Origin of the sequence: Jatrophihabitans cynanchi (genome assembly GCF_027247405.1) — a bacterium.
Lineage (GTDB): Bacteria > Actinomycetota > Actinomycetes > Mycobacteriales > Jatrophihabitantaceae > Jatrophihabitans_B > Jatrophihabitans_B cynanchi.
The window spans coordinates 2,103,259-2,159,610 of sequence record NZ_CP097463.1; the positions used below are offsets into that span (position 1 = coordinate 2,103,259).

Genomic DNA, 56,352 nt, shown 5'->3' on the forward strand with positions numbered 1-56,352 from the left:
GGCGTCGGGCTCACCGGTGCGCTCACCGTGGCCGTCACGGGCGCAGCACGATCTTGCCGGTGGCCGCGCGCGACTCCATCCGCTCCTGGGCGGCCCGGGCGTCTGCCAGCGCGAACTCGCTGTCGATCGGCGTCACGAACGGCGCCGCCCAGTAGGTGTCCAGCATCGCCGCGAACTCGTGCCGGTCGTACGGGTCGGAGCCGAGCAGCCGCAGGCCGAAGTGGTACGCGTACACCAGGTCGAACTCGGCGCGGTTTCCGGTGGTGTTGCCGAAGAACACCAGCCGGCCGCGTGGCGCGAGGCTGTAGACGCCCGCGTTCCAGGTCGCCGGGCCGACGTGGTCGAGCACCACCTCGACGCCGCGTCCTTCGGTAGCTGCGCGCGCGACCGCCACCACGTCCTCGGTCGCCGAGTTCACCACGACGTCCGCGCCGAGCCGCTGCACGTACTCGCGTTTGGCGTCCGAACCGACGGTCGTGATCACCCGGGCGCCGGCGGCCTTCGCCAGCTGGATCGCCGCCGTGCTCACCCCGCTGCCGCCGGCGTGGATCAGCACCGTCTCGCCGAGCCGCACCCGCCCCACGGCGACCAGTGCGTGCCAGGCGGTCATCCAGACGGTGGGGACGACCGCGGCGTCCGCGAGCTCCACGTGCTCGGGCACCGGGTGCACGTTGGCGGCGGGAACGACCACGTACTCGGCGTAGCCACCGGCGACGTTGCCGCCTATGACCTGCGCGCTCGCGCACCGGCCGTCCAGACCGCGAACGCAGTCGGCGCACTCCCCGCATCCGGCGGCCGGGTTGACCACGACCCGATCGCCCTCGGCGCAACTGTCGACGCCCGCTCCGCGCGACTCGATGACGCCGGCGATGTCCATGCCGGCGATGTGCGGCAGCGTGTAGCCGGGGATGAGCGCGGGGCCGCGACGCTGCAGGACGTCGAGGTGATTCAAGCCGCACGCCGCGACCCGCACCAGCACCTCGCCGGGGCCGGGTTGTGGGGTCGGGACGTCGGTGAACTCGAGCCGGTCCACCTCGCCGTGCGCCCGATAGAGCACTGTCTTCATCGCCGAAACCTCGTGTCTGCCTGGTGAATGGGGCTGATTGCCGGCCAGGCGGTTGCACGCCTGATCGGCATGCAACGGGTTCCTCGGCGCCGCATCGGACGCGCTCCCTGCCCGGCCTGTTGCCTGCCGGGCGGGACACCGGTGACGCTAGGACGAACCGTCGGCAGCTGTCAACACCCTTTCGGAATAAGGTGATTCGCCCTCGTTGAGCAGATCCATCGCGACGAGCGCGGCGTGCAGCACCGCGCTGCTCCCCGGGTCCACCGGATCGACGCCGAGCAGCGTCTTGAGCTGGCCGACGCGGTAGCCCACCGAGTTGCGATGCAGGTGCAACTGCTCGGACACCACCTGCCTGCTGCCGCCGGAGGCGAGCCACAGCCGCAGCGTGGCCAGCAGCTCGGGCCGGTCCAGCACCGGGCCGAGGTGGTGGCGGACGAAGTACGCCAGGCGCGACCCTGGTACTGCCAGCAGCAACTGCAGCAGGCCAGCGTCGGCGAACGGCAGCTGCGCGGACGTTCCCGCGCGGCTCAGGTGCGCGAGCAGCGCGGCCGCCTCGGCGAACGAGGTCGCGTAGCCGCCGGCCAGCGTGCTGTCGGGGCCGGACGCGGCCAGCACCGTCCCCGCACCGAGGGTCAGCTCCAGCCGCTCGCGGGTGCGGGTCAGGTCGTCCGCGTCGGCCACGAGCGTGAAGGCGCGCTCGCCGTGCTGTTCGACCGGCCGCTCCAGCCAGGACAGCGCGGTCGCCCAGGTGCGGGTGTGCCGGCCGGTGTAGGCGAGCGCGGCGGCGCAGTGCGGGCGGTCCAGGTCGAGGCCGAACCGGGAGGCGGCCAGCCGCACCCCGTCGCCGTCGCCCGCGGCGTCGCCGGCCCCGCTGCGCAGCGCGCCGATCAGGCCGGCACCGTCGCCGAACCGGGACGCGCCGGTGGCGCTGCGCCGCACCGACTCGATCAACAGCGCGGTGACCGCGGCGCGCGCGAGCGCGACGTGCGCCTCGGCCGCCGGTGCGGCGATGAGCAGCAGCGCGGCGACGCGCCCGCCCGCGCGGGCCGGCACGGCGCGGGCCGTCCAGCCGTCCTGGGTGCGGACCCGGGCGGCGGGGTGGTGCTGGGCCGCCTCGGCGCACGCGCGGGACAGCCCGCCGCGGGCGTGGCCGCCTGCCAGCACGGCGCCGTCGGCGGTGAGCAGCCGGGTGGCACGGCCGGTCGCCGCGGTGAGGCGGGCGAGCAGTTCGGGCCAGCCGGCGCCTGCGAGCGCCAGGTCGGTGAGCTCGCGCTCGAACGCGGCCGGGTCCACGGCGGCGACACGACTCGTCCCGCCGCTGGCAGGCCGGACGGCCGGCAGGCTCGTCACGGCACTCAGCGCTCCAGCAACCGCACGGCGATCGCCTTCTCCTGAGTGTACTCGCGCAGCGCGCCGTACCCGCCGCCGCGGCTGAACCCGCTGTCCTTCTGCATGTTGAACGGGAAGCCGATCACGCCGGCGTCGTGGAACTGGTTGATCGCGACCTGCCCGGACCGGACGGTCTTGGCCAACCGCAGCGCGCGCGAGATGTCGTTCGTCCAGATGCAGGCGAGCAGCCCGAAGTCGGTGTCGTTCATGATCTCGACGGCCTGCGGGGTGCCGCTGAACGTCTGCACCGCGAGGACCGGGCCGAAGATCTCCTCACGCGCGATCGGCATGCAGCCGTGGACCTGGTCGTAGACGGTCGGCTGCACGTACCAGCCGTCGCCGGTAGCCGCACCGCCGGTCACCAGCCGGGCGCCGGACGCGGGTGCCTGTTCGAGGTAGCCGCGCACCCGGTCGAACTGCTGCGCGCTGACCAGGGGACCCATGTCCAGGTCGGCGTCCCAGGCGCCCATACGGATCTGTGCCATGGCGGCGGCGAGCCGCTCGACCACCTCGTCGTGGACGGTGTCCTCGACGACGAGCCGCGAGCCGGCGTAGCAGTTCTGCCCGGCGTTCTCGGTGATCGAGCCGACGATGGCCGGGATCGCGACGTCCAGGTCGGCGTCTGCGAACAGCACGTTGGGTGACTTGCCGCCGAGCTCGAGCTTGACCGGGACGAGGTTGCGGGCGGCCGCGGTCATGATCGCCCGGCCGGTGACCGTCGAGCCGACGAAGCTGATGTGGTCGATGTCGCGGTGACCGGACAGCGCCGCACCGGCGTCCGGGCCGAGCCCGGCGACGACGTTCAGGATGCCGGGCGGGAAGCCGGCCCGGCGGGCGAGTTCGGCCAGCGCGAACGGGGCGAGGGGGGCGATCTCCGACGGCTTGAGCACGACCGTGTTGCCGGCGGCGAGCGCAGGCGCGACGTTCGCGGCGGTGAGCACCGCGGGGACGTTCCACGGGATCACGACGGCGCACACGCCGTACGGCTCGGGCATCGTGTAGCCGAGGTAGTCCGGCGTGCGGGTCGGCAGCGTGACGCCGGTGAGCTTGTCAGCGGCGCCGGCGAAGTAGTCGATGATGCCGTGGGTGATGTACATGTTCATCCGGCCGCCGGACAGCGGCTTGCCGACGTCACGCGCCTCGATCGCGGCGAGGTCCTCGACGTGGGCCATGATGAGCTCGGCCCAGCGGTGCAGCAGGGCCCCGCGCTCGGACGGGTTGGTGGCCGCCCAGGCCGGGAAGGCGCGGCGCGCGGCGGCGACCGCGTCGTCGACGTCCTGCGCCTCGGCGAGCGCGACCGACTGGATCGGCTCGTGCGTGGCCGGGTCGACGACGGCGAGTTCGCCCTTGTTCCGCGCCGGCGTCCACTCGCCGTCGACGAGCAGGCTGGCGGCAGGGACCTCGAGTGCAGGCATGCCACGATCCTTGACCGGCCCTGTTGCACATGTCAAGATGGAGTCTCGCGTTGTGAACCGAACGAGGAGTGCTGTGCGAGCGAAAGCAGCCGTGCTGGAAAGCTCCGGCGCGCCGTTCACGATCACCGAGGTCGACCTGGAGGACCCGCGCCCGGACGAGGTGCTGGTCAAGGTCGCGAGCGTCGGGATCTGCGGCACCGACCTGGAGTTCGCCAAGTTCTTCCCCACGCCCGTGGTGCTCGGCCACGAGGGCTCGGGTGTGGTCGAGGCGGTCGGCAGCCAGGTGAGCTCGGTGCAGCCGGGCGATCACGTGGCGATGTCGTTCACCTCGTGCGGCGCGTGCGCCAACTGCCTCACCGGGGCGCCGTCGTACTGCCTGAAGTTCGACGCGATGAACTTCACCGGACGCCGGCCGGACGGCAGCACCGCGATCTCGCGCGGCGGCGCCGAGGTCAACGGGCACTTCCTGGGCCAGTCGTCGTTCGCCAGCCACGTCGTGGCACCGGCACGCGCCGTCGTCCCGATCGACAAGGAACACGACCTGCGCATCGTCGGCCCGTTCGGCTGCGGCTTCCAGACGGGCGCGGGCGGCGTGCTGAACGTGCTGCGGCCCGAACCCGGGTCCAGCATCGCGATCTTCGGCGCCGGTGCGGTGGGCGTCGCCGCGATCCTCGGCGCGGTGCTGAGCGGCTGCGGCGCGATCATCGCCGTCGACGTCAGCTCGGACAAGCTCGCCGCCGCGCGTGGCTACGGCGCGACGCACGTGCTGAACTCCGCCGAGGTCGATCTCGCCGAGGCGCTGCGCGACATCGCGCCGCACGGGCTGCGCTACGCGATCGACACGACCGGCCGCGAGGACGTGCTGCGTACCGCGGTCGAGGCGCTCGGCCCGCTGGGCACCGTCGGCGTGATCGGGATCGGGCCGAGCGAGTCGATGAGCTTCGAGTGGCGCAGCGTGCTCAACGGCCGCACCATCACCGGCATCATCGGCGGGGCGAGCCTGCCGCAGGTCTTCCTGCCGCGGCTGCTCGACCTGCACGCCGAAGGCAAGTTCCCGGTCGACCGGATGATCAGCTACTTCCCGTTCGCGCAGATCAACGAGGCGGTCTCGGCCGTCAAGGCCGGCAGCGTCGGCAAGGCCGTGCTGGCGTTCTGACCCGCTCGCTGTGTCATGCGATCGCGGTGCCAGGACCCCACGATCGCATGACAGATCCGGGCCGACAGCTCACTCCAGTGCGGCCAGCACGTCCATCGCGACGAGGGCGGTCTGCAACTGCACGGCGACGGCGGGATCCGTCGGGTCCACCCCGAGCAGGGTGCGCAGCCGGTCCATCCGGTGGCCGACCGAGTTGCGGTGGATGTGCACCGCTGCCGCCACGCTGAGCCGGCTTCCGCCGCTCGCGTACCAGGCCCGCAGCGTCGCGACCAACTCCGGGTGGGCGAGCAGCGGCTGCAGCCGGGCGGCCACGTACTCGGCCAGCTCGCCGCGCGGCACCGCGAACAGCAACCCGGCCAGCCCGAGTTCGTCGAAGCTCACCGTGCCCGCGGCGCGCACCGACGGCACCCGCCCGGCTGCCAGCAACCGCAGCGCGAACCCCGCCTTCTCGAAACCGCCGCGGATCGCCTCGACGCCCAGTGCCGGCGGCCCGGCGGCGACCAGCACCTGCCCGGAGCCGAGGAACGCCTGCAGCCGGCGCTGGATCAGGGCGGCCCGCTCCCGCGCATCGGCTCCGAGCACCGTCCAGGCCCGGCCGCCGTCCACCCGGATCGGCGCCTCGACCCACGACAGCGCGGTGCTGAACGTCCGCAGGTCCGGCCCGTCGTACCCGATCACCGCCGCTGTCTGCGGCTCGGCGAGGTTCACCCCGAAGCGCTGCGCCATCGCGGCCACCTCGTCGGCCGAGCGGCGCGAGCCGAAGCGCAGCTCGTCGACGAACCAGCCCGCCGTCTCGGCCACCGCCGAGGCCTGCGCGTCGCGGCGCACGGCCACGATCGCGACCGCCGTGCTTCCGGCACGCAGCAGTGCCTCGGCCCCCGCGCCGGCGCTCCCGACGAGCAGCACGCCCACCCGCCGCCCGCCGGAGCGCACCGCGAGGCCACGCATCGCCAGCCCGTCCAGTGTCCGAACCGCGACCGGCGAGCCAGCCGCGAAGGCGCGGGCCACGTCGGCAGCGTCGAGGATCGGCGGGCGGGGCGCGTCGAACTCCTCTGCCCCGGGCAGCGAGCTCGCCCCGTCCGGCCCTGCCGCGCACAGCAGCGCGGCGTCCGCCGCCGCCAGCCGCACCGGGCACCGGCCCGCCTCGGCCAGCGCGACGATCAGCTCCAGCCAGTCGGCGCCGGCCAGCGCGCGCGCCTCCAGGGCGTCCCGCAGGGCCGGCTGATCCACCCGGCAAGTGTGCCGCGGCTACCCGGCGTTGGCGACGCCCGCCACCAGCGGCGTCCAGTTGTCCGGGCGCTTGGCCTTGCGGCTGAACACCTCGCGCACCATCGGCTCGAAGTGCTCCAGCGGCTGCATCGGGTAGTCCGGGTCGAACGCCTTCTCGTCCCACTCGTCGGCGAACCGCTCGGCCAGCTCGTACGCCGGGTGGTCCTTGTGCTGCAGCCTGATCATCGGGTCGACGCCGATCTCGGCGAGGTAGTGGATGCCTTCGAAGTCCTGGTGGACCTTGACCATCCAGTACGCGTCGTCGCTGACGAACGGCTTGATCATCTCGGCGGCGATCGCGGCGTGGTTGGGCGTGGAGATCACCTTGCTCATGTCGTGGCACAGCGCGGCGACGACGATGTCCAGGTCCATGCCGGCCCGCTCGGCCATCGTGGCGGTCTCCAGACCGTGCTCGAGCTGGGTCACCTGCATGCCCTGCACCAGCCGGTCGGAGGCCGCCAGCATGGCCAGGATCCGGTCCGGGATGCACTCGACGTCGCGGTCCACCTGGCGCTGCAGGAACGCCTGGTAGTCCTTGCTGAAGCCGGACATCCACGGCGCCTTCTCGCCCTCGAACGTCTCGTCCGCGGGCGCGACGGCGGGGAACTGGACGGTGCCGATCTGCACAGAAGTCATGCCGGCAACCTAGGGCGGCCCGGCGGCGGACGCACCGTGCGCGGCACGCCAGTTCACGGGCGCCCGGTGTGCTCCGAGCACAGTCAGCTGTATTTCGTATCGCGAGACGTCATCTTGCATTGACGGACGGGGTAGCACCCGGCCATAGTGCACCGCATGCGCATCCGTTCGCTCACGCCGATCACCGTCACCTACCCGCTGGGCCGCGAGCCCATGTCGTTCTGCTTCGTCCGCGTCGAGACCGACACCGGGCTGGTCGGCTACGGCGAGGCCTGCGACAGCTACGGCTGCTCGTACGCCGGCGTGCTCGCCGAGGTGATCAGCCAGGTGTACGCGCCGCTGCTGCTCGAGCAGGAACTCGTCGCGGTCGGCCCGCTCGCCGACCGGCTCCGGCTGTCGACCCGGCGCCGGCTCGGCGACCAGTGGATCGCGGTGCAGGCCCGCAGCGCCGTCGAGATCGCCCTGTGGGACCTCGTGGCGCAGCAGGCCGGCCGCTCGGTCAGCGCGCTGCTCGGCCAGGTGCGGGAGCGAGTGGAGGTGTACGCCTCGTCGACCTTCCTGGACGAGGGGCCGGCGCAGTTCCATGCCGACCTGCTCGCCCCGCTGCTCGAGCGCGGCGTGCGGCTGGCCAAGGTTCGGGTCGGTCCGGAGTGGCAGCAGGACCTGCGCACGCTGCGCGACCTGCGCGCGCTGCTGCCCGAGGACGTGGAGCTGATGGTCGACGGCAGCGAGACGTTCACGCTGCCGACCGCGATCGAGGTGGCCGCGCGGCTGGGCGAGCTCGGCGTGCGCTGGTTCGAGGAGCCCATCCCGCAGGGCAACCGCGCCGCGATCGCCACCTTGTCAGCCCGCTCCGCCGTCCCGATCGCGTACGGCGAGCACCTGTACGGCCGCGAGGACGTGCTGGACGCACTGAACAACGGCGGGATCCAGGTGCTGCAGCCGGACGTCTCGATCAGCGGCGGCATCGCCGAGTCGCAGCTGATCGCGAACCTCGCCTCGTACTACGGCGCCCGCGTCGTGCCGCACGTGTGCGCCGGGCCGGTGTCGTTGGCCGCCAACCTGGCGCTCGCGGCGACGGTGCACGCGATCCGCGCGATCGAGTACCCGCTCAGCCTGATCCCGGCCTGGGACGCCCTGGGCGTCGGCGCGCCGCTCGGCCCGGACGCGATCGAGGGCGGCAGCATCGCGATCCCGTCCGGCCCCGGCCTGGGCGTCCGGCTGGCCGAGGACGTCGCCGCCGAGCACCCGTACCGGGCCCCGGGCGCGCGCGTCGCCGGCACCGTCGGCGGGCTGCCGGACCGCTTCGTCGGCGACCGCTGAGCATGCCGGACATCGAGCAGGTCACCGGCCCGCTCAGCCGGCACGGCGAGTGCCCGGTCTGGTCGGACGGCTGGGGCGGGCTGCACTGGATCGACCTGACGGCCGGCGACGTGCTCGCGCTCGATCCGGACGGGGGCGTGCGCCGCTGGCACGTCGCGCCGCAGGTCACCGCCATCCGACCGCGCCGCAACGGTGGGCTGGTGCTGGCGCTGGAGCGCAGCTTCGCGCTGGCCGACGGGTGGGGCGCGCCGCTGCGCGCGTTCGCCCCGGTCTGGCCGGAGGAGGACGTCCGGTTCAACGACGGCGGCTGCGACCCGCAGGGCAACTTCCTGTGCGGCTCGATGGGTACCGACTACGCCGCCGGTCGCGGTGCGCTGTTCCGGCTCGCCCCGGACGGGTCGGTGCGCCGGCTGTTCGGCGGCCTCGGCGTGTCCAACGGCCTGGACTGGACGGTCGACGGCGGCACCGCGTACCTGGCCGACACGCTCGCCGGCACGATCGACGCGTTCGACCACGACGCCGAGCACGGCCTGCACAACCGGCGTCCCTTCGTCCGGATCGACACCGACCGCGGGATGCCGGACGGGCTGGCCGTCGACACCGAGGGCTACGTGTGGGTGGCGCTGTGGAGCGGCGGCGCGGTGCACCGGTACGCACCGAGCGGGCGGCTGGACGCGGTGCTGGAGTTCGGCGTGAAGCGGGTCAGCGCGTGTACCTTCGGCGGTCCGCGGCTCGATCAGCTGTACGTCACCACGATCGGCACGGATGCCGCGCAGCACGAAGTGGGCCTGGCCGGCGCGGTGTTCAAGGTCGACGTCGGCGTCCGCGGCCAGCCCGCGCGAACCTTCGCCGGCTGACCACCACGCTCATGCGAGACGTTGTCTCGCATCGCGTCCCGGGTTATGCTGCCGCACACGAGCACCACCCCGGTGGCGCGGCCGGACAACACCGCGCACCAGCACGAAGCACGTGGAGCGTGCCAGCCATGACCACCACCACCGGTTTCGACCACCATTCGGACGCCGCCAACGAAGACCCGATCGGCTACTACGCGCGGTTCCGGGAGCAGTGCCCGGTCGGGCACACCGACGCGCACGGCGGTTTCCACTACACGACCCGGTACGCCGACATCGCCCGGATCGCCCGCGACGACGAGAACTTCTCCTGCTCGCGCGAGGTCGCGGGCGGCGAGGGCACCGCGATCGTCATCCCGCGCGGCGCCGGCATCGAGCAGTACCCGCTCGAGCTGGACCCGCCGCGCTCGGGCCAGTACCGCGACCTGATCAACCCGCTGCTGACGCAGGGCGAGATCGCCAAGCTGGTCCCGATGATCGCCCGGCACGCCACCCGCGTCGTCGACGAGTTCATCGAGTTCGGCTCGGCCGACCTGGTCCGCGACCTGACCAACCCGCTACCGGCCGCGGTCACCTTGGACTGGCTGGGCTTCCCGGCGGAGGACTGGCCCAAGCTGGCCGGCCCGATCCACGACATCTTCGCCGCCGTCGCCGGCACGCCGCGCGCCTCGCGCGGCGCCGAGGGCCTGGCCTACATGGACCAGCGCATCCGCGAGCTGATCCGCGAGCGCCGTGCCGAACCGCGCGAGGACGCGGTCAGCGTGCTGGCCGCTGCGTGCCACCCGGACGGCACCCCGCTGGGCGAGGAGGAACTCGTCTCGGTCATCGGGCTGCTGATCGCCGGCGGCGTGGACACCACCACCTCGCTCACCGGCTCGGTGCTGGTGCACCTGAGCCGGCACCCGGACCAGAAGCGCCGGCTGATCGAATCGCCGGACCTGCTCGACGGCGCGACCGACGAGTTCCTGCGCGCGTTCTCGCCGTCGCAGTCGATGGCCCGGACGGTGCGGGCCGACGTCGAGATCGGCGGCTGCCCGATGCACGCGGGCGAGCGGGTGCTCATCCCCTGGGTCGCCGCCAACCACGACCCGGCGGTGTTCGCCGAGCCGACCGAGGTCCGGCTGGACCGGGACGCCAGCCGGCACCTCGCGTTCGGGATCGGCAGCCACCGCTGCGCTGGCGCGCACCTGGCCCGGGCGATGTTCCGCGAGATGATGACCCAGGTCCTGACCCGGCTGCCGGACTACGAGGTGCTCGAGGACGGCCTGGTCGCCTACCCCACGCGGGGCAACCAGTCCGGCTGGGACGCGATCCCGATCGTGTTCCCGCCCGGGCAGCGGCTCGGGGCCGACGGCGGTGCCGTCCGCCGGCTCGCCGTGACCGAGACGCTTGCCGTCACCGACGTGGCCACCTCGGCCGACGGCGTCCTCGCGCTGCGGCTGGCACACCCGGACGGGACGCCACTGCCCGCCTGGGCACCCGGCTCGCACGTCGAGCTGCGGCTGCCGTCCGGCCGGTTGCGGCAGTACTCGCTGTGCGGCGACCCGGCCGACGAGCACGGCTGGCGCATCGGCGTGCTGCGCGAGGAGAACGGCCGCGGCGGCTCGGCCGAGCTGCACGCGCTGGCGGCACCGGGCGCGACCTTCACGGTGCGCGGGCCGCGCAATCACTTCCCGCTCGTCGACGCGCCGGACTACCTGTTCCTGGCCGGCGGCATCGGCGTGACGCCGATCCTGGCGATGGTGCGCGAGGCCGCCGCGCGGGGTGCCGACTTCCGGGTCGTCTACGGCGGCCGCACCCGCTCGTCCATGGCGTTCGTCGACGAGCTGCGCGCCGCCGCGGGCGACCGGCTCACCCTGCTGCCGCAGGACGAGGCGGGATTGCCCGACCTGGACGCGCTGCTCAAGGGGGGCGGCCCGGACACCGCGGTCTACTGCTGCGGCCCGGCCCCGATGCTCGCCGCGGTCGAGCGGGCGTGCGCCGCGCACGGTGCCGCCGACCGGCTGCACATCGAGCGGTTCACTGCGGGCGACGAGCTCGAGGTGGCGTTCGACCCGGCGCAGAACACCGCGTTCGAGGTGCACCTCGCGCGCAGCGGCGTCACCCTGCAGGTGCCGCCGGACAAGCGGCTGATCGAGGTCATCCGCGACGCGATCCCCGGAGTTTCCTACGACTGCGAGAAGGGCTACTGCGGCACCTGCGAGACCCGGGTGCTCGCCGGCACGCCCGAGCACCGCGACTCGGTGCTGACCGAGGAGGAGCGCGCGGCGGGCAGGAGCATGATGATCTGCGTCGGCCGGTGCTCGTCCGGCAGGCTCGTGCTCGACCGCTGAGTCGGCAGACCTGATTCTCGCGAGAAGGGCGATCGTTTCGTGGACAAGACCTGTGCCTCGGCGGCCGAGGCGGTCGCCGACATCGGTACCGGCTCGTCGCTGGCCGTCGGCGGCTTCGGGCTGTGCGGCATCCCGCTGGTACTGATCCAGGCGCTGCTGGAGCAGGGCGCCACCGATCTGGAGACGGTGTCGAACAACTGCGGCATCGACGACGCCGGGCTGGGAGTGCTGCTCGGCGCGGGCCGGATCAGGCGCACGATCAGCTCGTACGTCGGGGAGAACAAGGAGTTCGCCCGGCAGTACCTGGCCGGCGAGCTGGAGCTGGAGCTCACCCCGCAGGGCACCCTGGCCGAGCGGCTGCGCGCCGGCGGGTCCGGCATCCCGGCGTTCTACACGCCCGCGGGTGTCGGCACGCTGGTCGCCGACGGCGGGCTGCCGTGGCGGCACGGGCCGGACGGGTCGGTGGTGGTGGCCTCGCCGCCGAAGGAGGTGCGCGTGTTCGACGGGCGCGAGTACGTGCTCGAGCGCGGCATCGTCACCGACTTCGCGCTGGTGCGCGCCGCGCGTGGCGACCGGCACGGCAACCTGTCCTACGACGCGTCGGCGCGCAACTTCAACCCGCTGTGCGCGATGTCCGGGCGGATCACGATCGCCGAGGTCGAGCAGCTCGTCGAGCCCGGCGAGCTGGACCCCGAGCACATCGATACCCCGGGCGTGTTCGTGCAGCGGGTCGTGCAGGTGGGCGAGGAGGGCAAGCGGATCGAGAAGCGGACGCTGCGCCCCCGACCGGAGGCCGCGCGATGACCCTCTCCCGCACCGAACTGGCGGCCCGCGTCGCCGCCGAGCTCACCGACGGGCAGTACGTGAACCTGGGCATCGGGCTGCCGACCCTCGTCCCGAACTACGTGCCGGACGGCGTGCACGTGGTGCTGCAGTCCGAGAACGGGATCCTCGGCGTCGGGCCGTACCCGTACGAGGGCGACGAGGACCCGGACCTGATCAACGCCGGCAAGGAGACCGTGACGCTGCTGCCCGGCGCCGCGTTCTTCGACTCGGCCACCAGCTTCGGGATGATCCGCGGCGGGCACATCGACGTCGCGGTGCTCGGCGCGATGCAGGTGGCGGTCAACGGCGACCTGGCGAACTGGACCATCCCCGGCAAGATGATCAAGGGGATGGGCGGCGCGATGGACCTGGTCCACGGAGCCAAACGGGTGATCGTGATGATGGAGCACTCGGCGAAGGACGGCACCCCGAAGATCGTCAACGCCTGCTCGCTGCCGCTCACCGGCAAGGGCTGCGTGCAGCAGATCATCACCGACCTCGCGTTCCTCGACATCACTCCCGACGGCCTGGTGCTGCGCGAGATCGCCCCCGGGCACACCGTCGCCGACGTCCGCGCCGCCACCGAACCGACGCTGATCGAGGCGGCCGACCTGCGCGAGATGGCGATCCCGACGGGCGTCTGAGAGCAGGGGGTCTGAGATCAGTGCAGCTGCTCGGCCCGATTGAGCACCCGTACGTTGCACTCGCCGTCGGCGTAGTAGTCGACGACCGACAGCGACGCGGTGTCCAGGTGGAACCGGAAGATCGCCTCGTGCGGCGCACCCAGCGCGAGCCGCAGCGCGGTCTTGATCGGCGTCACGTGCGAGACGGCGACGACCCGCCGTCCTGCGTGCCGGGTCAGCACGTCGGCCAGCAGCCGCTGCATCCGTGCCGTCACCGCCGCGAACGCCTCGCCGCCGGGCGGCGCCGCATCGGCGCGCGCCAGCCACGCGGTGAGCTCGGCCGGCCAGGCCCGCTCGACCTCGGCGAAGGTGTGCCCCTCCCAGTCGCCGAAGTCCAGCTCGATCAGGTCCTCGGCGATCTCGACCTGCCCGCCGGTCCGTGCGGCGATCGCCTCGGCGGTCTCGCGCGCCCGCCGCAGCGGTGAGCTGAGCACCACGTCCACCCGCTCGCCGGCGCCGACCAGGCCGGCCACCGCGGCAGCCTGCCCGCGACCGGCGGCGTCGAGCGGCAGGTCGTTGCGTCCGGAGAAGCGACCCTCGAGCGAGTGCTCGGTCGAGCCGTGCCGGACCAGGAGCACGGTCGTGGCGACCTGGTCGGTCTTGCCCCAGCGCCGCTCGGGTAGGCGTTCGGCAGCGTCGGTGGGGATGGCGGGCATGCCTCATGCTAACCGGGCCGGCGCAGGAGCTGCGCTGCACCCTGCGAGACGCCGTCTTTCTTGACGGTACACATCGGCTCGCTTACCGTGGTCGCAACACCGTTAGCGAAACGATGGGATCTCGATGGCACTCACCGACGGCCGGGCGGCCGTTCCGGTGTGCGGATGTCCGGGGTACCGCGAGCCGCTGCGCATCAGGCCGCCTCGCCAAGGGCTGCGTCCGGGCACGGCCGCCGGTGATCCTCAGGTGCTCTGGTAAAGACGGTCCGCACCTTCGGACCCGAGACCATCACCTGCCACCGAAAGCGAATCACCATGACTACAACCGTCAACCTCGAACCGATCTCCGGGCCGTCCGCCTGGCGCGGTGACGAGCTGGCCAAGAGCACCGAATGGATCTACCACCTGTCCGACGCCGAGCTGGCCGAACTGGAGACCGTCGGCCGCCGGTTCGTCGCGGACGACCCGGACCTGCGCACCGTCACCGCCGCCGACTATCCGATTCCCGCGTGCGCTCGGTTGAACGAGGAGAGCGCGCGCCAGCTCGACAGCGGCCGCGGCTTCCTGCTGGTGCGCGGGCTCAAGACGCAGGAGTACGGCGACACGCTCGCCGGCGCGATCTTCTTCATTCTCGGCCTGCACCTGGGCAAGCCGATCGGGCAGAACCAGATGGGCGACCTGCTGGACCACGTGGTCGCCACATCGAACAAGACGATGGACGACGAGGGCGCACTGCCCTCGCGCGTGCGTGACCGGCTGCCGTTCCACTCCGACAGCTCCGACGTCGTGGCGCTGATGTGCCTGCGCGGCGCGAAGGAGGGCGGCGCGAGCAGCCTGGTCAGCGGCACCACGATCTACAACGAGATCCTGCGCCGCCGCCCGGACCTCGCCCCGCTGCTGTTCGAGCCGTTCCACTGGGACTGGCGGCGGCAGGACCCGGACTCGCCGGAAATGACGTACGACTCGCCGATCATCAGCTACGTCGACGGCATCTTCAGCATGTACGCCGGGAACTCGATGATCTTCTCGGCGCAGGAGTACCCGGGCGTGCCGCCGCTGACCGACGACCAGGTCGAGCTGCTGCACCTGTTCGACGAGATCTCGCAGGAGCCCGGCCTGCCGATCGACATGGACTTCCAGCCCGGCGACGTCCAGTGGCTGCTGAACTACGCGGCGCTGCACTCGCGCACCAGCTACGACGACTACGCGGAGCCCGAGCGGCGCCGGCACCTGTTGCGGCTCTGGCTGCGCCGCGATGTCGGCCGGCCGATGGTGGACCGGTTCGGCAAGCACGTCGTGGTGATGGGCGAGCCGTCGACCCCGGTCAAGTCCGGTGGGCGGTTCCGCATCGCCGAGGCCGTCCAGGTCAATGACGACTGGGGAAACTGAGCCGTCGGTCACCGTCGTCGGCAGCCTGAACCTCGATCTGGTCGTCACCGTCGGGCGGTTGCCCGGCCGGGGCGAGACCGTCGTCGGCTCGGCGGCGGTGACCGGTCCGGGCGGCAAGGGCGCGAACCAGGCCGCCGCGGCAGCTGCCCTGTCGCCGCACGTGGCGATGGTCGGCTGCGTCGGCGCGGACGAGGCGGGCGCGCGGCTGCGCGCGGATCTGGCCGACCGCGGTGTCGACGTGACGTCGGTGCTGACCTCGTCGTCCTCCGTGACCGGCACGGCGACAGTGGCGGTCGAGGAACCGGGCGGTGAGAACCTGATCGTCGTCGCCCCCGGCGCCAATTTCGCGCTGAGCGCCGCGGACGTCGACGTGCGCGCCGTGCGGTCGGCCGCGGTGCTGCTCGCCCAGCTGGAGGTGCCGCTCGCGACGGTGCGGGCGGCCGTGCAGCTGGCGGGCGGGATCGTGGTGCTCAACCCGGCGCCGCCGCAGCCGCTGCCCGCCGAGCTGCTCGCCGCCGTCGACGTGTTGGTGCCGAACGAGTGGGAGCTCGCCGCCCTCGCGGGCGCGCCGAGTTCGCCGCACTCGCCGGACGAGCTCGCCGCGCTCGCCCGGTCGGTGACCTCGCGTGACGTGGTCGTGACCATGGGCGGCCGCGGTGCGCTGGTCGTGCCGGGCGACGGGACGCCGGTGGTGATCGCGCCGCCGGCGGTGACGCCGGTCGACACCACCGGTGCCGGCGACTGCTTCTGCGGCGCGCTGTGCGTCGGGCTGGCCGATGGTCTCGACCTCGTGGCGGCCGCGCGCTACGCGGTCACCGCGGCGGCGCTGTCGACCACCGCCGCCGGGGCGCGTGGCCTGCTGCCCGACGACGCCGCCGTCCGCTCCCTGTTGGCCCCGTAGCAGGGCGACACGCCGCTGGCGACCCTGCTACGGGGCCAAGCCGGAGCGGAGCAGCTCGGCGTAGACGCGGGTGAACGCGTCCAGGTCGGCTAGCTGCACGACGTCGCGGCGCGGGTCGGCGGGCGAGCGGGCGCTCTGCGGGCCGAGGCGCACCGCGTCGATGCCGTGGGCGCGGAACACCACGCCGTCGGTCGAGCCGGTCCAGCCGGTGATCGCCGGCGGCGGCTCGCCGAACTCATCGGCCCACGCCGCACGCGCCGCCCGCACGATCGGCGCTCCGGGCGCGGTGGCCGCGGCGGCGTGGATCGGCTCGACCGAGACGTCGAGCGCGCAGCCGCTCAGCGCCGAGCCGGCGAGCGCGGCGCGCAGCCGCCCGTCGAGTTGGCCCCGCAGCACCGCCAGATCCTCGCCCGGCACGGTGACGACGTACAGGTCGACGAGGAGTTCGGCCGGTAGCAGGTCCGGCTTGGCCGCCCAGCCCGAGCGCACCGCGCCGACGCCGGCCTGCGGGCCGACCTGGCCGACCGGCGGGCGTGCACCCAGGTAGTCCTCGCGCCAGGCAGCGAGCGCGTCGAGCACGACACCTGCGTGCACAGCGACGCCACCGGCCGGTACGGCCGACTCGGGCGCCAGCGCCGCGCCGTACCGGCCGCTCACCCGCACCCGCAGGTACGCGGCGCCGGGCTCCTCGAACAGGACTGTCGGCGGCCCGCACTTGGCCACGATCGCGGACGGCGGTGCGGGAGAGCTTTGCAGATAGGCAAGAACCCCGTCGGCGCGGCCACCGCGCCGGTGCGTGCCCGACCCGGCCAGCAGCAGCGTCCCGCGCCGGGCCGCGAGGAATGCGGCCAGCGCGGCAGCAGCCGGAGCGCGTGCCACGCCCAGACCGAAGCCCTCCACCCGGTCGCCGTCGACGACAAGCGGGCCGGCCGCATCGGCACGTCCGGTCACCGCGACGTCCGGTGCGGCACCGTCCAGGCCGGCACCGTCCAGGCCGACACCGTCCAGTGACGTGTCCAGATGCGAGTACAACACCGGACCGGCGCCGCACGAGGCGACCAGGTTCGCGCCGCCGTCGCCGTACGGCTGCAGCGTCCAGCCGAGCTCCGGCCATCGCCCGGCGCACCAGTCGCGCAGCGCGGTCGCTGCGGCGTGCTCGTGCCCGCGCGGTGCCGGCGTCGCGTCCAGTACCCGCAGGACGTCGGCGATCAGCTCGCTCAGAAACGTCCCCAGTCGTCCGAGGCCGGACGCCACACGTCGATGTTGCGCGGGTCGGCCGGCATCCTGCGCGCCCGATGCGTCTCGTGCTCCTCGGGCGTGAACACCCGGTGCCGGTCGCACAGCTCGAAGCGCGGCCCGAACTTCGGCTCGTGCATGTAGAACGCGATCGAGGTGGACGCCGAGTGGTTCACGATGTCCGATGCGATCGGCGCGCCCTTGTACAGCGCCCGGGCCCGCATCCGCATGACGTGATCCAGGCTCTTCATCGCGAAGCACAGGTGCGCCACGTAGTGCTCGGTGTTGTTCTGCAGCGCCAGGCTGTGGTGGTAGCGGTCCTCGCAGCGCAGGAAGGTCGTGGAGCCGACGATCTGGTCGGAGGCCTGGAAGCCCAGCACCTTCGTGTAGAACTCGAGCATCTCGGCGTAGCGCGGCGTCGCGATGAACGGGTGCACCAGGTCGACCGGGCGGATCTCGGTGTGCGGCGGCTCGGCGTACTCCTGGAACTCGGTGAACAGCTCGACGATCAGGCCGTCCGGGTCACGCACGGCGAAGCCGTTGTCGCACAAGGCCCGCTGGCGTTCCTGCAGCGGCAGCACCTCGTAGCCTGCGTCCACGACGCGCTTGTGCAGCTGCTCGAGCACCTCCTCGCTCTCGACGCTGTAGCCGACTGCGACGGTCCAGCCGTTCTCGCGCTCCGGGGCGCTGATCAGCTCGATCGAGTGGTGCTCGATGTCCGCGCGCAGGTAGGCGTACTCGTCGGTGTGCGCCTCCAGCTGAAGCCCCACGTGATAGACGAGGAAGTCGATCGTCGCCTGCAGGTCGGGCACCTCGATGCGCGCGTACTCCATGCCGTACGGCCCGCGCGGCCGCTCGCTGTGCGTCATCTGCGCTCCCCTTCGTGCGGCGGCGTCCGGCCGCGGCGTGTACTCGTACGCGACGATCGCCTGCTGCGCGATCACCGGGCGCCACCGCTCGCGCACGAAGCGCTCGTGCGACTCGCTCTGCAGGTAGCCGAGCAGGTTCTCGTTGGTGTCGAACTCGACGGACATGCTGTGCGTGAACGTGGTGTCGCGCGTGCTCATGTTCTGGCCCATCGACCAGTTGCGCATGTCGGGGTAGACGTCCGGGAACGTGCCGAGCTCGGCGAGGATCGACGCGCGGACGTCCTCGGCGACGTCGTCCTTGAACCGGAACGAGAGGGTGTGCCTGATCATCGCGTCCCTACAGGATGAAGCTCAGGCGCGCGCCGGGTGGCAGCGCCTCGTGGGTCAGGATGGACCGCCGTAGCCGGAAGCGCAGCCCGTCGTCGGTCGGCACCAGCAGGTGTTCGTAGCGGCCGACGTACGTGTCGAACTGCCCGTCGCGGGCGCGGTGCACGATGAACGACGCGGTCACGCGTAGCGCGTCGTCCTCGTGCGCGAACGCCCGCACGTTGGAGATCAGCCGGTGCGTGCGCGAGTGCGGGTTCTCCGCGTGCGCCTTGCGCGACTTGAGCCGCTTCACGCGCGCGCGCAGCAGGTCGTAGTCGTCGTCGACGAACGAGCCGCCCTCGTGCAGCGACCAGCCGCGGTAGTCGGTGGTGGGGATCTCGTAGCGGGCTTCGTCGACGAACAGCGCCAGCCAGTCGTCCAGCTGCCACGCATCCAGCAGATCTGCCTCGACGTACAGGAAGTCCTCGACCTGCGCACGGCTGAACGAGCGGCCGGCCACCGTCACCACGCCGTACTCCTCGACGCTGGTCATCGCACGTCCCGCCCTTCCAGGAACGCGGCGGGACGTTCCCCGCTGACCTGCAGTGCCCTCTCGATGCCGACCGCGCCGACCCAGTGCCGCCAGAAGCCGCGCATCGCGCCCTCGTCGATCGAGCGGCCCTGCACGCCCTTGACCTCGTCGACCATGCCGCGGGACATGTCGCTGTAGTCCAGCCCGGCGCGCACGTCGCCCGCGGTGGCCTCGATGCCGCGCTGCACGGCTTCGTACGCCTCGATGTCGTCCGGCGTCGCCAGCCCACCGGGGCCGACGAAGCTGACGACCGTCTTCATCCGCAGCGCGCGCGCCGCCGGGTCCTCGTTGCGCGGCACCAGCTGCCAGGCGCGCACGTCGGTCTGCCCGGCGCTGACCGGCTCGAGCTGGCGGATCGACAGGCCCTCGATGTCGAACAGCAGCAGGTTGGGGAACACGAACAGGATGTGGCTCTCGTCGGCCACGTAATGCGCGCGCTGCTCGCCGAGCCGCTCGAGCATCTCCCTGCGGTGCTCCTCGGTGCGCAGCTTCTCGTCCTCGCCGAAGCGCGGTTCCCAGATCATGCTGATCCGCCCGCCGTGGCCGGTGAGCACGAGCAGGCCGTGGCCGTTGCCGAGGTTGTATGCGTACTGGTCGTCGTCGGTGACCGCGAAGCCGCTCTCGCGCAGGTACCCGACGAAGGTGTTGTGCGTGGGCGAGAAGTGGTAGCCGTCCATCGCGTTCTCGACGGCCAGCTTCCAGTTGCCGCGCACGCTGTACAGCTGCACGCCCGGCGTGGTGGTCATGCCGCCGACGTGCTGCTGCTCGATCATCGTCATGTAGTCGGCGGCGTCGCCGAGGTGCTCCAGCAGCGGCGGGACGTCCGGGTTGAAGGAGACGAAGACGTAGCCCTCGTGGATCGCGAGCCGCGGCACCGAGCGCAGCTTCATGCTCTCGCGCAACCCCTCGCTACCTTCATATGCGGCGTCGTCCGGGATGGCCGCGACGTCACCGTTGTTGCGGAACGTCCAGGCGTGATAGAAGCACTGGAACAGCTTGTTCGAGCCCTCGCTCTCGCGACACAAGATGGTGCCGCGGTGCGGACAGGAGTTCAGCCAGGCGTGCACCTCGCCGGCGGTGTCGCGGCAGAAGATCAGCGGACGGCCGGCCAGGGTGCGCACCTTGAAGTCGTTCGGCTCGGCGATCTCGCTCTCGTGGCCGAGGTAGAGCCAGGTCCGCATCCAGATGTTGTCGCGCTCCTGCGCGAACACGTCCGGGGAGCGATAGGCGGCGCGGTTGACCCGGAACGTCAGGGCGTCCCAGTCCTCGACGATCATCGGTGTGGCTGACCCGTCGCGACCCGCCTGCGGCATTGCGATCCCGCTCCTTCATTCGTCCGATTCGTCGTGCATAACGAGACGCTGTCTCGCAATGCGCCAAGCCTCTCCCAGCGCGCCGGGGGTGTCAAGAGTAGGCCGGCCGCGCGCTACACGGTTGACGACGCCGGACCCGGTCGTCATGATGGTATCTCGTAATGAAAGACGGCATCTCGCCGTGTGCAGGACTGATCGGAGGCTCACGCCCGTGCCGTACGTCATCACCTCCTCGTGCGTCGACGTCATGGACCAGTCCTGCGTCGAGGAGTGCCCGGTCGACTGCATCTATCAGGGCGGCCGGATGATGTACATCCAACCCGAGGAGTGCGTCGAGTGCGGACGGTGCGAGCCGGTGTGCCCGGAGATCTCGATCTTCCACCACGACGACGTGCCCGAGCCGGTGCAGCACTTCACCCGGATCAACGCCGAGTTCTTCACCGTGCTCGGCTCCCCCGGCGGCGCGCGCAAGGTGGGCTCGGTCGGCACCGATCACCCGGACGTCGCGTAGATGGGCGAGCACCGCGTTGACCTGCTGATCGTCGGCGCCGGACCGACCGGGCTCTACGGCGCCTACTACGCCGGCTTCCGCGGGCTGTCGGTCGCGCTGCTGGACGCACTGCCCGAGGTGGGCGGCCAGATCGCCGCGCTCTACCCGGAGAAGGCGATCTACGACGTCGCGGGCTTTCCGGCCGTCCGCGGCCAGGACCTGGTCGACGCGCTGCGTACCCAGGCGGAACAGGCCGACCCGGTGCTGCTGCTCGGGCGCAGCGCGGTCGGCGTGCTCGAGCACGACGAGGGCATCGACGTCACGACCGACACCGGCGAGGTGGTGCACGCGAAGGCACTGCTGATCACCGCCGGCATCGGAAACTTCACCCCGCGCGAACTGCCGGCCGGCTCGGAGTACGCCGGGCGCGGGCTGCGCTACTTCGTCCCCCGGCTGGACGAACTGGCCGGGCTGGACGTGGTGGTCGTCGGCGGCGGCGACTCGGCGCTGGACTGGGCGCTCGGGCTGGAGCCGGTCGCGCGCAGCGTCACGCTGGTGCACCGCCGGCCGCAGTTCCGCGCGCACGAGCATTCCGTGGCGTTGTTGCGGGCGTCGTCGGTGCGGGTGCTCACGCCGTACGAGGTGCGCAAGATCGGCGGCGAGGCGGCCGTCGAGGAGGTCGTGGTGACGACCCGCGCCGGCGAGCAGGTGGTCCTTGCGGCGCAGGCGGTCGTCGCGGCATTGGGCTTCATCGCCGACCTGGGGCCGATCGAGGGCTGGGGGTTGGCGCTGCGGCACCGGCACGTGCTCGTCGACCGGACGATGCGCACCAACTTGTCGCGCGTATACGCCGCGGGAGACGTCGCCGACTACGACGGCAAGGTCAAGCTGATCTCGATCGGCTTCGGCGAGGCCGCGCTCGCCGTCAACCACATCGCCGCCGCGGTGCACCCGGGAGCGGCGCTCAACCCCGGCCACTCCTCGGACCAGGTCGCGTGATGGGCATGGTCCGCGGCGAGTTCGCCGGGCACCGTCCTTGCCCGGCGCGGGACGCGTACGTCGAGCTGGTGATCCGGATCGAGCAGAAGCGGCTGAACTGGTGCGTGCCCGCCGGCGCGCCCGGCGCCGTGGCCGGGCAGGCTCCCGAGCGGCTCGAGTTGCGCTGGCACCACAGTGGCGTGCAACTGGTCGCCGTTCGGGCGTCGGACGAGGTACCGGTCTCCGGCGCCGAGGCCGTCGAACTGCTGGCCGACCGGCAGCTCGACCTGTTCGTCGACGACCGCTTGATCGCGCTGCACCAATGACGGCCTCGACGCCCGGAGCGCACCGACCCATCCCGGATGGTGCAATCGCATGTCATACTCCTGCACGCCGATCGAGACGAAAGCCCCGCCGAATCGAGGACCGATGAGCCCGAGCACTCCGCGAGAATCGGCAGCCACCGAGACCGCCGCCGCGCCCACCATCCAGACCGTGCAGCGCGCCGCGCTGGTGTTGGGCTCGTTCACGGTGAGCAAGCCGCACCTGAGCCTGAACGAGATCACCAGCAGGCTGGGCGCGAGCAAGGCCACCGCGCACCGGTACACCAAGGCGCTGCGCGCGGCCAACCTGCTGCGCTACGACGAGCGCACCGCGCTGTACTCGCTCGGCCCCCAGGTGCTCACGCTCGCCGCATCGGCCCGCGCCGGGCTGCCGATCGTCAACGTCGCCGAGCCGTACATGGACGAACTGCTCAAGCGGGTGGACGAGACGGTGGTGCTGAGCGTCTGGGACGGCGAGACCGCCACCGTGGTGCGCTCGGTGGACAACACCGACCACATCATCCGGATCGGCGTGCGCACCGGCTCGCGGCTGGACCTGCTGAACTCCGCGCAGGGACGGGTGTTCTGCACCTACCTGCCGCGCGATCAGGTTCCCGGCCTGACCAAGCTGCTGCGCCGCTCGCCCGAGGTGGAGCACGAGTACGAGACGATCCGTGAGCACGGGCTGTCGCTGAACTCCCCGGACATCAACGGGGTCCGCAGCATCGCTGCCCCCATCTTCGAGGGCTCCTCGATCGTCGCCGCGATGGCGATCGTCGGGACCACCGTCAGCGTCTCGACGGACGTCGACTCGCCGATGGCGCAGGCCCTGCTGGAGACGACGCGCGCCCTGTCCCGCCGGCTCGGCAACGCCGACGAGGGACTGGACAGCTCCGCCTGACCGTTCCTCCGCCTGACCGTTCCTCCGCCTGACCGTTCCTCCGCCTGACCGCTCCTCCGCCTGACCGCTCCTCCGCCTGACCGCTCCTCAGCCTGACCGTTCCTCAGCCTGACCGCTCCTCAGCCTGATCAGACACGCGCGCCCGACTGTCCGGCGCCGCTGAACCACCTACGCCTGGACTCGAACATCGGGCTCTGCATGCAATCGTGCGCGCAGACCCCGATGTCGCGCGGCACTGGGCCGTTCCCCGCACCGCGCACCCCCGGGTGCCCGCAGCACCGCGCGATGGGCCGCAGCACCGCGCGATGGGCCGCACCGCGCACCCCCGGGTGCCCGCAGCACCGCGCGATGGGCCGCAGCACCGCGCGATGGGCCGCACCGCGCACCCCCGGGTGCCCGCAGCACCGCGCGATGGGCCGCAGCACCTCGCGATGGGCCGCACCACCAACCCCCTGGGCTCGCACATCGGGCTCTGCATGCAATCGTGCACGCAGACCCCGATGTCGCGCGGCACTAGGCCGTTCCCCGCACCGCGCACCCCCGGGTGCCCGCAGCACCGCGCGATGGGCCGCAGCACCTCGCGATGGGCCGCACCACCAACCCCCTGGGCTCGCACATCGGGCTCTGCATGCAATCGTGCACGCAGACCCCGATGTCGCGCGGCACTAGGCCGTTCCCCGCACCGCGCACCCCCGGGTGCCCGCAGCACCGCGCGATGGGCCGCAAGCACAGCGCGATGGGCCGCACCACCAACCCCCTGGGCTCGCACATCGGGCTCTGCATGCAATGGTGCACGCAGACCCCGATGTCGCGCGGCACTAGGCCGTCCCCCGCACCGCGCACCCCCGGGTGCCCGCGGCACCGCGCGATGGGGCGCAGCACCGCGCGATGGGCCGCACCGCGCACCCCCGGGTGCCCGCAGCACCGCGCGATGGGCCGCAAGCACAGCGCGATGGGCCGCCCCACCAACCCCCTGGGCTCGCGCATCGGGCTCTGCATGCACTGGTGCGCGCAGACCCCGATGTGTCGGCGGCACTCGAAGACTTGAAGCGCTCGAACACCCGCCGTCCCGGCAGGAACCGAGGATGCTTCGCAGCCACGGGGCCAGCCGGCGCAGCCAGAGCCTGGCGATCAGATGCGGGTGCGCCGACGGCGAGTTAGCCGAGCAGGGCGTAGTAGCGGCCGAACTCGTGTTCCAGGCAGAGCCGGCCCATCTTGCGGTACTCGCGCTGCACGGCCGTGATCAGGTGCCCCATCGTCACCTCGGCACCGTCCTCAGCCGCCAAGTACGCGGCGGTCACCGACGCCGAACGGATCCCGCCGCCGGCCAGTTCGAACGACGTTGCCAGGAACGGCAGGTCGACATCATCGGCCCGGCGCAGCGCGGGAGCGAGGCAGCGGTCCCACAGCGCCAGCCGGTGGTCGGCGTCCGGTACCGGGAAGTCGACCAGCACGTCCAGTCGCCGGGTGAACGCGTCGTCGATGTTCGCGCGCAGGTTGGTCGCGAGCAGCACCAGCCCGTCGAAGGACTCCATCCGCTGCAGCAGGTAGGCGCTCTCGACGTTCGCGTACCGGTCGTGCGCGTCGCGGACCTCCGAGCGCTTGCCGAACACCGCATCGGCCTCGTCGAACAGCAGCACGCCGTTCACCCCCGCGGCCGCGGCGAAGATGCGCTCGAGATTCTTCTCGGTCTCGCCCACGTACTTGTCCACCACGGTCGCGAGATCGACGACGTACAGGTCCAGGCCCAGCGAACCGGCGACGACCTCGGCGGACATCGTCTTGCCGGTGCCCGAGTCACCGGCGAACAGCGCCGCCACGCCCATGCCGCGCCCGCCGCCCGGGCGCATCCGCCACTCGCCGAGCACCCGCTCCCGATGCCGCGCCCGCAACGCCACCTCCTGCAGTGCGGTCCTCGTCGCGGTGGGCAGGATCAGGTCGTCCCAGCCGACTGCGGGCTCGACCCGGCGCGCCAGCCGCTGCAGCGCCGAACCGTTCTCCGCGCGGGCGCCGGCCTGCAGGTGCCCCGCCGTGATCCGCCCGTCCGCACCCAGCCGCGACTGCACCGCCGCCGCCCGCGCTGCCCGCGCCACCTGCTCGGGCCGCAGCAGGAACTGCTCGGTGGCCGGGCCGGGATCAAGCTGCGCGTCCCGGCCCGGCGCCAGCGCGTCCAATGCCGCGCGCCACAACCGGGACCGCTCGGTCGGGGTGCTCGCGGGAACCTCGACCAGCAGCGGCTGGACCGCCGCCCAGGCCGGGTCCCACGGCACCTCCCCCACCAGCAGCAGCGGCCGCGCCGAGAGCGCCTCGACCAGTGGCGGGCTGAGTGCCTCCGCGACGACGGACGCCACGATGAGCCCGGCGCCGCGCAGCCCGGCCTCGCGCGCCGCCGTCCTGGCCGTCGCCGGCGGGTCGGGTTCGGCGAGCAGCCGGGCCAACTCGACGGCCAGCACACCGCGTCCGGCCGCGGTCAGGGCGCGCGCGGCGAGCACTCGGCCGGAACCGGTGGGCGGTTCGCGCAAGTACGCCAGGTCGACCCCGGCGCCCAGTGCCGCCGCCAACGGCCCGGCTTCGCCCCAGTCGACGTCCGGGACGTCGGCGAGCACGCCCGCCAGCATCGCGTCCGGGGCGTCGTCGCCGAGCAGGTGAGCGACCACGCGGTCCGGCACCCGCAGCGCCCGGCTCGGGAACGGCCGCTCCGGATCGTCCACCCGCAACAGGCCCTCGCGCACCAGCGGGCCACCGGCCAGCCGTGCGCGGGCCGCAGCTGAGCCGAGCGGTTCCCCGCACAGCGCAAGGGCGACACCGACCGACGGCCGCCGCCTGGTCACGTCATCGTTGAGGTACCCGAACAGCTGCTCGAACCTCGAGTCCAGGTCACCGGCCAGCGCGATCAGCAACAGGTCGACGTCCAGCGGGGTCAGCGCGAACGCGGCGGCGAGCTCCCGCAACCGCACCCGGGCACCGGCTGCCTGCGCGCTGTCGGCGCGCAGTTCGCACGCGGCGAGCGCGTCGTCCGGCCTGGTCAGCACCGGCGCGGACGCCGGCGCGAGCAGCCGGTCGACGGCATCCTCGCTGAGGTACAGCCCACGGAACGGGTCGTCCGGCTGCGGATCCTCGGCCCGCCGGGCGGCGACCAGTTCACGGATCCGCTGCTCGAGCAGGCGGACCCGGTCGAGCAGGTACTGCAGGCCGACGTCCTCGCTCACCCGCCGGCCCTCTTGCGCGCCCGCGCGCGGCGCCCGCCCGACGCCGTCGAGGTAGCCGACGTCGCGGCGCCGGACGATGCCGCCGCGGCCGGTTCGGGCGGCTGGTGCTGGTGCCGCCGCTCGTCTGTGCCGCCGTCGACCCGGTCGGCGAGCGTGACGTACAGGCCCTCGCGCACCGGCGGGCCGGCCGCCTCCTCGAGCCCGGCGGCCATCGGCACGATGACCACCAGGTCGATCGACGGCTTGAGCTCGCCGCCCAGGGCGGTCCACACGTCGGCGAACGCACGGTCCTCCGGCGGCGGCAGGCCGATGGTCAGCGGCGCGACCAGGCCGTTGTCGGTGAGCACGCCCGGCACGACGTGCGGCGGCAACGCGTCGTAGCGCAGCAGGCAGTTCAGCAGCGCGGCCAGCAGCCGGTGCTCGTCCTCGGGTCGTTGCGTCCACGCCGTCACCAGGTAGGACAGCTTGAAGTAACGCGGCGCGGGGATCCGGCCCAGGACCGCCCCGTCCGGTCCGAGCCGGTCCCGCACGCCGACCTCGCGGCGGCGCAGGTCTTCGCGGATGTCGTACAGGTACAGGTTGACGGTCGGTGCGTTGCGCCGCGCGGCCCAGTCCTTGGTCGGCGCGTCCAGCACGACCTCGACGTCACTCGCCCCGTCCAGTGCCTCGGCGCGCACCAGCGTGCGCAGTGCCTCGTCGATCTGCGAGATCACCGGCTCACCCCCGTCCCAGGAAGCGCGGCGGCGACTCGGTGCGCGGGACCACCAGCATCGTCCCCTTGACCTTGCTGAACAGGTGCGCCGGGCTGGACGCCACGATGTCGCGGGCCCCGAGCAGGTCACGGCGCACGATCAGCACCTGCACCCGCAGCGTGCCGTCGGCCGCAACGATGTACGGGCCGTCGAACGCGGTGATGCCGTCGGACCACCTCAGCAGGACGTGATCACCGGCGGGGAAGTCCTCGCCGAACGCGAGCGTGACGAAGCCGGGTGGCCCGATCGCGGGCAGCAACCGGATCGCCGGCTGCTTGACCGGCAGCACCACCGAGCGCGAGTTGTTCGCCGGGATGGGATCGGGCACGGTCGAGGCGATCGTGGCCGTGAGCGTGCGCGAGTAGCCGTGCGCCGGGTTGCCGACGGGCGCCGGGTCGAGGGCGATCACGAAGCTCTGCTGCGCGCCGGGGGCGAGCGTGCCGACCGCGCACGGCGTACCGCCGGCAAGGCAGGCCGGCGCGGCGCTCGGGTGCAGCGCCGCCGGAACGGTCACCGTCAGCGTCGCCGCCGTCGCGGCCAGCGGGCCGTGGTTCACGATCTTGACGGTGGCGCTGAGCGCTCCGCCGACGAAGCCGACCGGACGGGACAGGTGGATGGTGACGCCCAGGTCGGCTGTACGGGCCCGTGGCGCAGGCGGCTGGACGGTCGGCTCGGTCTCCGGCTGCGGGCGCTGAGCGACGGTGCGCACCCCGCTGCCGTCCGGCCTGATCGCGTAGCCGCCGATGTTCGTGACCTGCCGGGCCGGTTCGCCGGCGAGGTAGAGCTGAGCGCCGTCTGCCGACCAGGTCGGGTCGTGGGCCGCCGCGATCGACGTGCGGCTCGGGGTCGGGACGGCCCGCTTGATCGGGACGAAGTTCAGTTCGTAGCCGGTGAGCGCGCTGACCTGCTGCGCGGGCACGGACGTCGGCGTGCCGGCGATCGAGGCGGGCAGCGTGATCGTGCGCAGCATGCCGCTGTCGTCGTAGGCGAGCCGGGCGCCGTCGGGCGACCACGCCGGGGAGCGGCCGTTGATCGCACACGGCGTCGTGGCCGAGCAGGCCGTGCCGCTCGATGTCGGGACCGTCGTGGTGATCGGGCCGCCCTGCCCGGTGGCCGCGTTCACGACCCACAGCTGCGGACGTGGGTAGCTGCGCCGGGTGACGTCGTCGCGCTGGGTGTCGTTGCGCAGCCAGCCGGTCTGGCTGATCGCGGTGCCCACCGGCGGGTCGGCCGCCACGAAGTCACCGGTCCCCCCCTCGCCGACCGAGATGGTCGTCGCCGCGCGGTTGTCCGCGAGGTCCGCGTCCGGCGAGGGCGCACCGACGCCGGCCTTGAGCTCGTACACGCCGAACGGGGCGTCGCCGCGTTCCACCGCCGAGAAGGTGACCTGCCTGCTGGCGAAGCCCGGCAATGGCCCGAGCACGCAGCGCAACCTGGTGGCCGCGGTAGGCACCGGCAGGCTCGTGCACGAGACGCCGGCAGGCAGCCCGCCCGCGGTGACCAGGAACATCGCGTTGTCGGCGTCGCCGGTGCTGCCGACCGTGATCGTCAGCGTCGCGTTCGCCGACTCCACGGCGGTGCCGTTGCGGACCGTCGCGACGAACACGCCGGTGGCGCCCGCGACGGGTGCCAGGGTGAGCCGCAGGTCGGGCACCGGGGTGGAGCGGACGAGCGCGAGGTGCGTGCCGTCCGGTGACCAGGACGGGTCCAGGTCCTGGACCTGGGCGGTCGGCTGGACACTGTGCGGCGTGACCTGCACGGGGATGGACGGGGTCGCGTCCGCAGGCACGTCCGCGATCATCACCGCAGCGGACTGGACGTCATTGCGCAGGGCGAACCGGGTGAACGCGATGCGGGTGCCGTCAGGCGACCAGGCCGGCTCGGTGTCGTACTCGACACCGTCGGCATCCTGGCTCGCGAGTTGCCGCGGCGTGCCGGTGCCGTCCGCGTCGGCGATCATGATGACGCGCCGGTCAGGCGACTCGCTCTGCGGGTCGCCCGGGACGAGCTGGCTGTAGGCGAGCCGGGTTCCGTCGGGCGAGTAGGCCGGCTGCGACTCGTCCGGGTCCGCGGACAGGAACGGCTGCCGCCCGGCGCCGTCCGCCGCGACAGCGGTGGAGATGCCCGCGGACCCGCTGCGCGCGGTGATGTAGACGCCGGCGTGCTCGCCGTCGGAGTTGTTGCCGGTCACGATGGCCGGCTGCGACTCGGCCGCGCCGGGCGTGTTCGCGACGTCGACCGGGGCACCGATCGCGATCAGCCCACCGTCCTGGGTGAGCTGCTGCAGCAGGACGTCGCCGTACGGATCGGCGCCCGTCGCGGTGTACGCGAGCGACGGCGCGCAGTTCTCGCTGCCGATGCACAGGTCGCCGAAGGCCGGCTGCGCGCCCTGCGGCGGCGCGTCGCCGTACAGCGAGCTGACCTCCCGCTGCGCAGCGGGCACCGAGGCGACGTCCGCCGGCGGCAGCACCAACCAGCCGAGCGAGCCGTCCGGACGGAACCGGGTGGTGGTCAGTGCCAGGTAGACGCGCGCATCGTCCAGGCCGGACGGGTCGTTGAGCGCGACCGGCTCGGTGTTCGCGACGCCGGCCGCGCCGAACGTGCGCCGCGACGGGCCGGCATCGACGCCGGCGACGGGTTGGAGGTTGCCGTCGCGGCACACGTCGACGCACTGCTGGTAGATGTCACCGAGCGGGTTGTCCCGGGTGCTGCTGTACACCAGCTCGTTGCCGACGCTCGCGGAGTTGGCGGCCAGCGCCTGCGTGCCGACCCAGTTCGGCCAGAGATTGTCGCCGCGCTGGTGCGCGAGCGGAACGCGCGAGGTGACCAGCGGCGAGCAGCCGGCCGGGCTCGTCGGCGCCGCGCGCACCGACACGGTGGCCACCCAGATGTTGACGTGGCCGTCGTTGCCCGCGCCGCCGGCGGTGCTCGCGTACGCGACCTGGACCGTGCGGCCCGAGCCCGTGCCGATGACGGCCGAGGCGACCGGGTGCGACTCGGTCGCGGCGTCGCAGGTGACCCGGATCGGCTGGGCGCCGAAGGCCGAGCTGCTCAGGAACACGTCCGGTACGCCGCCGGCCCTGGTGCTGACGAACACGGTGACCAGCGGCACCCCGGTGTCCGTCTCGCTCACCGCGAGCTCGCCCTCGTGCGCGGCGGTCGCGCTCGCGAACCCGGGCGCGGCGTCCGCGAAGAAGGAGCCGTCGGCCGGGGTGAACCGCGCGATGTGGTCGGTGTCATCGGTGAACGCGACCCGCGCCCGGGTGGTGGGGGTCGGGGTCAGCCCGGTGAGTGGCGCGGCGAGCGGCGACATGAGCCGCGAGGCGAGCTGCACCGCGGGCGACGACGCGGGCGACGCGGCCGACGCGGGCGACGCGGCCGACGCGGGCGACGCGGCCGACGCGGTGACGGGCGCCGCGGGCGACGTGACGGCGCGCGCCGTCACCGCGAACTGCGCGCACGCCAGCACGACGGCGGCACCGGCCAGCCGGAGCCCGATCCAGCGAGATCGCACGTCGTCCCCTTCGTGAGGTTGAGCGGCACTGGGCGCGCACGTCCACGCTCGTGCAGCGGCCGGCAGCGGCGCAGCCGGGGATGGGCAGTCGTTGGTGCCGGCGGCACCGCCTGTTCGGGCACGGCACGACCGGACGTCCGTTCGATCAGATGAGCCCCTCGCGCAGCGCGTACGCGACCGCGTGGCAGCGATTGCGCAGCTGCAGCCGGCTGCTCACGTCATGCAGCACCGTCTTCACCGTGCGTTCGGAGTAGCCCAGCTTCGAGGAGATCTCGGCGGTGTCGAAGCCGTCGGCGACCAGGCGCAGCACCTCGACCTCGCGCGCAGCGAGGCCGCTGAAGGTCAGCCCACGGGGCACCAGCACCTGGCGCTGCAGGCTGCCGACCTGGCTGAGCAGCCGACCCAGCAGGTCGGACGGCACGCTGCCCTCGCCGCTGGCCGCGCGGCTGATCACGTGCACCATCCGCTCCGGGGTCGCCTCGCAGCGGCGCACCAGGCCGATCACGCCCGCTTCCACCGCCGCGATCAGCCCGGCGTCGTCCAGGGTGCTGGCCACCAGCACCGCGCGGGACGGGCCCTGCCGCTGGACGGCACGCAGCAGCCGCACCGCGTCGTCGTCGACTGCGTCCACGACGATCAGGGCGACCCGGGCGTCGGCGATCTCGTCCGCGCGGACGACCCGCACCTCCGGGCGCGGCCGCAGCGCACTCGCCACGCCCGCCTCCGAGATCGGATCCCGCGCGTGGATGTAGACCGGTACTCGCTCCATGTGCACACCTCTCCGCCCGTTCGGGCTGAACTCGCTCACGTCGCGTCCGAAGCAGACGGCGGTCTTGCTCGAAGGACGGCCCGGGTGCCCGAATTGATACGTCCCTTCGGGCATCGGATCGCCCCCACCGTCGCGTGCCGAGGGGCGCAGAATGGACCGGCGTCCTCTTCGTGCAGTCAACGTGGACTCAACGGGCAGCCGAAGTGCCTTTCTGCCCACCCTCGAGTTCGTCCCACGGGCGCCTGGTGTCCCTACCTTCACAACCATGAGCACAACTGCGACCCTCGAGTCGCCCCAAGTCCGCCTGGATGCAGGCAGCGAGGCCGTCGTCCCGCTGCACATCCGCAACAACGGCACGATCGTCGAGGGCTACCGGTTCGAGATCGTCGGTGCGCCGGCGGACTGGACGATCGTCGAGCCGCGGGAGGTCTCGCTGTTCCCGGGCGACTCGACCACGGCCACGGTCAGCTTCCGGCCGCCGCGCTCGGCCGCGATCCCGGCGGGCACGCTGCCGTTCGGCGTCCGGGTCGTCCCGACCGAGCACCCCCGCGACACCGTCGTGCCCGAGGGCGTCGTCGAGGTACTGCCGTTCCTGGAGACGACCGCCGAACTGGTGCCGCGGACCTCGCACGGGCGGCACGGCGCCAAGCACCAGGTGGCGGTCGACAACAGGGGCAACGTCCCGGTGTCCGTGCTGTTCAGCGCGGCCGATCAGGGCAATCAGCTCGAGCTGGCGTGCACTCCGGAGTCGATGACGGTCAACCCGGGCAACGCCGCGTTCTCGGACGTGCGGGTGAAGCCGGCCAAGCGCATGTGGCGGGGCCAGCCGATCACGCACCCGTTCGCGGTGACGGTCGTGCCGCACGCCGGGCAGCCGGTCACGCTCGAGGGCGCCCACGTGCAGGACCCGGTGCTGCCGAAGTGGCTGCTCAAGGCACTGCTGCTGCTGCTCGCGCTGTTGCTGCTGCTCGCCGCGCTGTGGTTCCTCGTGCTCAAGCCGACGATCAAGTCCGCCGCGAAGGACGCCGTCAAGGACCCGCTGGCCAAGGCGTCCAGCCAGGCGGCCGCTGCCCAGAAGCAGGCTGCCGCGGCGCAGCAGCAGGCAGCGGCAGCGCAGTCGGCGGCTGGTTCGGGCGGGCCGGTCGCGCCGGTCAGTACCGCGCGGCCGGCCGGCCCGAAGGTGATCACCGCTGCGTTCAGTGACCGGCTGCACGTCCTGACCAACGCAGGCGCCACGAACTCGACCGGCGTGACCGTCCCGTCCAAGACCACGCTGCAGCTGACGGACCTGGTGTTCGAGAACCCGCAGGGAGACTTCGGCACCGTCACGATCACCCAGGCCGGCAACACGCTGCTGTCGATGGCGCTGGAGAACTTCCGCGACACCGACTACCACTTCGTCTCGCCGATCGTGGTGAAGGCCGGTGACGCGGTGGTCGTCAGGGTCACGTGCAACACGGTCGGCAAGCCGCCGGACGCCCCGCCGCCGACCCAGTGCGACACCGCAGTGTTCGTGGGCGGCACCACCAGCAAGCCGGCGAGCTGAGCGGCATTCGCGCGCGCGGCGGCGCTCCCCCCACGCGCTGACCACTGTTCGCGCCGCTTCCCCCACGCAGTTACCGACATACGCGCGCTTCCCCCACCCGGTTACCGACATACGCGCGCTTCCCCCACCCGGTTACCGACATACGCGCGCTTCCCCCACCCGGTTACAGAATTCCAAGCCGAAATCTCGTCAGCCGGTGGGGGAAGCCGGCGCGGGGCGGGCAACCGGTGGGGGGAGCGGGACGGGGCTATTTGACGCCGAGTAGGTCGACCACTCCCCCCACGCAGTTACCGACATACGCGCACTTCCCCCACCCAGTTACCGATTTCCAGGCCGAAATCTCGTCGGCCGGTGGGGGAAGCCGGCCCGACCCCGTGCGGAGTCGTCGGCCGGTGAGGGAAGCCGGCCCGACCCGGTGCGGAGCGGGCAACTGGCCCGGGGGGCAGCCGGTGGGGGAGCGGGACGGGGCTACTTGACGCCGAGCAGGTCGATCACGAACACCAGGGTCTTGCCGGACAGCCGATGCCCGCCGCCGGCCGGGCCGTACGCCTTCTCCGGCGGGATGGTGAGCTGGCGGCGGCCGCCGACCTTCATGCCCGGGATGCCCTCCTGCCAGCCCTGGATCAGGCCGCGCAGCGGGAACTCGATCGACTCGCCGCGGTTCCACGAGGCGTCGAACTCCTCGCCGTTGTGGAACTCGACGCCGACGTAGTGCACCTCGACGGTGTCGCCGGCCTTGGCCTCGGCGCCCTCGCCGACCACGATGTCCTCGATCTTGAGGTCGCTGGGGGCCTCGCCGCCCGGGTACTCGATCACTGGCTTGGAAAGTGGCATACGTCCATCCAACACGACGTGGCAGGCTCGCGTTCATGCCGCCCGTCCGTGACGCCACCCTCGCCGAACTCGACCCGTGCACGCTGTACCGCATCCTGGCGCTGCGCAGTGCCGTGTTCGTGCTGGAGCAGGACTGCGTGTACCTCGACCAGGACGGCCGCGACCTGGAACCGGACGCCCGGCAACTGTGGGTCGAGCGGGACGGCGAGGTGCTGGCCACGCTGCGCCTGCTGCGCGATCGGAGTGCGGCAACCCCCGCCGCGGAGGGCGGGGCCGGAACGGCCCGCATCGGCCGGGTGGCCACCGCGAAGAGCGCACGCGGTGCCGGGTTCGCAGCCGACCTGATGCGCCGCGCGCTCGAACTCGCCGGCGACGGCCCGATCGTGCTCGATGCGCAGAGCTACCTGGCGGACTGGTACGCCCGGTTCGGCTTCGTCCGCGACGGCGCCGACTTCATCGAGGACGGCATCCCCCACATCCCCATGCGCCGCCCCGCTGTAGAGCGATGAATCCCGCACGCCGCCAAGGGGAGTGAGGACGGGACGCGGCCAAGCAGACGGAGCCGCCTCGGGGAATCGAACCCCGGACAACCTCATTACGAGTGAGGTGCTCTACCGACTGAGCTAAGGCGGCGGGTGCCGGCGAACCGGCACGATGGGCCAGTCTAGCGGGTTCGAACGGCCGCCTCGCACACCGCAGTTCAGGGCTGGCGCACACTGCAGTTCCGGGCTCGCGCACCGGACTGTCCGGGCTCGCGCACCGGACTGTCAGGGCTGGCGTACCGCACTATCGCGCGACTCGTACGCCTTGCGGCTCGCGCACACCGAGGCGAGCGCGCACGGGCTGGTCCGCCCGTCGGCACTCATCCGGACGACGACCTGTTCGGCCGGCACGCTGTGCCCGACCACGGTGCCCGGCCCCTCGTCCGTGTCGACCTGCTCGCCGATCGCGGGCGCCTTCGCGGCGAAGTCCTGATACAGCGGGTGCTCGTACTTCAGGCAGCACATCAGCCGCCCGCACGCGCCGGAGATGCGCAGCGGGTTCAGCGGCAGGTCCTGGTCCTTGGCCATCCGCACGGTGACCGGTTCGAAGTCGACGAGGAACGTCGAGCAGCACAGTTCGCGCCCGCACGAGCCGATGCCGCCGGTCAGCCGGGCCTCGTCGCGGGCGGACAGCTGGCGCAGCTCGACCCGCCCGTCCAAGGTGGCGGCCAGGTCGCGCACCAGGGCGCGGAAGTCGACCCGATGCGGGGCGGTGAAGTAGACGACCGTGTGCTTGGTGGAGGTCACGTAGTCGACGCCGCTGACCTTCATCGGCAGGCCGTGCTCGCGGATCAGCCGGCGGGCCGCGACCCGCGCGGCGGCGCGCTTCTTGCGGCCGGCCTCGGCGGCGGCGACGTCCTCGTCCGAGGCCATGCCGAGCAGGACGGGCAGGCCGCCGACGTCCTCGCTCACCCACTGCGGCGCCCACATGACCTCGGCGACCTCAGGATCGGAGTCGGTCGGGTACAGCACGTGATCGCCGACCTGTGGCGTGAGCGATCCGGGGTCGGCGTAGTACAGCCGGCCCTGCCGCTGGAAGACCACGGCGCAGATCATGCTCACGGCGCCCACCCTAACCGCGGCCGGTCACCTCAGGGCAGGCGCAGCGCCGCGGTCATCGCCTCGACGGCGATCTCCGGCTTGACGTTCAGTTCCAGCGCGGTGCGGCAGGCCAGCACCGCGTCCAGCCGGCGCAGCACGCCGGCGGACGGCACCCGCGCGGCGACTGCGCGCACGTCGTCGTCGAAGTCCGGATGCGCGCGTGGGACGTCGGTGCCTGCGTGCACGAGCAGCACGTCGCGGTAGAACGCCGCGAGGTCGACGAGCGCCCGGTCCAGCGAGTCACGCACCGTCCGGGTGGCCCGCGACTTCTGCCGCTTCTCCAGGTCCTTGATCGCGCCGGCCGTGCCGCGTACCGAGGCGGCCGTGCCCTTGCCGGTCGCGCCGATGCCCAGCGCGTTGTTCAGCGCCTCCAGCTCGTCGGCGTCCCGCTCGCCGGAGACCGCGTCGGCCTCGGCCTTGGCCGCCGACACCAGCTGGTCGGCCGCCTGCAGGCAGGCGCGCAGCGAGGTGAGCGAGGCCGGGATCGCCAACACGGTCGCGCGATGCTCGCGGGCGGCGGCATCGACGGCCAGCCGGCGCGAACGGCCCACATGCCCCTGGCCGGCGGCAGCCGCCCAGGACGCCGTTGCACCGTCGATGCCGCTGCGTTCCAGCACCGCGGCCACCGCCGCTGCCGGCGGCGTGCGCAGGCCGACGAGCCGGCAGCGCGAGCGGATCGTCACGGCGATGTCGTCCGGGTGCGAGGACGGCGAGCAGAGCATGAACACGGTCCGCGGCGCCGGCTCCTCGATCGCCTTGAGCAGCGCGTTGAACGCGCGCTCGCCGAGCCGGTCGGCGTCCTCGATGATCACCACCTGCCAGCGGCCGGTCGCGGGCAGCCGGGCGGACTGCTGCACGATCTCGCGGGTCTCCTTGACGCTGATCGACAACCCCTCGGGGTTCATGATCCGCACGTCCGGATGGGTGCCCGCCCGCACCGTGTGGCACGCCGTGCACTCGCCGCAGCCGGGGTCCGCGACCCGCTCGCACTCCAACGCGGCCGCGAACACGCGCGCCGCGACCGAGCGCCCTGACCCGGCCGGCCCGGTGAACAGCCACGCGTGCGTGAACGCGCTCGCATTGCCCGCGCTCGCGGCGTCGCTCCCCCGCTCGCTCCCCCGCTCGCTCACCAGCACGGCCGCGGCACGCGCGGCATCACGCAGCACGGCCACCGCCTCGTCCTGCCCGATCAGCTCGTCCCACAGCGAGGTCACTGCGGCGCAACCGCCTTCGGCGGCGGGGCGGGCGCACAGTCCGGCCGGATCAGCCGGCTGACCGCGGCGCGCACCTTCGCGGCGATCACGTCCGGCTGTAGCGAGGCGTCGAGCACCAGGTAACGCCGCGGGTCGGACTCGGCGAGCATGCGGAACGCCTCGCGCACCCGCTCGTGGAAGCTGATCGACTCGGCCTCCAACTTGTCCTCGCCGCCGCGCCCGCGCACGCGCGCCAGACCCAGCTCGGCAGGCAGGTCGAGCAGCACGATCAGGTCGGCCTGCAGCCCGCCGGTCGCCCAGCGCGAGATCTTGCGCACCTCGTCGATCTGCAGGTTCCGCCCGACACCCTGGTAGGCGAGGGAGGAGTCGACGTACCGGTCGGTGACGACCACCTGGCCGGCTTCGAGCGCCGGACGGATCACCGACTCGACGTGGTGGGCGCGGTCGGCCGCGAACAACAGCGCCTCGGCCCGCGGCGACAGCGCCGGCGAGTCGTGCAGCAGCAGCCGGCGGATCTGCGCCCCGACGTCGGTGGCGCCGGGCTCGTGCGTGGTGGTGACAGCGGTGCCGCTCTCGCGCAGCCACTCGGCGAGCCGTTCGACCTGGGTGGACTTGCCCGAGCCCTCGCCGCCTTCGAACGCGACGAACAGACCGCCGGTGCGCATCCGCCGGCGCGCGGAGGAGTCGCCGCGCAGCGCGGACGTGACGTCCTGCCACACCGCGCCCTGCTGGCGGTCGTCCATCTTGCGGTAGGCCAGCAGGCCGGCGAACAGGGCCAGGATGCCGCCGACGATCAGCACGATCCGGGTGCCGTCCACGACGTAGTCGACCGACCCGAAGTGGAACGTCTTGCGCCCCACCTGCGCGACGGCGAACGGCACCGCGGCGAGCGCGAGGATGAGCACGACGCGGATCAGCGACTGCAGCATCGCGAAGACCCGCCCGCGCATCTCGTCGTCGACGTCGGTGCCCATCAGCGTCATGCCGGCCAGGTACGCGACGCCCGCGCCGAACCCGAGCCCGAGGACGAACACGGTGGCGAGCGCGACGTGCGGCATGACGGCCGTCAGGATCAGGCAGACTGCGGCGAACACGATGGCGAGCCCGAACAGCCGCCGCCGGGACAGATCGCGCGCGATGCGCGGGCCGAACGCCATGCCCGAGCCGAGGCCGACGAACACCGAGCCGAACAGCACGCCGTACGCCGCGTTGCCACCGCCCAGGCTGGTGACGAAGATCTTGCCGGCGCCGATGACGGCACCGGCTGCGACGAAGGCGCCGACCAGCCCGACGATCAGGCCGCCGACCAGGCGCGAGGACTTGATGAACGACAGCCCCTCGCGGAGCAGGTGCAGCAACCCCGACTGCCCCTCGACGACCCGGCCGTTGCGGTGCCCGCTGATCTCCGGGATGAACACCACGATCACCGCGCCGGCCAGGAACGTCGCCGCGTTCAGGTACAGCGCCAGGTTGACGGGTTGGGTCTTGAAGAAGTCCAGGTGCCTGGCCAGCACGTTGGTGATCAGTGACAGCACCGAGAACAGCCCCGCACCGGCGACCGGGGTCAGCCCGTAGGTCGTCACCAGGCTGAGCTGGTTGGCGGCCTCGATCTGATCGCGCCGCACCAGGTTCGGCACCGACGCGTCCTTGGCCGGCATCCAGAACAGGCTGACGCATTCGATCAGGAAGCTGGAGATCAGCAACCAGGCCAACGTCCGGTCGCGGTCGACGACCAGGTGGGCCAGCGGGATGGACAGGAACAGCACGAAGCGGACGGCATCGGAGACGATCATCGTCATGCGGCGGTCGAAGCGGTCGGCGAACGCGCCGGCCAGCGGGCCGAGGAAGATCGCGGGCAGCAGCTTGACCACCAGCACGCCGCCGAGGGCGTAGTTCTTCGCCTGATAGCCGTTCGCGAGCGAGGTCGCCAGCGCCGTGGTGGCCAGCAGCCCGAGCCAGTCGCCGAGGCTGGACAGTGCCGTGGTGTACCAGAGGCGGCGGTACGAGCGGACGCGCATGACGCCACGGATCGCCGACGAGGCCGAGATTCCGGCGGGTGTCGGCGAGGCAGCCGTGGCGCCGGCGGCCCTGTTCTCGCTGATGACGGCCCCCCTCTTCTCGGACAAATCGTGGTCAGCCTAGCTGGGCGGTACGCCAGCGATCGGCGTTCGCTCAGCGCGCAGCGGCCAGCAGCAGCACGCGCAGGGCGGCCGCCAGGTCGTGGCGCCGGCCCGGGTCCAGACTGCGCAGCAGCTCGGTCTCGCTCGCGAGCAGGGCGGCGACGGCGTCGTCCACCCGGGTCCGCCCCTCGGCGGTGAGCCGCACCCGGACCAGGCGGCCGTCGGCGGGGTCGGCACGGCGCGAGACGAAGCCGCGGCCGCTGAGCCGGTCGAGCCGGCTGGTCATGGTGCCGGACGTGACGTGGGTGCGCGTGGCGAGCTCGCCCGCGGTGAGCTCGAACGGCTCGCCGCTGCGGCGCAGGACGGACAGCACGTCGAACTCGTGCGCCTGCAGGCCGTGTTCGACGAAGGCGATGGCCCGCCGCTCGTCCAGCACGTCCGCAAGCCGGGCCACCCGCGAGAGCACGTGCAGCGGCTGGACGTCCAGGTCGGGACGCTCGCGCGTCCAGGCCTCGACGATCTCGTCGACCTCGTCGGTCATCGGTCCATCCTGCCATATCTCTTGACCTCAAGATATATTTGCTGCCGGGACGAGGGAGCGGCCGATGCGATGGGATCCGGCGCAGTACGGGCGGTACGCGGCCGAGCGCGGCCGTCCGTTCGGGGACCTGCTGGGGCGCGTCGGGGCCGCCGCGCCGCGCCGCGTCGTCGACCTGGGCTGCGGGCCGGGGACGCTGACCGCGCTGCTGGCAGCCCGCTGGCCGGACGCGCTGGTCGAGGGCGTGGACGCCTCGCCGGAGATGATCGCGCGAGCGGCGTCGGTGCCGGGCGTGGTGTTCGGCGTAGGTGACGTGTGCGAGTGGACGATGCCGGCCGACTGCGACGTGCTGATCTCCAACGCGACGCTGCAGTGGGTGCCCGGGCACGACGCGCTGCTGCGGTCCTGGGCGCGCACGCTGCCGCTGCGTGGCTGGCTGGCGTTCCAGGTTCCCGGCAACTTCGCCGCGCCGTCACACGCCCTGCTGCGCGCTCTTGCGGAGTCGGAGCGATGGGCGCCGCTGCTGGGTGGCGTGCTGCGGCACGAGGACGCTGTGCTCTCACCGGCGTCGTACGCGGACCTGCTGCTGTCCTGCGGCCTGGCGGTGGACGTCTGGGAGACGACGTACCTGCACGTGCTGGCCGGGCCCGACCCGGTGCTCGAGTGGATGCGCGGCACCGGGCTGCGTCCGGTGCTCGGCGCGCTGGCAGACTCCCGCTCCCCCCACCCGGTACCGAAATCCGGGCCCGACATTTCGTCAGTAGGTGGGGGGAGCGGGTCAGTCGGTGGGGGGAGCGGGTCAGTCGGTGGGGGAAGTGAGGCGGAGGGCAGCGCGGCCGACGCGTTCGAGGCCGAGTACGCGGCACTGCTGCGCGAGGCCTACCCGGCGGGCGAGCACGGCACCCCCTTCGAGTTCCGCCGCATCTTTGCGGTCGCCCACAAGCCCTGACACGAAAGGTGCACGTGGCCTGCGTGGCGACGCTGCGCGTGCTGGTCCCGGGTCCACTCCCGCGCACGGCAGACGGTGATCGAGCGGAACCGCGCGCTGCAGGAACGCGACGCGCACAAGCTCACCGAGCCCGCGACGTCGATCGCCGATGCCCTGCGCGCGCGGGGCGCCGACGATCTGACCGCCACGTTGGCCGCGAGTCCGGCGTCACCGTCTTCGCGGTCGCCTTCGCGCAGTGGATCGGCAAGGGCGAGAAGCGCCGGCTCGCCGATCTCTGCACCGACGTCCTGCGCGACCTGCAGACGCTCACCGCACGGACGAGGCCCTCACGCGGCCGCCGCTGACGGCTCGGCCCGAACGTGTGCGCCGAGGAAGGCGGCGGCGCGGTCCAGCGCCGCGTCGCCCTCGTCCAGGATGGCGGCGAAAGCCTGGAAGACGTGCGGCACGCCCGGAGTGACGTCCAGCGTGACGGCGACGTCGTGCGCCGCAGCGCGTACCGCGAGGGTGGTGGCGTCGCTCAGCAGGACCTCGTGCGAACCGGCCTGGACCAGCAGCGGGGGCAGCCCGGTGAGGTCGGCGAAGATCGGGCTGACCGACGGGTCGCCGGCCGGCGTGCCGGTGCCGTCCAGGTAGTCCTTCGCCCGGGTGCCGATCGCGGCGGCGGTGATGTTCGGATCGCGCTCGGCATTGGTGCGGTAGCTGTCGCCGCTGACAGTCAGGTCGGTCATCGGCGAGAACAGCAGGGCCGCGGCGGGCATGGCCACGCCGGCGCGCAGGCCGCTGATCAGCACCTCGACCGCCAGGTTCCCGCCGGCCGACTCACCCGAGACCACGATCGTCGCTGCGTCGTCGACCTGCTCGAGCAGCGCGCGGTAGACGGCGGTCGCGTCCTGCAACGCCGCCGGATAGGGGTGTTCCGGGGCGAGGCGGTAGTCGACGGCCACGGCGCGCATGCCGCTCTTGCGGGCGAGCGTGGCAAGCAGCCCGGCCGATCCGCGCGCCGAACCGACGGCAAAGCCGCCGCCGTGCAGGTGCAAGATCACGCCGCGTGACTCCGTCCCGGCGATGTCGAGGAACACGACGGGCACGCCGGCCAGTTCGCCGTCGGACAGGCGCACGTCGTCCGGGAGCGGGTTCGCCGTCAGCATCGCGTCGAGGAGCGGCCGTTGCACTGCAGGCACGCCGCCGAGATCGAACGGTGCGTCCCGCAGGATGCGGTGCACCAGCTCTCGTTGTTGCTGGCTCATGGTGCTCTCCTTGTGGTCTGCATCGTGCTCGGTTCTGCGCGACGCCTCGCAAACTAGATTAGCAGTAACCTGCATAGAAGCAAGCTAGTTGGAACTAAGGTAGTCTGTTGTGATGCGAAGCGACCCGAAGGAGACCGGCCTGCGGCAGGTCTTCGACGACCTGGTCCGGTTCGAGACGATGCTGTGGAACGCCCTCGACCGGCGCCTGCAGGCCGAGTGCGCCCTCAGCCTGGGCAGCCTGAACACCATGCTGGTGATCGCGTCCACGGAACACTGCCGCGTCTACGACATCGCCTCGGCCCTGGTGATCACGGTCGGCGGCGCCAGCCAGGCCGTCGACCGGCTCGAGGCCGCAGGGTGGTGCGCACGGCAGCCCAATCCGGCCGATCGCCGCTCCTCGATCGTTGTGCTGACCGAGCGTGGCGAGAAGCTACTGGCGGCCGGCGGTGCGGTGTTCGACGCCGAACTCGAGCACCGGCTGCGCGAGCCGCTGTCGGCGACGGCGCTCGGCCACCTCGGCCGGACGCTCGGCACCCTGCGGCGCGCGCACGCACGGGACGAGGACGATCCCGCCGGTTAGCCTCCGCGCTCGGCGTACCAGTTGCAGCGGTCAGGATCTCTTCGCTGCAGCCTTCTTCGCCGGCGCCTTCTTCGCGGCGGTCTTCTTGGCGGCCGCCTTCTTCGCCGGCGCCTTCTTGACGGCCTTCTTCACCGGCCCGCGGGCGCGCCGATCGGCGAGCAGTTCGGACGCCCGCTCGTCGGTGATGTCCTCGATCGAATCGCCCTTGCGCAGCGACGCATTGGTCTCGCCGTCGGTCACGTACGGCCCGAACCGCCCGTCCTTGATCACCATCGGCTTGCCGGACACCGCATCGGTCCCGAGTTCGCGCAGCGGCGGCGCGGCGGCGGTGCGCCGACCACGCAGCTTGGGCTGGGCGAAGATCGCCTTCGCCTGCTCGAGGTCGACGGTGAACAGCTGCTCCTCGGACTCCAGCGAGCGTGAGTCGGTGCCCTTCTTCAGGTACGGCCCGTAGCGCCCGTTCTGCGCGGTTACCTCCTCGCCGTCGAGCGCGCCGACCACCCGCGGCAGGGTCAGCAGCCGCACCGCGTCCTCGAGCGTCACCGTGTCCAACGACATCGACTTGAACAGCGACGCCGTCCGCGTGCCGTCCGTCACGTACGGGCCGAACCGTCCTGACTTGGCGGTGATCTCGGCACCGTCCGGCGCCGTCCCCAGGTCGCGGTCCCCGGACGGCGCCGACAGCAGCTCCTCGACCTTCTCCGGCGTCACCTCGTCCGGCGCAAGGTCCTCCGGCAGCGAAGCGCGTTGGGCCGTGTCGTCCGAGCCTCGTTGCAGGTACGGCCCGTAGCGCCCGACCCGCACGACCGCATCCGTGTCGCGCAGCGGGATCGAGTTCACCCCGCGCGCGTCGATCTCCTCCAGCCGCGAGGCGATCAGCCGCTTGAGCCCGCCCTGCGCGGAGATGCGCTGCGAGTCGACGGGTGCGTCCGCCGCGCCGAAGTAGAACCGCTGCAGCCACTCGATGCGCGAGCGCTCGCCCGCGGCGATCGCATCCAGGTCGTTCTCGACCGACGCGGTGAAGCCGTAGTCGACGAGCCGGCCGAAGTAGGACTCGAGCAGTCCGATCACCGCGAACGCGGTCCACGACGGGACGAGCGCCGGGCCCTTCTTCCACACATAGCCACGGTCCTGGATGGTCTGCAGGATCGAGGCGTACGTCGACGGCCGGCCGATGCCCATCTCCTCCATCGCCTTGACCAGCGAGGCCTCGGTGTAGCGCGCGGGCGGTGCCGTGCTGTGCCCGTCCGCGGCGAACTCGCGCGGGTCGAGGGCGTCGCCGGCGGCGAGTTGCGGCAGCCGCTTCTCTGCGTCGTCCTTCTCGGCGGACTCGTCGGTGTCCTCGACGTAGGCGCGCAGGAAGCCGGGGAAGGTGATGGTGCGCCCGGACGTGGTGAACACGACCGCCTCGCCCGCCGAGGACTCCCCCGCGATCCGCACCGACACCGTCGTGCCCACCGCGTCGGCCATCTGCGAGGCGAGCGTGCGCTGCCAGATCAGTTCGTACAGGCGGAACTCGTCGGACGAGAGCTGGTTCGCCACCTGGCCCGGTGTGCGGAACGTGTCTCCGGCCGGCCGGATCGCCTCGTGCGCCTCCTGCGCGTTCTTGACCTTGCGGGTGTAGGTCCGCGGCTCGGCCGGCACGAACGCATCGCCGTAGAGCTCGCGGGCCTGGGTGCGCGCCGCGGTCAGCGCGGTCTCCGACAGCGTCGTCGAGTCGGTACGCATGTAGGTGATGAAGCCGTTCTCGTAGAGCCGCTGCGCGACCCGCATCGTCACTGCGGACGACCAGCGCAGCTTGCGGCCGCCCTCCTGCTGCAGCGTCGAGGTCATGAACGGCGGGTACGGACGGCGGCGGTACGGCTTCTCCTCGACGCCCTTCACGGTGAACGGACGGCCGTCGAGCCGGGCAGCGAGACCGCGCGCGCCCGCCTCGTCCAGGTGCAGCACGTCACCGCCCGCGCGGCCGGTGGCCGGGTCGAAGTCGCGGCCGGTGGCCAGTCGCAGATCGTCGACCGTCACCAGCGTCGCGGTGAAGGTCTCCGGGTCACCGGGCTTGGGCGAGCCGGGCGCGAACGTCGCCGCGACATCCCAGTACTCCGCGGAATGGAACGCCATCCGGGCCCGCTCGCGCTCGACCACGACCCGCGTCGCCACCGACTGGACCCGTCCGGCCGAGAGCTTGGGCAGCACCTTCTTCCACAGCACCGGGCTGACCTCGTAGCCGTACAGCCGGTCCAGGATGCGGCGGGTCTCCTGCGCGTCGACGAGGTGCACGTCGATCTCGCGCGGATTGGCCACGGCGGCGGCGATCGCGCTCGGCGTGATCTCGTGGAACACCATGCGCCGCACCGGGACCTTGGGCTGCAGCGTCTCGACGAGGTGCCAGGCGATGGCCTCGCCCTCGCGGTCCTCATCGGTGGCGAGGTAGACCTCGTCGGCGTCCTTGACCAGGCTCTTGAGCTTGCTGACCTGCTGCTTGCGGTCCGGGCTGATCACGTACAGCGGTTCGAAGCCGTCGTCGGTGTTGACCCCCAGCCGGGCCCAGGACTCCCCCTTATACTTGGCCGGGACGTCGGCGGCGTTGCGGGGCAGGTCGCGGATGTGGCCGATGGACGCCTCGACCACGTACCCCGCGCCGAGGAAGCCGCCGATCATCTTCGCCTTGGTCGACGACTCGACGATCACCAACTTGGTGCCCGTCCGCGATCGGTTCGCCACATCCACTCCAACTAGAGGTCCCGTCCGGCGCCTACCGGTGCCGTCGCGGACGGTACCCCACCAGTCCAAACAGGCCGCTCAGCGCACCGCCGGCCAGGCGGCCCCGGCCCCGTCCGGAGCGGCGCCGAGCAGCTCGACGAGGCGGCGGATCCGCTTGGCCGAGGTGACCCGCCAGCCGGGTCCGCCGCGGTGGGAGATGGAGACCGCGGCCAGCCCGAGGCGCGACAGTTGCGCGCCCGCGGCCACATGCAGCGGACCGTCCGGTGCGGATGGGGTCCCTCCGCCGTTCCGGGTGTGGCCGGCGGGCGAGGTGGCCAGCAGGTACCCGACGTCGTCCGGACGTCCGGCGGCCAGCGCCCACAGCCGCAGCCCACCCGCGGTGAGGGCGAGCCCGGCGGGCGGCACCAGGTTGGCCCCCCGGGTCCAGCGGTCCGCGTGCGGCAGCAGTTCGGCGCGGAAGGCGGTGCGGGCGGCGAATCCGCTCTCGGCCGGTGAGACGGCGGGCTCGTCGCCGGAGTCGCTGCCGGAGTCGCTGCCGGAGTCGCTGCCGGAGTCGCTGCCGGAGTCGCTGCCGGAGTCGCTGCCGGAGTCGCTGCCGGAGTCGCTGCCGATGCCGCGGAGCGCGAACTCGGCGGCCAGCGCGTCCGCGCGCCAGCGGTCGGCCACCACGACGGACAGCCGCGCGCGTGCTCCGGAGCGCACCCAGTGCCCGCCGGCGAGCAGGATCCCGTCCAGGTCTTGCAGGGACGGCTCGGCGACGGCGGCACCGAACAGCGAGAACTGCGTCATCGCCTGCCTCCCCCGCCGCTCGTGGTGCTCATCGTTCCGCGTCCGGTCGCAGATCCTCCGCCGGAAACGCCGAAGCGGCCCGGACGCGGGCTGTTGCCGCATCCGGACCGCCTCAGGTGATCGGTCAGGCCGCGGCCTCGGCCGGTTCGCGGTCGGCCGGGTTCTCGCCCATCGACACGACCCGCTTCTTCGACACGATCACCGCGGCGGCGATGATCAGGAACGCGATGACCGCAATGACGACCCGCACGGCTGCCGACGAATCGTTGCCGAGGCTGAACTTGACGATGGCAGGCGCGATCAGCACGGCCACCAGGTTCATCACCTTGATGAGCGGGTTGATCGCCGGCCCGGCGGTGTCCTTGAACGGATCGCCGACGGTGTCACCGATGATGGTTGCCTCGTGCGCCTGGCTGCCCTTGCCGCCGTGGTGGCCGTCCTCGACCATCTTCTTCGCGTTGTCCCAGGCGCCACCGGAGTTGGCCAGGAACACCGCCATCAGCACGCCCGCGGCGATGGCCCCCGCGAGGAAGCCGGCCAGCGGCGCGACGCCGATCGCGAAGCCGACGCAGATCGGCGCGAAGATCGCCAGCAGGCCCGGGGTGGCCAGCTCGCGCAACGAGTCCTTCGTGCAGATGTCGACCACGCGGGCGTAGTCGGGCTTCTCGGTGTAGTCCATGATCCCGGGCTTGGTGCGGAACTGGTCGCGCACCTCGAACACCACGCGCCCGGCGGCGCGACCCACGGCGCTGATCGCCAGGCCGCTGAACAGGAACACGACCGCCGCGCCCAGGATGATGCCGACCAGGTTGTTCGGCTGCGTGACCAGGTACTGGAACGCGTAGTTCGTCCCGCTGATCGTGCCGTCGGCGCCGATCGCCTTGATCGTCGCCGTCCCGATCGCGTCGGCGAAAGAGCCGAACAGCGCGGTCGCCGCCAGCACCGCCGTGGCGATCGCGATGCCCTTGGTGATCGCCTTCGTGGTGTTCCCGACGGCGTCCAGATCGGTCAGGATGCGCGCGCCGGTCTCGTCGATGTCGCCGCTCATCTCGGCGACACCCTGCGCGTTGTCACTCACCGGGCCGAAGGTATCCATCGAGACGATGACACCGGCCGTCGTCAGCAGCCCGGTACCGGCCAGCGCGACCGCGAACAGCGCCACCCCGATCGAACCGCTACCGAGCAGGAACGCTCCGAACAGCGCGATGGCGATGAGGATCGCGGTGTAGACCGCGGACTCCAGGCCGAGCGCGATACCCGAGAGCACCACGGTGGCCGGTCCGGTCAGTGACGTCTTCGCGACGTCCTTGACGGGGCGCCGGATGGTGTCGGTGAAGTAGCCGGTCAACTGCTGGATGAGCACCGCGAGGACGATGCCGATCAGTACCGCGACGAACGCGATCACGGCCGGGTTGCCCTTGCTGGCGAAGCCGGCACCGAACTTGGAGAAGTTGCTCGGCAGGAAGGTGAACGCGGCGATCGCGACGAGGACCAGCGAGGTGGCCGCCGAGATCATGAAGCCGCGATTGATCGGGACGAGCCCGTTGCGGTCGGTCGCGCGCAGCTTGGTGGCCAGGATGCCGACGACCGAACTGATCACGCCGATCCCGCCGATGATCAGCGGGAGCATCAGGCCCTTCGAACCGAATGCGGACTGCCCCAGGATCAGGGCGGCGACCAGCATGACGGCGTAGGACTCGAACAGGTCGGCAGCCATGCCGGCGCAGTCGCCGACGTTGTCGCCCACGTTGTCGGCGATCGTGGCCGCGTTGCGCGGGTCGTCCTCCGGAATACCGGCCTCGACCTTGCCGACCAGGTCGGCGCCGACGTCGGCGGCCTTGGTGAAGATGCCGCCGCCGACACGCATGAACATGGCCAGCAGCGCGCCGCCGAAGCCGAAGCCCTCGAGCACGGTCGGAGCGTGGTCGTTGTAGCAGAGCAGCACGACGCACGCGCCGAGCAGGCCGAGGCCGACCGTGAGCATGCCGACGATGCCGCCGGTTCGGAACGCGATGTGGAAGCCACGCTGGCCGCCGCCACCACGGGCGGCGGACGCGACCCGGACGTTCGCGCGGGTCGCCATCGTCATGCCCACGTAGCCGACGGTCGCCGAGAACGAGGCGCCGACGAGGAAGAAGACGGCCCTGCCGATGCGCACCGGCCAGCCGCCGTCGTTCACCGGCAGCAGCAGGAGCAGCAGGAAGACGATGATCGCGAAGACGCCCAGGGTGCGGAACTGCCGGTTCAGATAGGCCGCCGCGCCCTCCTGGACCGCCTTGGAGATCTCCTGCATCTTCGGCGTGCCCTGGTCGGCCTTGAGGACCTCCTTGACCAGGACGACCGCGTAGACGAGCGCCAGCAGCGCCACTGCGCCGAGGACGAGGACGAAGCCGCGCTGCCCGCTGGTGATTCCGGGCAGGCTTGCGGCGATCTGGTGGTGCGCAGCCATTCAACTCCCCTTGCTGTGACGTCGACTCGACGTGAGCGACGGGTTCTGCCGGTGGTTAGGGCAGGATGCGCCCGCCGGCGCGGGAGGAATTCGCACCAGTTGCGGACTCGCGGAGTCTAGCCGGGGTTTCGCGGCAGCACCGAGCCGGGTTCGGTATTTGTTCGCCGGGCCCGGGCGCGCCGACCGGCCCGGGTCAGCGCAGGGTCAGCGCGGGGTCAGCGCGGGGTCAGCGCGGGGTCAGCGCGGGGTCAGCGCAGGGTGAGCGCGGGGTCAGGCCCGGTCGGGCACCGACGCGAGGGCCTCGTCCAGGCTGGTGTGCAGGTCGAACACGCCGTCGAGCCCGGTGATGGTGAACAGCTTGCGGATCCGCTCGCTGGTGCAGACGACGGGCATCAACACGCCTCGTTCGCCTGCGGTCGTGCGCGCCGAGACCAGGGCGCCGAGCCCGGTGGAGTCCAGGAAGCCGACCTCGCTCAGGTCCACCACCACCGCGGACGCACCGGGGGTCAACTCGGCGCTCACGCCCTCCCGCAGGCGCGGCGCGGAGTGGACGTCCACCTCACCGGCCACGCTGACCACGGATACTGAGGACTCGCTTCGGCGTTCGACGCTCAGGTCCACGGTTCACCTCCTGGCGTCGACAACTGGACTGCAGTACTCGGCAGCGGCCAGCATGCCACATGCGGGTGAGGGGATGAGGTGCGCGCACTGCTCGAGCGGCTCCTTGCCGGCACGGCACCGGGCGATTCGCCGTGCACGCACGTGCGGGAGTTGCCCGGCCGGGCCGGGCGCGCCGAGCCGTGGCCGCAGTGGGTTCCGGCGGTGCTGGCCGGGCGCCTGGCCGAGGCGGGCGTGGCCGCACCGTGGTCGCATCAGGTCGAGGCCGCCTCGCTCGCGCACGCCGGGGAGTCGGTGGTGGTGGCGACCGGGACGGCGTCCGGGAAGTCGCTGGCCTACCAACTGCCCGGACTGACCGCGCTGGCGGCCGACGAGCGGGTCCGCGTGCTCTACCTGGCCCCGACCAAGGCGCTGGCCGGCGATCAGCTGCGCTCGCTGCTGCAGCTGGCGGTGCCCGGCGTGCGGCCGGCCTGCTTCGACGGGGACACCCCGCACGAGGAGCGCGACTGGGTCCGTGCGCACGCGAACTGGGTGCTGACCAACCCGGACATGCTGCACCGCTCGCTGTTGCCTGCGCACGCCCGGTGGGCCTCGTTCTTCCGCCGGTTGCGGTACGTGGTGGTGGACGAGTGTCACGCGTATCGCGGCCTGTTCGGCTCGCACGTGGCGCTGATCCTGCGGCGGCTGCGGCGGGTGTGCGCGCTGTACGGGAGCGCGCCCACGTTCGTGCTCGCCTCGGCCACGGTGTCCGACCCGGCCGCTTCGGCGAGCCGGCTGATCGGCGCACCGGTGCGGGCGGTGACAGCCGACGGATCGCCGCACGGCGCGACCACGTTCGCCCTGTGGGAGCCACCACTGACCGCGTTGCGCGGCGAGCACGACGCGCCGGTGCGCCGGGCGGCCGGGGCGGAGGCGGGCCGACTACTGGCCGACCTGGTCGTCGAGGGCGCGCGCACCCTCGCGTTCGTGCGCTCGCGCAACGGCGCCGAGCAGACCGCGCTGGCCGCGCAACGGCTGCTGGCCGAGGCCGGTCTGGACGAGCTTGCCGGCCGCGTGTCGGCGTACCGGGCCGGGTACCTGCCCGAGGAGCGCCGCGCCCTGGAGGCGGCGCTCTGCTCGGGCGAGCTGCTCGGTGTGGCGGCGACGAACGCGCTGGAGCTGGGCCTGGATGTCAGCGGCCTGGACGCGGTGATCCTGGCCGGCTTCCCCGGCACGCTCGCTTCGCTGTGGCAGCAGGCCGGCCGGGCCGGCCGTTCCGGTGCGCACGCCCTGGTCGTGTTCGTGGCGCGCGACGACCCGCTGGACACGTTCCTCGCACACCATCCGGACGCGGTGTTCGGGCGGCCGGTCGAGGCGACCGTGTTCGACCCGGCCAACCCGTACGTGCTCGGTCCGCAGCTGTGCTGCGCGGCCGCCGAATCACCGCTGCGTCCGGGCGAGCTCGAGCTGTTCGGCGGCCCGGCGGCGCTCGCCGTGCTGGACGACCTCGTCGCGCGCGGTGAGCTGCGGCGGCGCCAGACCGGCTGGTACTGGACGGCCCGCGAGCGGCCGGATGCCGACATCCGGGGCTCGGGCGGCCCACCGGTGACCGTGGTGGACGGAAGCAACGGCGCGCTGATCGGCACGGTGGACGCCGGGGCTGCGCACTCGACGGTGCACACCGGCGCGGTCTACCTGCACCAGGGACGATCCTTCGAGGTCGACGAGCTGGATCTGCACGGGTCGGCGGCGATCGTCCACGCCGCTGATCCGGAGTGGACGACGACGGCGCGCGAACTCACCGACATCGCGATCGTGGACGTCGCACGGTCGTCGGCGTTCGGCCCGGTTACCGTCGCGTTCGGCACCGTCGATGTCACCAACCAGGTGCTGAGCTACCTGCGGCGGCGGATCAGCACCGGCGAGATCATGGACGAGGTGCCGCTGGACCTGCCGCCACGCGAGCTGCGCACCCGCGCCGTCTGGTACACCGTCGATCAAGAAGCGCTCGACGCGATCGGGTTGGACGCGGCGGCGGTGCCCGGTGCCGCGCACGCCGCCGAACACGCGGCGATCGGGCTGTTGCCGTTGTTCGCCACCTGCGACCGCTGGGACATCGGCGGTGTGTCCACCGCGCTGCACCCGGACACCGGGCGCCCCACCGTGTTCGTGTACGACGGGCACCAGGGCGGGGCGGGCTTCGCCGAGCGCGGGCACGCGGCGATCGCGGACTGGCTGGCCGCGACGCGTGAGGCGATCGACTCGTGCGAGTGTGTCGCCGGCTGCCCTTCGTGCGTGCAGTCGCCCAAGTGCGGCAACGGCAACGACCCGCTCGACAAGCGCGGCGCCGTCCATTTGCTCGACCTCCTACTCGCGCGGCTGACGTGCTCGCCCGGCTGACATGCTCGCCAGGCTGACGCCCGGCTGACCTGCGCGCGCCCGGCCCGCGCCGATGCGATGACCGTGCGCGTCCCCGCGATCGGCAGGTGCACCGTGATCGCGACCTGCACCCGCACCGTCCCACTGCGCCCGTCGGCACCCAGCCGCACAGCGCAGGAGCGCACCGCCGCACCGTTCGCGGCGGCCAGCGCCGACGCGACGCCGCACACGTCGCCGCCCACGCCGATCCGGCCGGCCCCGGCGAGTGCCGCCAGGTCGGCGGCCGCGTCGGCGCGGTGGCGGGCGAGCACGGCCTGCGTCCGCGCGACCCCCAGGAAGCCGACCAGCATGACCAGCGCGCAGCAGGCGAGCACCCAGATCGTCGCCGATCCGCGTTCCGCGCCCGTCACGGCGGCACACCGCCGGTCCCGCCGTCCGCGCCGGGCTCGAGCGCTGCGACCGCCCGCGCGGTCACGGTCACCGACGGCAGCCAGCGCGCGAGCAGATGCATCGACCCGCCGGCCACCACCGTCACCTGTCCACCGGACCTGTCGATGCTGACCGTCGCGCCCGGCGCGTACTGGTGCGCAAGCCGCCGCGCCGTCGCATCGTCGCCGCGCGCCGCCGCCCGAGCCGCCTCGCGCACCGCGTCCTGCATGCGCACCCGCTGCCCCGCGACGGACACCGCACTGAGCGCCACCGCCAACAGCAGCACGAGCACCGGCAGGCAGGTGGCGAGCTCGGCGGTCACCGTGCCGCGATCCCCGAGCACCCGTGTGCGCACCTTCAGATCGCGTGCAGTGCCGACGTGACGATCGACGACAACGCCGAGGACACCGCGCCACTGCGCACCACCTTGTAGAGCACGGCCGCGAACGCGACGGCCGCGACGGCGCTCGCGTAGCCATTGGGTAGTCGCAGTCGCACCTCAACAGCGCCAGCCGAGAGCCCTGGTCGATTTGCCGGCACCGTTGGGGCCGAGGAAACCGAACACCTCAGCGGCCCTCGCCCGGATGTCGACCTCGGTGATGCCCGCGATGGGGTCCTAACGTGTTGGTGAGCCGCTCGATGTGGATACCTCGCTCATCGGCGCGCCGTCCCGCGCGCGGCGCGGGCATCCTTGAGTGCGAACTCGAGCAGCGCCCGGGCGGTCCACTGGGCGAGGTCAACGTACTGCTCCCGGGTCAGACCGGCGATGTCGGTCAGCCAGACCAGCGATTCGATGCCGGTGGCCGCGCGGATGGCGACGGCCAGGCGGCGCACGTCCACGTCCGGCTTGCGCGAGCGCAGCGGGGCGAGTGCGTCCTCGAGCCAGGCGATGGCGCGCCCCTGCCGCAGCGGCGGCTGCGCGGCTCCCGGTTCCAGCGAGGCGAGCAGCTGGGCGCGCAGCGCGGCTTCGTTGCGCAGGTTGAACCGGGCGAATCCTTCCACGGTGAGGTCGAGTCTGGTGTGCGCGTCGCGCGGTGCGGGGTCGGGCAGCAGGGTCGTGGATCCGGTCTCCGGGAAGGCGACGGCGAGCAGCGAGCGCTGGCTCGGGAAGTACCGGTAGGCGGTGGTGCGGGAGATCCCGGCCGCCTCGGCGACGGCGTCGACGGTCGGGTTCAGGCCGGCTGCGAAGAGCCGCTGCGCCGCTTCGGCCAGCGCGGCGCGGGTGCGTTGCTTCTGGGCGGCCCGACCGCTGGCCTCGTATGGCACCGTCATGCCATTATGGTATGTGAGTCCCATATGGATCCGAGGTGCGACATGTGCGGCGATCCGGTGATCACCAACCCGAGCCTGTACCGGGTGGTCTTCGAGAACGAGCGGGTCCGGGTGTTGGAGTACCGCGACGGTCCCGGTGACCGCACTACGCCGCACCGGCATCCGGACAGTGTCATGGTCACGTTGTCGTCGTTCCGTCGTCGCCTGGCCAGCGGCGGCCGCAGGGTCGATGTCGAGATCCCCGCCGGCCAGGTCCGCTGGCTGGATGCGCAGGAGCACAGCGGAGAGAACGTCGGCGACACTCCGACGCACACGGTGTTCGTCGAACTGAAAGAAGAGGCGCCTGCGCGTGTAGCCGCGGCCCGGCTTGGCCCGGCCGAACCCTGATATCGGACCGGCCGCGACAGACGGTGGGCGCTGGCCTGGATCAGGGCTTCCGGCGGAGCCGGTACCAGGACGGCGCGGCCTTGCGCAGCCGTTTCGGCATGCCGTCGACCACGGCCGCCTCGACGTCGGTGACCGTCCAGCCGGCGAACGCGGCCTCGATGTCGGGCTGGTCGGCGCCCCGCGGAAGTGGGCGCGGCGCGGCGCCGGCCTTGAACGCCAGCAGCAGCATCGTGGCACCTGTCGTCGCGATCGCGGTGACCGCACGCCCCATGGCGGCGCGCTCGTCCGGCGCGAGCCCGTGGAAGCAGCCGATGTCGAGGAACAGGTCGTAGCCGGTGCCGACCGTCTCCGGGGGCAGGGCGGTCACGTCCGCGCGCACCAACTCGGCGGTGACGCCGTGTTGGGCGATCCGTCGGCGGGCACGCTCCAGGGCCTTCGGGACCAAATCCACGCCGGTGACCGTCCAGCCGCGCTCGGCCAGCGTCAGGGTGTGCGCGCCGGATCCGCAGCCGAGGTCGAGTGCCTTGGCGGGCCCGCCGTGTTCGGTCTCCTCGCGGGCGAAAAGCCGCGGCAGGGTTTCGGTATCGGCGGCCGCAGCCCGTTCCCACGGGGTGAACCCGACGGCGTAGGCGAATGTGTAGAAGCGGCTCATTGGCCTCTCCTTCGATTCAGATCGCTAGAGCGTAGCTCTATAGTGGTGCTATAGCAACGGTCGCGGGGAGTCCTATGTCCACGTCCAGCGGTGCCGGCCGCCGCATCCGTCGCGGAGCCGATACGCGGCGGAGGATCGAACAGGCCGCTGCCGACCTGTTCGTCGCGCGCGGCTACCATGGCACCTCCATGCAGGACATCGCCACGGCCGCCCGGGTGCACGTCCAGACGATCTACCTCGCATACGGCACCAAGGCCGAACTGCTGCGAGCCGCCGCCTCCTGGAAGGTGTCCGAAGGCGAGGACCCGGCGATCCCGCCGCCGGAGCGGCGCTGGGTGCGAGAAGTGATCGCCGAGCCCGACCCCCGCCGGAAGGTGCGCCTGTACGTGCGCCACATTCGCCATGTGACGCAGCAGTGGGCGCCGATGCGCGACGTGATGCGCGCCGCTGCTGGCGAACCCGAAGTCGCCGAGAAACTGGCCGCCATGGAATACGGCCGCTACCAAGGCCCGGAGAACCTGTGGCCGGCCATCGCCGAAAACGGCCAATTTCGCGACGGCCTTACCGCCGGCGACGCCGCGGTGCTCACCTACGCCATCGCCAGCCCGGACACCTTTCGGCAGCTACGTGAGCGGGGGTGGTCGTGGGACCGCGCCGAGGCCGCCATCGTCGACACGCTCGTCCGGATGCTGCTGAAGACCTGACCTTCTGGGCTCCTTGAGTTTGCAACGTTGGGTCCAGCGGGAGCGCGGGCTGATGCGCGTGCGGCAACCCGGCGCGGTAACCGGCGCGGTTCTTGTCCGCCTACGTGCGCCTTGATACCGGGCACCCATTAGTCGATAGGCTCAGCGCGAGCTCGAGCGTGCAGCCGCGGACGGCGCCCGGGGAGTGTCGCTAGTTGCGTCGCTGGTACAGGGCTGTGGTGAGCGGGGCGAAGATCGCGATGAGGGCACCGGCCGCGGCGATCACCCACAGCACTTGAGTCGCGCTGGCCGTGCCGGCCATGAGGCCGCGTTCGGCGTTGGCGAGGTGGGTGATCGGGTTGCCGTCCGCAATGCGGCGCAACCACCCCGGCATGGTGTCGGGTCGGACGAAGACGTTGCTGACGAACACGACGGGGAACAGGATCACGAAGCCGAGGTTCTGTACGGCGGTCGGCGTGCGCAGGATCAGCCCGAGCGCGATCCAGAGCCAGGACAGGGCGGAGGCGAACAGGAGCACGAGCGCGATCGCGGCGGCGACCCCGAGCGGTCCGCCGCCGGCGCGGTAGCCCATGGCGAAGCCGAGCCCGTCGACCAGGCCGGCGGCGATCAGGTAGCGGCCGAGGTCGCCGATCAGGGCGCCGACGATCGGTGCGGGCCGCCAGATCGGCATGGACCGGAACCGGTCGAAGGCGCCGGTGGACAGGTCGCGGTTGAGGGTGACGCCGCTGTAGACGGTGACGAACACGACTGCGAGCGCAAGGGTGCCGGGGAGCAGGAATTGCAGGTAGTCGTGCGTTGAGCCGGCCAGCGCGCCACCGAAGAGGTAGGTGAACAGCAGGGTGAACAGGATCGGGATGCCGAGGACGTCGCCGAGCTGCTCAGGCACGTGTTTGATCTTGAGCAGCGAGCGCCAGGCGAAGGCCAGCGAGGCGCCGGCCGGGCCTGCGGCGCGCGGGCGCGCGTGCATCGCCAGTGCATGTGGGTCCCGGTTCGTCGGCACGGTCACGCGAGTGCCTCCTCTGCAGCCGGTTCGGGTTCGGCACTGCTGCCGGTGAGGGCCAGGAAGACCTCGTCGAGGCTGGGCTGGCCGAGGGTGAAGTCACTGACGCTGATCCCGGCGCCAGACAGTCGGGTCAGCGCCCGGGCCGCGAGGTCGGCCAGTTCGGAACGTCGGCCGTTCTGCGGGATGCGAGCACTCAGGCTGGCCGGGTCGGGTCCAGCATGGACGGCGACGCCGAGGTCTCTGGCGAGGACCGTCTGTGCCTGGTCGCGTTGGGTCGGGTCGAACAGCCGCACCCGGAATCCGCCAGCGCCTGCGGAGGCCTTGAGCTCCCCGCGGGTGCCGGCCGCGATGACCCGGCCGTGGTCGATCACGGCGATCCGGTCGGCGAGCTGGTCGGCCTCGTCGAGGTACTGGGTGGTCAGTAGCACGGTGGTTCCGTCGGCGACGATGCTGCGCACGATCGCCCATACGTGGCTGCGGCTGCGCGGGTCCAGACCGGTGGTCGGTTCGTCGAGGAACAGCAGGTCCGGCTTGACGAAGATGCTGGCCGCGATGTCCAGTTTGCGGCGCATCCCGCCGGACAGCTGAGCCGTTTGGCGAGCCGCCGCACCGGCGAGGTCGAATGCGGCGAGTAGTTCGTCCGCGCGCCGCCGTGCGGTGCGTCGGCTGTGACCGAGCAGTCGGCCGACCAGCACCAGGTTCTCCAGAGCGGTGAGATCCTCGTCCACCGAAGCGAACTGGCCGGTCAGGCTGATCCGGCGCCGCACCGCCGCGGGCTCACGGGCGACGTCGTGGCCGAACACCCGCACGGAGCCCGCGTCCGGGCGCAGCAACGTGGCCAGCACGCGAATCGTCGTGGTCTTGCCCGCCCCGTTCGGACCCAGCACGCCGAAGACGCTGCCGCGCGGAATCGCCAAATCGAGGCCGTCGACCGCGCGGGCGGTTCCGAAGGTCTTCACCAAGCCCTCGGCCTCGACGGCCAGATCGGACGTTTCGCGGTGTGTCGTCGTCATCACGGGCCGAACCTAGCTAATCTTGTCCAGATGGACAAGTCAGGTGGACAACAGGGCCGGCCGGCTGTCGGGGAGCGTGGTCCGGCGTCCCGGCCGACCCGCGAGCGGCTGATGAGCGCTGCGGCCGAGCTGATCGCCG

General features: G+C 72.3%; 51 protein-coding genes, 1 tRNA gene and 1 pseudogene (2 of these 53 cut by a window edge). 20 read left to right on the forward strand and 33 right to left on the reverse strand.

Annotation, left to right across the window (positions count from 1 at the left end):
* From M6B22_RS10165 to M6B22_RS10180, 4 genes are all read right to left on the reverse strand, one after another.
* Positions 1-38, reverse strand: partial view of a class I SAM-dependent methyltransferase gene (locus tag M6B22_RS10165; protein WP_269445648.1) — the 5' end (the start) only. The gene continues 1,054 nt to the left of window position 1, outside the view; the window shows 38 of its 1,092 coding nt (coding positions 1-38); it begins with the start codon at positions 36-38; the stop codon falls past the left edge of the window.
* Positions 35-1,066, reverse strand: coding sequence for a zinc-binding dehydrogenase (locus M6B22_RS10170; protein WP_269445649.1), 1,032 nt, complete (start codon positions 1,064-1,066; stop codon positions 35-37). Before M6B22_RS10170 ends, M6B22_RS10165 begins: the two co-directional genes overlap by 4 nt.
* A 147-nt stretch (positions 1,067-1,213) precedes the next feature.
* A complete protein-coding gene (locus M6B22_RS10175) occupies positions 1,214-2,416 on the reverse strand; it encodes a PucR family transcriptional regulator (protein WP_269445650.1) in 1,203 nt (400 codons plus the stop codon).
* Positions 2,417-2,421: 5 nt separating this feature from the next.
* Positions 2,422-3,870, reverse strand: coding sequence for an aldehyde dehydrogenase family protein (locus M6B22_RS10180; RefSeq protein ID WP_269445651.1), 1,449 nt, complete (start codon positions 3,868-3,870; stop codon positions 2,422-2,424).
* Positions 3,871-3,943: 73 nt separating this feature from the next.
* Here M6B22_RS10180 and M6B22_RS10185 point away from each other — a divergent pair, with 73 nt between their 5' ends.
* Entirely contained in the window at positions 3,944-5,026 is a 1,083-nt protein-coding gene (locus tag M6B22_RS10185) for an NAD(P)-dependent alcohol dehydrogenase (protein ID WP_269445652.1), read from the forward strand.
* Positions 5,027-5,095: 69 nt separating this feature from the next.
* Here the strand turns inward: M6B22_RS10185 and M6B22_RS10190 are convergent, their stop codons facing one another.
* Positions 5,096-6,256, reverse strand: coding sequence for a PucR family transcriptional regulator (locus M6B22_RS10190; RefSeq protein ID WP_269445653.1), 1,161 nt, complete (start codon positions 6,254-6,256; stop codon positions 5,096-5,098).
* 18 nt (positions 6,257-6,274) lie between these two features.
* Positions 6,275-6,931, reverse strand: coding sequence for an HD domain-containing protein (locus tag M6B22_RS10195; protein ID WP_269445654.1), 657 nt, complete (start codon positions 6,929-6,931; stop codon positions 6,275-6,277).
* A 156-nt stretch (positions 6,932-7,087) separates the two neighbouring features.
* Between M6B22_RS10195 and M6B22_RS10200 the strand changes: the two genes are divergently transcribed.
* The 5 genes from M6B22_RS10200 (at position 7,088) to M6B22_RS10220 (ending at position 12,910) form a co-directional block, all read left to right on the forward strand.
* Positions 7,088-8,254: a mandelate racemase/muconate lactonizing enzyme family protein gene (locus tag M6B22_RS10200; RefSeq protein ID WP_269445655.1), complete on the forward strand. Its 1,167-nt coding sequence runs from the start codon at positions 7,088-7,090 to the stop codon at positions 8,252-8,254.
* A gap of 2 nt (positions 8,255-8,256) precedes the next feature.
* A complete protein-coding gene (locus M6B22_RS10205; protein ID WP_269445656.1) occupies positions 8,257-9,111 on the forward strand; it encodes an SMP-30/gluconolactonase/LRE family protein in 855 nt (284 codons plus the stop codon).
* Between the two features lie 128 nt (positions 9,112-9,239).
* A complete protein-coding gene (locus M6B22_RS10210) occupies positions 9,240-11,441 on the forward strand; it encodes a cytochrome P450/oxidoreductase (RefSeq protein ID WP_269445657.1) in 2,202 nt (733 codons plus the stop codon).
* A gap of 39 nt (positions 11,442-11,480) precedes the next feature.
* On the forward strand, positions 11,481-12,245 hold the full coding sequence (locus M6B22_RS10215) for a CoA transferase subunit A (protein ID WP_269445658.1): 765 nt from the start codon (positions 11,481-11,483) through the stop codon (positions 12,243-12,245).
* Positions 12,242-12,910, forward strand: a complete 669-nt coding sequence (locus M6B22_RS10220; protein WP_269445659.1) for a CoA transferase subunit B — start codon at positions 12,242-12,244, stop codon at positions 12,908-12,910. Before M6B22_RS10215 ends, M6B22_RS10220 begins: the two co-directional genes overlap by 4 nt.
* A 17-nt stretch (positions 12,911-12,927) precedes the next feature.
* Here M6B22_RS10220 and M6B22_RS10225 read toward each other — a convergent pair whose 3' ends face one another.
* Complete coding sequence (locus M6B22_RS10225) at positions 12,928-13,605, reverse strand: histidine phosphatase family protein (RefSeq protein WP_269445660.1); 678 nt, start codon at positions 13,603-13,605, stop codon at positions 12,928-12,930.
* Positions 13,606-13,920: 315 nt separating this feature from the next.
* Between M6B22_RS10225 and M6B22_RS10230 the strand changes: the two genes are divergently transcribed.
* A complete protein-coding gene (locus tag M6B22_RS10230) occupies positions 13,921-14,994 on the forward strand; it encodes a TauD/TfdA family dioxygenase (protein ID WP_269445661.1) in 1,074 nt (357 codons plus the stop codon).
* Entirely contained in the window at positions 14,975-15,895 is a 921-nt protein-coding gene (locus tag M6B22_RS10235; RefSeq protein ID WP_269445662.1) for a ribokinase, read from the forward strand. The genes M6B22_RS10230 and M6B22_RS10235 overlap by 20 nt, the downstream gene beginning before the upstream one ends.
* 27 nt (positions 15,896-15,922) lie before the next feature.
* On the opposite strand, the gene M6B22_RS10240 is transcribed toward M6B22_RS10235, so the two are convergent.
* Genes M6B22_RS10240 through M6B22_RS10255 form a run of 4 tightly spaced genes read right to left on the reverse strand, consistent with a single transcriptional unit; the run spans position 15,923 to position 20,211 of the window.
* Positions 15,923-17,149 (reverse strand): zinc-binding metallopeptidase family protein, encoded by a 1,227-nt coding sequence (locus M6B22_RS10240; RefSeq protein WP_269445663.1) that lies wholly within the window; start codon positions 17,147-17,149, stop codon positions 15,923-15,925.
* On the reverse strand, positions 17,113-18,330 hold the full coding sequence (locus tag M6B22_RS10245) for a VOC family protein (RefSeq protein ID WP_269445664.1): 1,218 nt from the start codon (positions 18,328-18,330) through the stop codon (positions 17,113-17,115). The genes M6B22_RS10240 and M6B22_RS10245 overlap by 37 nt, the downstream gene beginning before the upstream one ends.
* 7 nt (positions 18,331-18,337) lie before the next feature.
* A complete protein-coding gene (locus M6B22_RS10250) occupies positions 18,338-18,859 on the reverse strand; it encodes an aromatic-ring-hydroxylating dioxygenase subunit beta (protein ID WP_269445665.1) in 522 nt (173 codons plus the stop codon).
* On the reverse strand, positions 18,856-20,211 hold the full coding sequence (locus M6B22_RS10255) for an aromatic ring-hydroxylating oxygenase subunit alpha (protein WP_269445666.1): 1,356 nt from the start codon (positions 20,209-20,211) through the stop codon (positions 18,856-18,858). Before M6B22_RS10255 ends, M6B22_RS10250 begins: the two co-directional genes overlap by 4 nt.
* A gap of 211 nt (positions 20,212-20,422) precedes the next feature.
* On the opposite strand from M6B22_RS10255, the gene fdxA reads away from it, so the two are divergent.
* The 4 genes from fdxA (at position 20,423) to M6B22_RS10275 (ending at position 22,903) form a co-directional block, all read left to right on the forward strand.
* On the forward strand, positions 20,423-20,722 hold the full coding sequence (fdxA, locus tag M6B22_RS10260) for a ferredoxin (protein ID WP_269445667.1): 300 nt from the start codon (positions 20,423-20,425) through the stop codon (positions 20,720-20,722).
* Positions 20,723-21,700, forward strand: coding sequence for an NAD(P)/FAD-dependent oxidoreductase (locus M6B22_RS10265; protein ID WP_269445668.1), 978 nt, complete (start codon positions 20,723-20,725; stop codon positions 21,698-21,700).
* Positions 21,700-22,005 carry a hypothetical protein gene (locus tag M6B22_RS10270; RefSeq protein ID WP_269445669.1) on the forward strand — a complete coding sequence of 102 codons (306 nt, stop codon included), beginning with the start codon at positions 21,700-21,702 and terminating at the stop codon, positions 22,003-22,005. The genes M6B22_RS10265 and M6B22_RS10270 overlap by 1 nt, the downstream gene beginning before the upstream one ends.
* 103 nt (positions 22,006-22,108) lie before the next feature.
* Positions 22,109-22,903, forward strand: a complete 795-nt coding sequence (locus M6B22_RS10275) for an IclR family transcriptional regulator (protein WP_269445670.1) — start codon at positions 22,109-22,111, stop codon at positions 22,901-22,903.
* 1,157 nt (positions 22,904-24,060) lie between these two features.
* On the opposite strand, the gene M6B22_RS10280 is transcribed toward M6B22_RS10275, so the two are convergent.
* From M6B22_RS10280 to M6B22_RS10295, 4 genes are all read right to left on the reverse strand, one after another.
* Positions 24,061-26,112 carry an ATP-binding protein gene (locus M6B22_RS10280; protein WP_269445671.1) on the reverse strand — a complete coding sequence of 684 codons (2,052 nt, stop codon included), beginning with the start codon at positions 26,110-26,112 and terminating at the stop codon, positions 24,061-24,063.
* Positions 26,109-26,825: a DUF4255 domain-containing protein gene (locus tag M6B22_RS10285; protein ID WP_269445672.1), complete on the reverse strand. Its 717-nt coding sequence runs from the start codon at positions 26,823-26,825 to the stop codon at positions 26,109-26,111. Before M6B22_RS10285 ends, M6B22_RS10280 begins: the two co-directional genes overlap by 4 nt.
* Before the next feature lie 4 nt (positions 26,826-26,829).
* Positions 26,830-30,378 (reverse strand): hypothetical protein, encoded by a 3,549-nt coding sequence (locus M6B22_RS10290; RefSeq protein WP_269445673.1) that lies wholly within the window; start codon positions 30,376-30,378, stop codon positions 26,830-26,832.
* A 145-nt stretch (positions 30,379-30,523) separates the two neighbouring features.
* The gene (locus tag M6B22_RS10295; protein WP_269445674.1) at positions 30,524-31,147 is read right to left on the reverse strand and encodes a response regulator transcription factor; all 624 of its coding nucleotides are present in this window, start codon (positions 31,145-31,147) and stop codon (positions 30,524-30,526) included.
* 265 nt (positions 31,148-31,412) lie between these two features.
* Between M6B22_RS10295 and M6B22_RS10300 the strand changes: the two genes are divergently transcribed.
* Positions 31,413-32,693 carry a COG1470 family protein gene (locus M6B22_RS10300; protein ID WP_269445675.1) on the forward strand — a complete coding sequence of 427 codons (1,281 nt, stop codon included), beginning with the start codon at positions 31,413-31,415 and terminating at the stop codon, positions 32,691-32,693.
* 468 nt (positions 32,694-33,161) lie between these two features.
* On the opposite strand, the gene M6B22_RS10305 is transcribed toward M6B22_RS10300, so the two are convergent.
* The gene (locus tag M6B22_RS10305) at positions 33,162-33,527 is read right to left on the reverse strand and encodes an FKBP-type peptidyl-prolyl cis-trans isomerase (protein ID WP_269445676.1); all 366 of its coding nucleotides are present in this window, start codon (positions 33,525-33,527) and stop codon (positions 33,162-33,164) included.
* Between the two features lie 35 nt (positions 33,528-33,562).
* Here M6B22_RS10305 and M6B22_RS10310 point away from each other — a divergent pair, with 35 nt between their 5' ends.
* Positions 33,563-34,036, forward strand: a complete 474-nt coding sequence (locus M6B22_RS10310) for a GNAT family N-acetyltransferase (RefSeq protein WP_269445677.1) — start codon at positions 33,563-33,565, stop codon at positions 34,034-34,036.
* 51 nt (positions 34,037-34,087) lie between these two features.
* On the opposite strand, the gene M6B22_RS10315 is transcribed toward M6B22_RS10310, so the two are convergent.
* From M6B22_RS10315 to M6B22_RS10335, 5 genes are all read right to left on the reverse strand, one after another.
* A tRNA-Thr gene (locus M6B22_RS10315) sits at positions 34,088-34,160 on the reverse strand.
* A gap of 134 nt (positions 34,161-34,294) precedes the next feature.
* Positions 34,295-35,125, reverse strand: coding sequence for a PSP1 domain-containing protein (locus M6B22_RS10320; RefSeq protein WP_269445827.1), 831 nt, complete (start codon positions 35,123-35,125; stop codon positions 34,295-34,297).
* Between the two features lie 35 nt (positions 35,126-35,160).
* Positions 35,161-36,384: a DNA polymerase III subunit delta' gene (locus M6B22_RS10325; protein ID WP_269445678.1), complete on the reverse strand. Its 1,224-nt coding sequence runs from the start codon at positions 36,382-36,384 to the stop codon at positions 35,161-35,163.
* Positions 36,381-38,510: a dTMP kinase gene (tmk, locus tag M6B22_RS10330; protein WP_269445679.1), complete on the reverse strand. Its 2,130-nt coding sequence runs from the start codon at positions 38,508-38,510 to the stop codon at positions 36,381-36,383. The genes M6B22_RS10325 and tmk overlap by 4 nt, the downstream gene beginning before the upstream one ends.
* A gap of 46 nt (positions 38,511-38,556) precedes the next feature.
* Positions 38,557-39,045, reverse strand: a complete 489-nt coding sequence (locus M6B22_RS10335; RefSeq protein WP_269445680.1) for a MarR family winged helix-turn-helix transcriptional regulator — start codon at positions 39,043-39,045, stop codon at positions 38,557-38,559.
* Positions 39,046-39,109: 64 nt separating this feature from the next.
* On the opposite strand from M6B22_RS10335, the gene M6B22_RS10340 reads away from it, so the two are divergent.
* A complete protein-coding gene (locus tag M6B22_RS10340) occupies positions 39,110-39,991 on the forward strand; it encodes a methyltransferase domain-containing protein (protein ID WP_269445681.1) in 882 nt (293 codons plus the stop codon).
* A gap of 326 nt (positions 39,992-40,317) precedes the next feature.
* On the opposite strand, the gene M6B22_RS10345 is transcribed toward M6B22_RS10340, so the two are convergent.
* Positions 40,318-41,238 carry an alpha/beta hydrolase gene (locus M6B22_RS10345; protein ID WP_269445682.1) on the reverse strand — a complete coding sequence of 307 codons (921 nt, stop codon included), beginning with the start codon at positions 41,236-41,238 and terminating at the stop codon, positions 40,318-40,320.
* Between the two features lie 112 nt (positions 41,239-41,350).
* Between M6B22_RS10345 and M6B22_RS10350 the strand changes: the two genes are divergently transcribed.
* A complete protein-coding gene (locus tag M6B22_RS10350; RefSeq protein WP_269445683.1) occupies positions 41,351-41,818 on the forward strand; it encodes a MarR family winged helix-turn-helix transcriptional regulator in 468 nt (155 codons plus the stop codon).
* Between the two features lie 30 nt (positions 41,819-41,848).
* Here the strand turns inward: M6B22_RS10350 and topA are convergent, their stop codons facing one another.
* The 4 genes from topA to M6B22_RS10370 all read right to left on the reverse strand — a co-directional run bounded on the left by topA (position 41,849) and on the right by M6B22_RS10370 (position 48,398).
* Positions 41,849-44,476 carry a type I DNA topoisomerase gene (gene topA / locus M6B22_RS10355; RefSeq protein WP_407935679.1) on the reverse strand — a complete coding sequence of 876 codons (2,628 nt, stop codon included), beginning with the start codon at positions 44,474-44,476 and terminating at the stop codon, positions 41,849-41,851.
* 141 nt (positions 44,477-44,617) lie between these two features.
* Positions 44,618-45,328: a hypothetical protein gene (locus M6B22_RS10360; RefSeq protein WP_269445685.1), complete on the reverse strand. Its 711-nt coding sequence runs from the start codon at positions 45,326-45,328 to the stop codon at positions 44,618-44,620.
* A 124-nt stretch (positions 45,329-45,452) separates the two neighbouring features.
* Positions 45,453-47,777, reverse strand: a complete 2,325-nt coding sequence (locus M6B22_RS10365; protein WP_269445686.1) for a sodium-translocating pyrophosphatase — start codon at positions 47,775-47,777, stop codon at positions 45,453-45,455.
* A gap of 270 nt (positions 47,778-48,047) precedes the next feature.
* Positions 48,048-48,398, reverse strand: coding sequence for an STAS domain-containing protein (locus M6B22_RS10370; protein ID WP_269445687.1), 351 nt, complete (start codon positions 48,396-48,398; stop codon positions 48,048-48,050).
* 78 nt (positions 48,399-48,476) lie between these two features.
* Between M6B22_RS10370 and M6B22_RS10375 the strand changes: the two genes are divergently transcribed.
* Positions 48,477-50,774, forward strand: a complete 2,298-nt coding sequence (locus tag M6B22_RS10375; protein ID WP_269445688.1) for a DEAD/DEAH box helicase — start codon at positions 48,477-48,479, stop codon at positions 50,772-50,774.
* A gap of 98 nt (positions 50,775-50,872) precedes the next feature.
* Here the strand turns inward: M6B22_RS10375 and M6B22_RS22165 are convergent.
* The 4 genes and pseudogenes from M6B22_RS22165 to M6B22_RS10390 form a co-directional block, all read right to left on the reverse strand.
* A pseudogene (locus M6B22_RS22165) lies at positions 50,873-51,103 on the reverse strand (pilus assembly protein TadG-related protein); the annotation flags it as partial.
* A gap of 56 nt (positions 51,104-51,159) precedes the next feature.
* Positions 51,160-51,525 (reverse strand): TadE family type IV pilus minor pilin, encoded by a 366-nt coding sequence (locus tag M6B22_RS10380; RefSeq protein WP_269445689.1) that lies wholly within the window; start codon positions 51,523-51,525, stop codon positions 51,160-51,162.
* 14 nt (positions 51,526-51,539) lie between these two features.
* Entirely contained in the window at positions 51,540-51,752 is a 213-nt protein-coding gene (locus tag M6B22_RS10385; RefSeq protein WP_407935680.1) for a DUF4244 domain-containing protein, read from the reverse strand.
* Between the two features lie 84 nt (positions 51,753-51,836).
* Positions 51,837-52,454: a TetR/AcrR family transcriptional regulator gene (locus M6B22_RS10390; protein WP_269445691.1), complete on the reverse strand. Its 618-nt coding sequence runs from the start codon at positions 52,452-52,454 to the stop codon at positions 51,837-51,839.
* A 42-nt stretch (positions 52,455-52,496) separates the two neighbouring features.
* Here M6B22_RS10390 and M6B22_RS10395 point away from each other — a divergent pair, with 42 nt between their 5' ends.
* Positions 52,497-52,841: a cupin domain-containing protein gene (locus tag M6B22_RS10395; RefSeq protein WP_407935606.1), complete on the forward strand. Its 345-nt coding sequence runs from the start codon at positions 52,497-52,499 to the stop codon at positions 52,839-52,841.
* A 40-nt stretch (positions 52,842-52,881) separates the two neighbouring features.
* Here the strand turns inward: M6B22_RS10395 and M6B22_RS10400 are convergent, their stop codons facing one another.
* On the reverse strand, positions 52,882-53,493 hold the full coding sequence (locus M6B22_RS10400) for a class I SAM-dependent methyltransferase (RefSeq protein ID WP_269445693.1): 612 nt from the start codon (positions 53,491-53,493) through the stop codon (positions 52,882-52,884).
* Between the two features lie 74 nt (positions 53,494-53,567).
* Between M6B22_RS10400 and M6B22_RS10405 the strand changes: the two genes are divergently transcribed.
* Complete coding sequence (locus M6B22_RS10405) at positions 53,568-54,197, forward strand: TetR/AcrR family transcriptional regulator (RefSeq protein ID WP_269445694.1); 630 nt, start codon at positions 53,568-53,570, stop codon at positions 54,195-54,197.
* A gap of 190 nt (positions 54,198-54,387) precedes the next feature.
* Here the strand turns inward: M6B22_RS10405 and M6B22_RS10410 are convergent, their stop codons facing one another.
* Positions 54,388-55,203 carry an ABC transporter permease gene (locus M6B22_RS10410; protein ID WP_269445695.1) on the reverse strand — a complete coding sequence of 272 codons (816 nt, stop codon included), beginning with the start codon at positions 55,201-55,203 and terminating at the stop codon, positions 54,388-54,390.
* Complete coding sequence (locus tag M6B22_RS10415) at positions 55,200-56,213, reverse strand: ATP-binding cassette domain-containing protein (RefSeq protein ID WP_269445696.1); 1,014 nt, start codon at positions 56,211-56,213, stop codon at positions 55,200-55,202. Before M6B22_RS10415 ends, M6B22_RS10410 begins: the two co-directional genes overlap by 4 nt.
* A 30-nt stretch (positions 56,214-56,243) precedes the next feature.
* Here M6B22_RS10415 and M6B22_RS10420 point away from each other — a divergent pair, with 30 nt between their 5' ends.
* Positions 56,244-56,352, forward strand: the start of a protein-coding gene (locus tag M6B22_RS10420) for a TetR/AcrR family transcriptional regulator (RefSeq protein WP_269445697.1). The gene runs 581 nt beyond the window's last position; the window shows 109 of its 690 coding nt (coding positions 1-109); the start codon lies at positions 56,244-56,246; the stop codon falls past the right edge of the window.

Coding starts and splice junctions, on each gene's coding strand:
- M6B22_RS10305 (WP_269445676.1), bottom strand. CDS start 33,527: ATGCCACTTTCCAAGCCAGTGATCGAGTACCCGGGCGGCGAGGCCCCC.
- M6B22_RS10360 (WP_269445685.1), bottom strand. CDS start 45,328: ATGACGCAGTTCTCGCTGTTCGGTGCCGCCGTCGCCGAGCCGTCCCTG.
- M6B22_RS10255 (WP_269445666.1), bottom strand. CDS start 20,211: ATGCCGCAGGCGGGTCGCGACGGGTCAGCCACACCGATGATCGTCGAG.
- M6B22_RS10195 (WP_269445654.1), bottom strand. CDS start 6,931: ATGACTTCTGTGCAGATCGGCACCGTCCAGTTCCCCGCCGTCGCGCCC.
- M6B22_RS10180 (WP_269445651.1), bottom strand. CDS start 3,870: ATGCCTGCACTCGAGGTCCCTGCCGCCAGCCTGCTCGTCGACGGCGAG.
- M6B22_RS10390 (WP_269445691.1), bottom strand. CDS start 52,454: ATGACGGTGCCATACGAGGCCAGCGGTCGGGCCGCCCAGAAGCAACGC.
- M6B22_RS10300 (WP_269445675.1), top strand. CDS start 31,413: ATGAGCACAACTGCGACCCTCGAGTCGCCCCAAGTCCGCCTGGATGCA.
- M6B22_RS10365 (WP_269445686.1), bottom strand. CDS start 47,777: ATGGCTGCGCACCACCAGATCGCCGCAAGCCTGCCCGGAATCACCAGC.
- M6B22_RS10400 (WP_269445693.1), bottom strand. CDS start 53,493: ATGAGCCGCTTCTACACATTCGCCTACGCCGTCGGGTTCACCCCGTGG.
- M6B22_RS10230 (WP_269445661.1), top strand. CDS start 13,921: ATGACTACAACCGTCAACCTCGAACCGATCTCCGGGCCGTCCGCCTGG.
- M6B22_RS10265 (WP_269445668.1), top strand. CDS start 20,723: ATGGGCGAGCACCGCGTTGACCTGCTGATCGTCGGCGCCGGACCGACC.
- M6B22_RS10350 (WP_269445683.1), top strand. CDS start 41,351: ATGCGAAGCGACCCGAAGGAGACCGGCCTGCGGCAGGTCTTCGACGAC.
- M6B22_RS10210 (WP_269445657.1), top strand. CDS start 9,240: ATGACCACCACCACCGGTTTCGACCACCATTCGGACGCCGCCAACGAA.
- M6B22_RS10220 (WP_269445659.1), top strand. CDS start 12,242: ATGACCCTCTCCCGCACCGAACTGGCGGCCCGCGTCGCCGCCGAGCTC.
- M6B22_RS10335 (WP_269445680.1), bottom strand. CDS start 39,045: ATGACCGACGAGGTCGACGAGATCGTCGAGGCCTGGACGCGCGAGCGT.
- M6B22_RS10250 (WP_269445665.1), bottom strand. CDS start 18,859: ATGACCAGCGTCGAGGAGTACGGCGTGGTGACGGTGGCCGGCCGCTCG.
- M6B22_RS10270 (WP_269445669.1), top strand. CDS start 21,700: ATGGGCATGGTCCGCGGCGAGTTCGCCGGGCACCGTCCTTGCCCGGCG.
- M6B22_RS10200 (WP_269445655.1), top strand. CDS start 7,088: ATGCGCATCCGTTCGCTCACGCCGATCACCGTCACCTACCCGCTGGGC.
- M6B22_RS10345 (WP_269445682.1), bottom strand. CDS start 41,238: ATGAGCCAGCAACAACGAGAGCTGGTGCACCGCATCCTGCGGGACGCA.
- M6B22_RS10205 (WP_269445656.1), top strand. CDS start 8,257: ATGCCGGACATCGAGCAGGTCACCGGCCCGCTCAGCCGGCACGGCGAG.
- M6B22_RS10405 (WP_269445694.1), top strand. CDS start 53,568: ATGTCCACGTCCAGCGGTGCCGGCCGCCGCATCCGTCGCGGAGCCGAT.
- M6B22_RS10415 (WP_269445696.1), bottom strand. CDS start 56,213: ATGACGACGACACACCGCGAAACGTCCGATCTGGCCGTCGAGGCCGAG.
- topA (WP_407935679.1), bottom strand. CDS start 44,476: ATGATCGGCGGCTTCCTCGGCGCGGGGTACGTGGTCGAGGCGTCCATC.
- M6B22_RS10320 (WP_269445827.1), bottom strand. CDS start 35,125: ATGATCTGCGCCGTGGTCTTCCAGCGGCAGGGCCGGCTGTACTACGCC.
- M6B22_RS10395 (WP_407935606.1), top strand. CDS start 52,497: ATGTGCGGCGATCCGGTGATCACCAACCCGAGCCTGTACCGGGTGGTC.
- M6B22_RS10245 (WP_269445664.1), bottom strand. CDS start 18,330: ATGATCAGGCACACCCTCTCGTTCCGGTTCAAGGACGACGTCGCCGAG.
- M6B22_RS10340 (WP_269445681.1), top strand. CDS start 39,110: ATGCGATGGGATCCGGCGCAGTACGGGCGGTACGCGGCCGAGCGCGGC.
- M6B22_RS10310 (WP_269445677.1), top strand. CDS start 33,563: ATGCCGCCCGTCCGTGACGCCACCCTCGCCGAACTCGACCCGTGCACG.
- M6B22_RS10295 (WP_269445674.1), bottom strand. CDS start 31,147: ATGGAGCGAGTACCGGTCTACATCCACGCGCGGGATCCGATCTCGGAG.
- M6B22_RS10170 (WP_269445649.1), bottom strand. CDS start 1,066: ATGAAGACAGTGCTCTATCGGGCGCACGGCGAGGTGGACCGGCTCGAG.
- M6B22_RS10275 (WP_269445670.1), top strand. CDS start 22,109: ATGAGCCCGAGCACTCCGCGAGAATCGGCAGCCACCGAGACCGCCGCC.
- M6B22_RS10225 (WP_269445660.1), bottom strand. CDS start 13,605: ATGCCCGCCATCCCCACCGACGCTGCCGAACGCCTACCCGAGCGGCGC.
- M6B22_RS10235 (WP_269445662.1), top strand. CDS start 14,975: ATGACGACTGGGGAAACTGAGCCGTCGGTCACCGTCGTCGGCAGCCTG.